This window comes from Lactococcus sp. S64 (assembly GCF_016516525.1).
Classification (GTDB): domain Bacteria; phylum Bacillota; class Bacilli; order Lactobacillales; family Streptococcaceae; genus Lactococcus; species Lactococcus lactis.
Genome location: NZ_JACVUQ010000003.1, coordinates 173015 through 230685, shown reverse-complemented (window position 1 = coordinate 230685; position 57671 = coordinate 173015). Strand labels below are relative to the sequence as shown.

Annotated in this window: 58 protein-coding genes, 2 pseudogenes and 1 riboswitch (2 of these 61 running past the window's edge); of the genes and pseudogenes, 47 read left to right on the top strand and 13 right to left on the bottom strand. The window is 35.1% G+C overall.

Annotation, left to right across the window (positions count from 1 at the left end; genetic code table 11):
- The 9 genes from aroD to IAE51_RS05095 form a co-directional block, all read left to right on the top strand.
- On the top strand, window positions 1-543 hold the 3' portion of the coding sequence (aroD, locus tag IAE51_RS05135; RefSeq protein ID WP_003129440.1) for a type I 3-dehydroquinate dehydratase. It extends 138 nt beyond the left edge of the window; only the last 543 of its 681 coding nucleotides appear in the window; the start codon falls outside the window, past its left edge; it ends in the stop codon at window positions 541-543.
- 196 nt (window positions 544-739) lie between these two features.
- Complete coding sequence (purB, locus tag IAE51_RS05130; RefSeq protein ID WP_031560929.1) at window positions 740-2035, top strand: adenylosuccinate lyase; 1296 nt, start codon at window positions 740-742, stop codon at window positions 2033-2035.
- A gap of 133 nt (window positions 2036-2168) precedes the next feature.
- Complete coding sequence (locus IAE51_RS05125) at window positions 2169-3152, top strand: LacI family DNA-binding transcriptional regulator (protein ID WP_039115737.1); 984 nt, start codon at window positions 2169-2171, stop codon at window positions 3150-3152.
- A gap of 10 nt (window positions 3153-3162) precedes the next feature.
- Complete coding sequence (gene rbsK, locus IAE51_RS05120; RefSeq protein WP_010906072.1) at window positions 3163-4065, top strand: ribokinase; 903 nt, start codon at window positions 3163-3165, stop codon at window positions 4063-4065.
- A 21-nt stretch (window positions 4066-4086) separates the two neighbouring features.
- Entirely contained in the window at window positions 4087-4485 is a 399-nt protein-coding gene (rbsD, locus tag IAE51_RS05115) for a D-ribose pyranase (RefSeq protein WP_021469060.1), read from the top strand.
- A gap of 18 nt (window positions 4486-4503) precedes the next feature.
- Window positions 4504-5982, top strand: coding sequence for a sugar ABC transporter ATP-binding protein (locus tag IAE51_RS05110; RefSeq protein WP_200094890.1), 1479 nt, complete (start codon window positions 4504-4506; stop codon window positions 5980-5982).
- 41 nt (window positions 5983-6023) lie between these two features.
- The gene (locus IAE51_RS05105) at window positions 6024-6926 is read left to right on the top strand and encodes an ABC transporter permease (RefSeq protein WP_225513451.1); all 903 of its coding nucleotides are present in this window, start codon (window positions 6024-6026) and stop codon (window positions 6924-6926) included.
- 11 nt (window positions 6927-6937) lie between these two features.
- Complete coding sequence (locus IAE51_RS05100) at window positions 6938-7912, top strand: substrate-binding domain-containing protein (protein ID WP_200094888.1); 975 nt, start codon at window positions 6938-6940, stop codon at window positions 7910-7912.
- A gap of 200 nt (window positions 7913-8112) precedes the next feature.
- Window positions 8113-9543: an MFS transporter gene (locus IAE51_RS05095; protein ID WP_103054969.1), complete on the top strand. Its 1431-nt coding sequence runs from the start codon at window positions 8113-8115 to the stop codon at window positions 9541-9543.
- Window positions 9544-9589: 46 nt separating this feature from the next.
- On the opposite strand, the gene IAE51_RS05090 is transcribed toward IAE51_RS05095, so the two are convergent.
- Entirely contained in the window at window positions 9590-10273 is a 684-nt protein-coding gene (locus IAE51_RS05090) for a GntR family transcriptional regulator (protein ID WP_033898670.1), read from the bottom strand.
- Window positions 10274-10440: 167 nt separating this feature from the next.
- Between IAE51_RS05090 and IAE51_RS05085 the strand changes: the two genes are divergently transcribed.
- The 16 genes from IAE51_RS05085 to dapA all read left to right on the top strand — a co-directional run bounded on the left by IAE51_RS05085 (window position 10441) and on the right by dapA (window position 29585).
- Complete coding sequence (locus IAE51_RS05085) at window positions 10441-12075, top strand: mannitol dehydrogenase family protein (protein ID WP_200094885.1); 1635 nt, start codon at window positions 10441-10443, stop codon at window positions 12073-12075.
- A gap of 288 nt (window positions 12076-12363) precedes the next feature.
- Window positions 12364-13440, top strand: a complete 1077-nt coding sequence (uxuA, locus tag IAE51_RS05080) for a mannonate dehydratase (protein ID WP_103054967.1) — start codon at window positions 12364-12366, stop codon at window positions 13438-13440.
- A 186-nt stretch (window positions 13441-13626) separates the two neighbouring features.
- Window positions 13627-15153, top strand: a complete 1527-nt coding sequence (locus IAE51_RS05075) for an MFS transporter (protein ID WP_200094883.1) — start codon at window positions 13627-13629, stop codon at window positions 15151-15153.
- 59 nt (window positions 15154-15212) lie between these two features.
- Window positions 15213-16106 (top strand): aldose 1-epimerase family protein, encoded by an 894-nt coding sequence (locus IAE51_RS05070; protein WP_200094881.1) that lies wholly within the window; start codon window positions 15213-15215, stop codon window positions 16104-16106.
- Window positions 16103-17521: a glucuronate isomerase gene (gene uxaC, locus IAE51_RS05065; RefSeq protein ID WP_058208064.1), complete on the top strand. Its 1419-nt coding sequence runs from the start codon at window positions 16103-16105 to the stop codon at window positions 17519-17521. The genes IAE51_RS05070 and uxaC overlap by 4 nt, the downstream gene beginning before the upstream one ends.
- The gene (locus tag IAE51_RS05060) at window positions 17518-18468 is read left to right on the top strand and encodes a sugar kinase (RefSeq protein WP_195229161.1); all 951 of its coding nucleotides are present in this window, start codon (window positions 17518-17520) and stop codon (window positions 18466-18468) included. Before uxaC ends, IAE51_RS05060 begins: the two co-directional genes overlap by 4 nt.
- 2 nt (window positions 18469-18470) lie before the next feature.
- Window positions 18471-19112, top strand: coding sequence for a bifunctional 4-hydroxy-2-oxoglutarate aldolase/2-dehydro-3-deoxy-phosphogluconate aldolase (locus tag IAE51_RS05055; RefSeq protein ID WP_017864827.1), 642 nt, complete (start codon window positions 18471-18473; stop codon window positions 19110-19112).
- A gap of 173 nt (window positions 19113-19285) precedes the next feature.
- On the top strand, window positions 19286-21226 hold the full coding sequence (locus IAE51_RS05050; RefSeq protein WP_168784467.1) for a PTS sugar transporter subunit IIA: 1941 nt from the start codon (window positions 19286-19288) through the stop codon (window positions 21224-21226).
- 1 nt (window position 21227) lies between these two features.
- On the top strand, window positions 21228-21527 hold the full coding sequence (locus IAE51_RS05045) for a PTS sugar transporter subunit IIB (protein ID WP_200094879.1): 300 nt from the start codon (window positions 21228-21230) through the stop codon (window positions 21525-21527).
- Window positions 21528-21587: 60 nt separating this feature from the next.
- Window positions 21588-22973, top strand: a complete 1386-nt coding sequence (locus tag IAE51_RS05040; RefSeq protein WP_180259752.1) for a PTS ascorbate transporter subunit IIC — start codon at window positions 21588-21590, stop codon at window positions 22971-22973.
- 180 nt (window positions 22974-23153) lie between these two features.
- Window positions 23154-25130 (top strand): transketolase, encoded by a 1977-nt coding sequence (gene tkt, locus IAE51_RS05035; RefSeq protein ID WP_200094876.1) that lies wholly within the window; start codon window positions 23154-23156, stop codon window positions 25128-25130.
- A 94-nt stretch (window positions 25131-25224) separates the two neighbouring features.
- Window positions 25225-25479, top strand: coding sequence for a hypothetical protein (locus tag IAE51_RS05030; protein WP_003129418.1), 255 nt, complete (start codon window positions 25225-25227; stop codon window positions 25477-25479).
- 371 nt (window positions 25480-25850) lie between these two features.
- Window positions 25851-26714, top strand: a complete 864-nt coding sequence (locus IAE51_RS05025) for an MIP/aquaporin family protein (protein ID WP_003129417.1) — start codon at window positions 25851-25853, stop codon at window positions 26712-26714.
- Window positions 26715-26808: 94 nt separating this feature from the next.
- Window positions 26809-27885: an aspartate-semialdehyde dehydrogenase gene (locus tag IAE51_RS05020; protein WP_129880964.1), complete on the top strand. Its 1077-nt coding sequence runs from the start codon at window positions 26809-26811 to the stop codon at window positions 27883-27885.
- A gap of 10 nt (window positions 27886-27895) precedes the next feature.
- A complete protein-coding gene (locus tag IAE51_RS05015) occupies window positions 27896-28351 on the top strand; it encodes an NUDIX hydrolase (RefSeq protein ID WP_200094874.1) in 456 nt (151 codons plus the stop codon).
- Window positions 28352-28415: 64 nt separating this feature from the next.
- A riboswitch (Lysine riboswitch) is annotated at window positions 28416-28591 on the top strand.
- Window positions 28592-28691: 100 nt separating this feature from the next.
- Window positions 28692-29585 (top strand): 4-hydroxy-tetrahydrodipicolinate synthase, encoded by an 894-nt coding sequence (gene dapA, locus IAE51_RS05010; protein ID WP_003129414.1) that lies wholly within the window; start codon window positions 28692-28694, stop codon window positions 29583-29585.
- A gap of 39 nt (window positions 29586-29624) precedes the next feature.
- On the opposite strand, the gene IAE51_RS05005 is transcribed toward dapA, so the two are convergent.
- Window positions 29625-30296, bottom strand: coding sequence for an MgtC/SapB family protein (locus IAE51_RS05005; RefSeq protein ID WP_010906063.1), 672 nt, complete (start codon window positions 30294-30296; stop codon window positions 29625-29627).
- 349 nt (window positions 30297-30645) lie between these two features.
- Between IAE51_RS05005 and IAE51_RS05000 the strand changes: the two genes are divergently transcribed.
- From IAE51_RS05000 to ffh, 3 genes are all read left to right on the top strand, one after another.
- Complete coding sequence (locus IAE51_RS05000) at window positions 30646-32358, top strand: ribonuclease J (RefSeq protein WP_003129410.1); 1713 nt, start codon at window positions 30646-30648, stop codon at window positions 32356-32358.
- 48 nt (window positions 32359-32406) lie between these two features.
- Window positions 32407-35613 carry a leucine-rich repeat domain-containing protein gene (locus tag IAE51_RS04995; protein WP_200094873.1) on the top strand — a complete coding sequence of 1069 codons (3207 nt, stop codon included), beginning with the start codon at window positions 32407-32409 and terminating at the stop codon, window positions 35611-35613.
- Between the two features lie 79 nt (window positions 35614-35692).
- Window positions 35693-37249 carry a signal recognition particle protein gene (ffh, locus tag IAE51_RS04990; RefSeq protein WP_003129408.1) on the top strand — a complete coding sequence of 519 codons (1557 nt, stop codon included), beginning with the start codon at window positions 35693-35695 and terminating at the stop codon, window positions 37247-37249.
- Window positions 37250-37275: 26 nt separating this feature from the next.
- Here the strand turns inward: ffh and IAE51_RS04985 are convergent, their stop codons facing one another.
- The gene (locus IAE51_RS04985) at window positions 37276-37818 is read right to left on the bottom strand and encodes a GNAT family N-acetyltransferase (RefSeq protein ID WP_003129407.1); all 543 of its coding nucleotides are present in this window, start codon (window positions 37816-37818) and stop codon (window positions 37276-37278) included.
- Window positions 37819-37900: 82 nt separating this feature from the next.
- Complete coding sequence (locus tag IAE51_RS04980) at window positions 37901-38476, bottom strand: NADPH-dependent F420 reductase (protein ID WP_200094872.1); 576 nt, start codon at window positions 38474-38476, stop codon at window positions 37901-37903.
- 172 nt (window positions 38477-38648) lie between these two features.
- Here IAE51_RS04980 and IAE51_RS04975 point away from each other — a divergent pair, with 172 nt between their 5' ends.
- The 6 genes from IAE51_RS04975 to IAE51_RS04950 all read left to right on the top strand — a co-directional run bounded on the left by IAE51_RS04975 (window position 38649) and on the right by IAE51_RS04950 (window position 43708).
- A complete protein-coding gene (locus IAE51_RS04975) occupies window positions 38649-39356 on the top strand; it encodes an AzlC family ABC transporter permease (RefSeq protein WP_010906060.1) in 708 nt (235 codons plus the stop codon).
- A complete protein-coding gene (locus IAE51_RS04970) occupies window positions 39343-39669 on the top strand; it encodes an AzlD domain-containing protein (RefSeq protein ID WP_010906059.1) in 327 nt (108 codons plus the stop codon). The genes IAE51_RS04975 and IAE51_RS04970 overlap by 14 nt, the downstream gene beginning before the upstream one ends.
- A gap of 126 nt (window positions 39670-39795) precedes the next feature.
- Complete coding sequence (locus tag IAE51_RS04965) at window positions 39796-40020, top strand: DUF1858 domain-containing protein (RefSeq protein WP_012898217.1); 225 nt, start codon at window positions 39796-39798, stop codon at window positions 40018-40020.
- 14 nt (window positions 40021-40034) lie between these two features.
- A complete protein-coding gene (locus tag IAE51_RS04960; protein WP_012898216.1) occupies window positions 40035-41507 on the top strand; it encodes a DUF438 domain-containing protein in 1473 nt (490 codons plus the stop codon).
- A gap of 135 nt (window positions 41508-41642) precedes the next feature.
- Window positions 41643-42449 carry a glutamate 5-kinase gene (gene proB, locus IAE51_RS04955; protein ID WP_026138929.1) on the top strand — a complete coding sequence of 269 codons (807 nt, stop codon included), beginning with the start codon at window positions 41643-41645 and terminating at the stop codon, window positions 42447-42449.
- Between the two features lie 17 nt (window positions 42450-42466).
- Window positions 42467-43708 (top strand): glutamate-5-semialdehyde dehydrogenase, encoded by a 1242-nt coding sequence (locus IAE51_RS04950; protein ID WP_200094871.1) that lies wholly within the window; start codon window positions 42467-42469, stop codon window positions 43706-43708.
- An 82-nt stretch (window positions 43709-43790) separates the two neighbouring features.
- Here the strand turns inward: IAE51_RS04950 and IAE51_RS04945 are convergent, their stop codons facing one another.
- Entirely contained in the window at window positions 43791-44705 is a 915-nt protein-coding gene (locus IAE51_RS04945; protein WP_010906055.1) for a cation diffusion facilitator family transporter, read from the bottom strand.
- Window positions 44695-44994, bottom strand: coding sequence for a helix-turn-helix transcriptional regulator (locus tag IAE51_RS04940; RefSeq protein WP_003129394.1), 300 nt, complete (start codon window positions 44992-44994; stop codon window positions 44695-44697). Before IAE51_RS04940 ends, IAE51_RS04945 begins: the two co-directional genes overlap by 11 nt.
- A gap of 95 nt (window positions 44995-45089) precedes the next feature.
- Here IAE51_RS04940 and IAE51_RS04935 point away from each other — a divergent pair, with 95 nt between their 5' ends.
- From IAE51_RS04935 to IAE51_RS04915, 5 genes are all read left to right on the top strand, one after another.
- Window positions 45090-45788 carry a M50 family metallopeptidase gene (locus IAE51_RS04935; RefSeq protein ID WP_003129391.1) on the top strand — a complete coding sequence of 233 codons (699 nt, stop codon included), beginning with the start codon at window positions 45090-45092 and terminating at the stop codon, window positions 45786-45788.
- A 260-nt stretch (window positions 45789-46048) separates the two neighbouring features.
- Entirely contained in the window at window positions 46049-46570 is a 522-nt protein-coding gene (gene pyrR, locus IAE51_RS04930; protein ID WP_010906054.1) for a bifunctional pyr operon transcriptional regulator/uracil phosphoribosyltransferase PyrR, read from the top strand.
- A 94-nt stretch (window positions 46571-46664) separates the two neighbouring features.
- Window positions 46665-47957, top strand: a complete 1293-nt coding sequence (locus tag IAE51_RS04925; protein ID WP_200094870.1) for a uracil-xanthine permease family protein — start codon at window positions 46665-46667, stop codon at window positions 47955-47957.
- A 183-nt stretch (window positions 47958-48140) separates the two neighbouring features.
- The gene (locus IAE51_RS04920) at window positions 48141-49073 is read left to right on the top strand and encodes an aspartate carbamoyltransferase catalytic subunit (protein ID WP_015426755.1); all 933 of its coding nucleotides are present in this window, start codon (window positions 48141-48143) and stop codon (window positions 49071-49073) included.
- A 61-nt stretch (window positions 49074-49134) separates the two neighbouring features.
- A complete protein-coding gene (locus tag IAE51_RS04915; RefSeq protein WP_200094869.1) occupies window positions 49135-50208 on the top strand; it encodes a carbamoyl phosphate synthase small subunit in 1074 nt (357 codons plus the stop codon).
- Between the two features lie 105 nt (window positions 50209-50313).
- Here IAE51_RS04915 and IAE51_RS04910 read toward each other — a convergent pair whose 3' ends face one another.
- The 3 genes from IAE51_RS04910 to IAE51_RS04900 form a co-directional block, all read right to left on the bottom strand.
- On the bottom strand, window positions 50314-50742 hold the full coding sequence (locus IAE51_RS04910; protein ID WP_233611035.1) for a tyrosine-type recombinase/integrase: 429 nt from the start codon (window positions 50740-50742) through the stop codon (window positions 50314-50316).
- A gap of 40 nt (window positions 50743-50782) precedes the next feature.
- Window positions 50783-51088, bottom strand: coding sequence for a hypothetical protein (locus IAE51_RS04905; RefSeq protein WP_058204857.1), 306 nt, complete (start codon window positions 51086-51088; stop codon window positions 50783-50785).
- 497 nt (window positions 51089-51585) lie between these two features.
- A complete protein-coding gene (locus tag IAE51_RS04900) occupies window positions 51586-51840 on the bottom strand; it encodes a hypothetical protein (RefSeq protein WP_168784472.1) in 255 nt (84 codons plus the stop codon).
- 70 nt (window positions 51841-51910) lie between these two features.
- Between IAE51_RS04900 and IAE51_RS04895 the strand changes: the two genes are divergently transcribed.
- Together IAE51_RS04895 and IAE51_RS04890 are read left to right on the top strand one after the other, a co-directional pair.
- Window positions 51911-52114, top strand: coding sequence for a hypothetical protein (locus IAE51_RS04895; RefSeq protein WP_058204859.1), 204 nt, complete (start codon window positions 51911-51913; stop codon window positions 52112-52114).
- Window positions 52086-52328 carry a hypothetical protein gene (locus IAE51_RS04890; protein WP_129880957.1) on the top strand — a complete coding sequence of 81 codons (243 nt, stop codon included), beginning with the start codon at window positions 52086-52088 and terminating at the stop codon, window positions 52326-52328. Before IAE51_RS04895 ends, IAE51_RS04890 begins: the two co-directional genes overlap by 29 nt.
- Before the next feature lie 136 nt (window positions 52329-52464).
- Here IAE51_RS04890 and IAE51_RS04885 read toward each other — a convergent pair whose 3' ends face one another.
- The 4 genes from IAE51_RS04885 to IAE51_RS04870 form a co-directional block, all read right to left on the bottom strand.
- Window positions 52465-53028 (bottom strand): hypothetical protein, encoded by a 564-nt coding sequence (locus IAE51_RS04885; protein WP_129880956.1) that lies wholly within the window; start codon window positions 53026-53028, stop codon window positions 52465-52467.
- Window positions 53029-53204: 176 nt separating this feature from the next.
- Window positions 53205-53591, bottom strand: a complete 387-nt coding sequence (locus IAE51_RS04880) for a DUF805 domain-containing protein (protein WP_058204862.1) — start codon at window positions 53589-53591, stop codon at window positions 53205-53207.
- Between the two features lie 219 nt (window positions 53592-53810).
- Entirely contained in the window at window positions 53811-53966 is a 156-nt protein-coding gene (locus tag IAE51_RS04875; RefSeq protein ID WP_162838797.1) for a hypothetical protein, read from the bottom strand.
- 120 nt (window positions 53967-54086) lie between these two features.
- Window positions 54087-54356 (bottom strand): DUF3892 domain-containing protein, encoded by a 270-nt coding sequence (locus IAE51_RS04870; protein ID WP_161935050.1) that lies wholly within the window; start codon window positions 54354-54356, stop codon window positions 54087-54089.
- 117 nt (window positions 54357-54473) lie between these two features.
- Between IAE51_RS04870 and IAE51_RS04865 the strand changes: the two are divergent.
- From IAE51_RS04865 to IAE51_RS04840, 6 genes and pseudogenes are all read left to right on the top strand, one after another.
- Window positions 54474-54897, top strand: a pseudogene (locus tag IAE51_RS04865) (RinA family protein).
- A 294-nt stretch (window positions 54898-55191) separates the two neighbouring features.
- Window positions 55192-55923, top strand: coding sequence for a M23 family metallopeptidase (locus tag IAE51_RS04860; protein ID WP_180259749.1), 732 nt, complete (start codon window positions 55192-55194; stop codon window positions 55921-55923).
- Window positions 55924-56127: 204 nt separating this feature from the next.
- Window positions 56128-56208: pseudogene (locus IAE51_RS12425) on the top strand (terminase small subunit); the annotation flags it as partial.
- 582 nt (window positions 56209-56790) lie between these two features.
- Entirely contained in the window at window positions 56791-57012 is a 222-nt protein-coding gene (locus IAE51_RS04850; RefSeq protein WP_129880954.1) for a hemolysin XhlA family protein, read from the top strand.
- 12 nt (window positions 57013-57024) lie between these two features.
- Window positions 57025-57243, top strand: a complete 219-nt coding sequence (locus IAE51_RS04845) for a holin (protein ID WP_058204324.1) — start codon at window positions 57025-57027, stop codon at window positions 57241-57243.
- Window positions 57244-57299: 56 nt separating this feature from the next.
- Window positions 57300-57671, top strand: the 5' portion of a protein-coding gene (locus IAE51_RS04840) for a peptidoglycan amidohydrolase family protein (RefSeq protein ID WP_058204323.1). 414 nt of this gene lie beyond the right edge of the window; the window shows 372 of its 786 coding nt (coding positions 1-372); its start codon is at window positions 57300-57302; its stop codon lies beyond the right edge, outside the window.

Here is a 57671-nt window from a genome sequence, read left to right as displayed (position 1 = left end):
ATGGCTCCTAAATTCTTTGAAAAATTTAAAGAAAGTAAGATTTTATTTACTTTAAGAACAGTCAGAGAAGGCGGAAATATTCAAGTTTCTGAAAAAAAATATTTACAGATTTTAAAAGAAATTTTGACTTACAATCCCGCATATATCGATGTCGAATTCTTTACGCATGGCCCTTCATTTGCCGCTTTGAAAGATTTTCGGGATAAAATGGTGCTTTCTTATCATAATTTTGATGAAGTTCCGTCCGATTTAACCAATCGGTTGATTAAAATGCACGAAGAAGGAACTGCCTTTGTTAAAGTTGCTGTGATGCCAGAACGTGAATGTGATGTTCTTGATTTATTACAAATCACTCGTGATATGACTTTAGAATACGGTGATCATTTTATCAGCATGGCAATGGGTGACTTAGGACGACTTTCAAGAATTTCTGGCTATTTGACTGGCTCTTGCTGGACTTTTGCAAGTTTAGAAAATTCTAGTGCGCCTGGGCAAATTTCTCTCAAAGAAACAGAGTATATTTTGGATATCTTAGAAAAATAGAGAATGATATAATCAGAGATATTGTTCGGTTATGACAGATAATTTTTTTACTTTTATTAGGACAAGTAGAATGGACCAAAAGCTTTATAAGTGAAAATGTTATAATAGATAATGAAAAAGGACGCTTTGTTCATTAGAAATTAAAAATAGGATTAATTTACTGACAGCTATTCTGTCAGTAAAAAAGGAGAAAAAAGTGGTTATTAGCCGTTATTCACGTCCAGAAATGGCAGAGATTTGGTCAGAAGAAAACAAGTATAAAGCATGGCTTGAAGTCGAAATTCTTGCAGATGAAGCTTGGGCAGAGCTTGGGGAAATCCCAGCAGCAGATGTGAAAAAAATTCGCGAAAATGCAACTTTTAATGTTGAACGCATTCTTGAAATTGAAAAAGAAACACGTCATGATGTGGTAGCTTTCACACGTTCTGTCAGTGAATCATTGGGTGAAGAACGCAAATGGGTTCATTATGGTCTGACATCAACAGATGTCGTTGATACAGCTTATGGTTATCTTTATAAACAAGCTAATGATATTTTGCGCAATGATCTAAAAAACTTTGCAGAAATTGTTAAAAATAAAGCTTTAGAGCATAAATACACAGTAATGATGGGTCGAACTCACGGCGTTCACGCTGAACCAACAACTTTTGGCTTGAAATTAGCGACTTGGTACAGCGAAATGAAACGAAATATTGAACGTTTTGAACATGCTGCAAAAGCTGTTGAAGCTGGGAAAATTTCTGGTGCTGTTGGAACTTTTGCTAATATTCCTCCATTTGTAGAAGCCTATGTTTGTGAAAAATTAGGGACTCGTCCGCAAGAGATTTCAACACAAGTCTTACCACGTGATTTACATGCAGAATACTTCCAAACGTTGGCGCTCATTGCGACATCAATTGAACGCATGGCCACAGAAATCCGTGGATTACAAAAATCTGAACAACGTGAAGTTGAAGAATTCTTTGCTAAAGGTCAAAAAGGCTCGTCAGCAATGCCACACAAACGTAACCCAATTGGTTCTGAAAATATGACAGGTTTAGCCCGCGTCATTCGTGGACATGCAATTACAGCTCTTGAAGATGTTAGTCTTTGGCATGAACGTGACATTTCACACAGTTCTGCTGAACGTATCATTGCACCTGATACAACAGAATTATTGGATTATATGTTGAATCGTTTTGGGAATATCGTTAAAAATTTGACTGTTTTCCCAGAAAATATGAAACGAAATATGGATGCGACTTTTGGCTTGATTTACAGCCAACATGTCATGTTAATGTTGATTGAAAAGGGAATGACGCGTGAAGCAGCTTACGATTTAGTTCAACCTTTGACTGCAAAATCTTGGGATGAACAAGTGATGTTTAGACCATTGCTTGAAGAAAATGAACAAATTCGTCAGTATTTGAATGATGAAGATATTGATAAAGCTTTTGATTACAATTATCATTTAACAAGAGTCGATGAAATTTTTGAGCGTGTCTTTGATTAATAAGAAAGCCTACTAAAAAGTAGGTTTTTTTGTTATTAAAACGAAATATAAAAAGGATTGACAAATTTAATGAAAACGGATACAATTATAAATGTAAATATGAGAACGTTCCCATATGTGAAAGGAGGAAGTAATGACAACAATCAAGCAAGTTGCGCTTGAAGCAGGAGTTTCAAAGTCGACTGTTTCACGTTTTATTGCTCAGAATGGCTATGTAAGTGATGAAGCCAGAGAAAAAATTGAACGAGCAATTAAAAAACTAAATTTCAGACCCAATCTTTCTGCCCAATCTTTAAAAACTAAAAAGAATCAGCTTGTTGGACTATTATTGCCAGATATCTCCAATCCTTTTTTCCCAATGCTAGCCAAAGGAGCAGAGGAATTTTTAAAAGAAAAAGGTTATCGTGTGATGCTCGGAAATATTGGTGAAAAGAATCAATCTGAGCAAGATTATTTGAAAGTTTTGATTCAAAGTAATGCTGCTGGCATCATTTCAACCCATGATTTTAAAGAAGACTTTCCTGATTTGGATATTCCAACTGTAATCGTGGACCGAGTAGGCCATAAAAGTAACTATGGTGTTTTTTCGGACAATGAGTCAGGTGGACGATTAGCAGCAAAAGTGATTGTAACAGCAGGAGCAAAAAAAGTTGCTGTAGTCAGCGGTCCTTTGAATGCCACAAATATCAATAATCGTTTTAAAGCAAGTATTGCTTATTTAAAAGAAAAGCAAGTTGATTTTAAAGCTTTTTACAGTCAAAGTTATGATTTTGAAGAAATTCAGAAAGAGGCGAGAGAAGTGCTTGCCAATGAAGAAAACTTTGATAGTATCATTGCACCATCGGATATTCATGCTATGGCTTATATCCACGAAATTCATCGTTTAAATAAGAAAATTCCTGAGGATATTCAAATTATTGGTTATGACGATATTCAAATGAGCCAATTCATTTATCCAGCACTCTCAACCATTCATCAATCTGCTTATCAGATGGGGCTTGAAGCTGCTCAACTTATTTATAAAATCGCGACTGACCAAGTAATTGAGAAGTCTAAAATTGAACTCCCTGTTCATTATGTAGCGCGTGAAACAATTCGACAAAAGAGAAAAGAATGAGGAAAAATTAATGACAAAAGTAAGTGTTATAGGAAGCATTTCAATGGATTTAGTCACAAGGACTAACCGAGTGCCAAATGCTGGAGAAACAGTATTTGGTGAAGATTTCGCTATGGTTCCCGGTGGAAAAGGAGCGAACCAAGCCGTTGCTTTTGCCAGACTTTCTCCCAATGAAGTAAGTATGATTGGAGCAGTAGGCAAGGATGCTTTTGGTGAGAGTATTTTGCAAAACTTCAAAGAAAATGCAGTTCTTTTTGAAAATGTGGGAACGGTACCACAAACAACAGGGATTGCTCAAATTACTCTCTATGATGACGATAATCGTATTATTATTATTCCAGGTGCTAATAATGAAGTTCTACCAAGTTATCTAGCAGACCTTTGGGAGAAAATTAAAGAAAGCCAACTTGTTATTCTACAAAATGAAATTCCACATGAAACAAATTTAGCGATTGCTAAATTCTGTAAAGAAAATGCGATAAAAGTTCTTTATAATCCAGCTCCAGCAAGAAAAACAGATTTGGAAATGATTGATTTTGTTGATTATATCACACCGAATGAACACGAATGTAAGGAACTTTTTCCAAATTTAGCACTTGAAGAAATTCTCAAAAAATATTCAAATCGTCTGATTGTCACCTTAGGAAGTGAAGGAGTCATTTTCCACGATGGAGAGACTCTTCAAAAAATTCCTGCCATAAAAGCTAAGGTTGTAGATACAACTGGTGCAGGAGATACATTCAACGGAGCGTTTGCCTTTGGTTTGACTGAGAACTTATCAATTAGTGATTCTATCAGATTAGCTGTCGTTGCTTCTCATTTATCTATTCAAAAATTTGGCGCACAAGGCGGGATGCCAAAGCTATCAGAAGTTAAAGCAAAATTAAAAGAACTTGAAATTAATCTCTACTAAAAAAGAAAGAGAGTTAAATTTATGAAAAAAGAAGGAATACTAAATAGTGAATTAGCAAAAATTGCTGACGATTTGGGCCATACTGACCAAGTTTGTATAGGAGATTTAGGACTACCAGTACCAGTAGGTACCCCCAAAATTGATTTAGCCCTGACAAGAGGAAAACCCAGTTTTCAAGAAGTGCTGGACATCTATTTGGAAAATATTTTAGTTGAAAAAGTCTATCTTGCTGAGGAAATAAAAGAAAATAATCCTGAACAGTTAGCGATTTTACTGACAAAATTATCAGCAGATGTTGAAATAGTTTTTGTCAGTCATGAAACCTTAAAATTAATGAATCATGAGGTCAAAGCAGTGGTGAGAACAGGAGAAAATACACCTTATTCAAATATTATTTTACAATCAGGTGTCGCTTTGTGAAAAAGGAGGAGGTCAATTTTGAAAATAGAAATGAAGAACATTTCTAAATCATTTGGAACGAATAAAGTTCTTGAAGCAATTGATTTAACGATTAATTCAGGAGAAGTTCATGCCTTAATGGGAGAAAATGGGGCTGGGAAATCTACTTTGATGAATATTCTAACTGGTCTATTTCCAGCTTCTGGTGGGGAAATTGAGATTGACAGTGAAAAGAAAATTTTTAAAAATCCTCAGGAAGCAGAAGGATTTGGAATTAGTTTTATTCATCAGGAAATGAATACTTGGCCTGATTTAACAGTCTTAGAGAATCTTTTTTTAGGACGAGAGATAAAAAATAAATTTGGTATTTTAGATACGAAGGCCATGCGAAAAAAAGCAAATTTTGCTTTTGAACAGCTGGGAGTAAAAATTGATTTAGACAAAGAAATTGGTAATTTATCAGTTGGTCAGCAACAAATGGTTGAAATAGCTAAAAGTTTTTTGTCTGATTTAAAAATTTTGATTATGGATGAACCAACAGCAGCATTGACCGAAAGAGAAACAGAAAGATTGTTTTCAGTTATTGCTGGTCTAAAAAATCAAGGGGGTGGAATTATTTATATTTCTCATCGAATGGAAGAAATTTTTAAAATCACAGATTGTGTAACTGTCATGCGTGATGGTCTAGTCATTGATACGCAAAAGACGAAAGAAACCAACGTTGATGAATTAGTTAGAAAAATGGTTGGTCGGTCAATTACAGATTACTATCCCCAAAAAAATGCTGAAATTCGAGAAATTGTATTTGAAGCCGACCATTTATCGGCAGAATCTTTTAAAGACATTTCATTTTCAGTTCGTTCAGGTGAAATTCTCGGATTTGCAGGACTCATGGGAGCTGGTAGAACTGAGGTCATGCGAGCAATTTTTGGAATTGATAAGCTAAAATCAGGCACGATAAAAATTAATGGAAAGAGTCTAACTATCAATAACCCGGCACAAGCAATCAAAGAAGGAATTGGCTTTTTAACAGAAGACCGAAAAGATGAAGGACTTGTTCTTGATTTCTCAATAAAAGATAATATTACTCTTCCGAGTACAAAGGATTTTATTCATCATGGCTTCTTTGACGATAAAACAGCAACAACTTTTGTTAAGCAACTCTCTGAGCGTCTTAATGTTAAAGCGACAGATGAAGAACAAATAGTTGGTTCTCTATCTGGAGGAAATCAACAAAAAGTTGTCCTTGCCAAATGGATTGGCATTGCGCCAAAAGTTTTAATCTTAGATGAACCAGCACGAGGAGTCGACGTGGGAGCCAAGCGTGAAATTTATCAATTAATGAATGAACTTGCTGAACGTGGTGTTCCAATTATTATGATTTCAAGTGATTTACCCGAAATTCTTGGTGTTGCAGACCGAATTGCAGTGATGCATGAAGGAGAAATAGCAGGAATTTTAGCCAAAAATGAAGCAACACAAGAAAATGTGATGCAGCTCGCAACAGGAGGACAATAAGTGTGAAAGCTCTATCTCAAAAATTCAGTTCTTTAACGACAATGATTGCTCTGATTGTTTTGATGATTATCATTACGTGTATCAATCCCAACTTTATGACGGCAAACAATTTGCTAAATTTACTCTTACAAGTCACGGCTAATGGATTTATTGCTTTTGGGATGACCTTCGTAATTCTAACTTCAGGAATTGACCTGTCAGTTGGCGCAATTTTAGCCCTTTCAAGTGCAGTGTCCGCAGGTTTTATAGCCCAAGGAATGCCTTTACCGCTAGCAGTAGTCTGTGCGTTAATCATTGGTGCTTTTCTTGGAGCGATCAATGGTGCACTTATTGCCTATGGGAAATTGGCCCCTTTCATTGTAACTTTAGCTACTCAAATGGTTTACCGCGGAGCAACCCTTGTTTTTACTGATGGTAATCCAATTACTAAACACATGGATGGCTATTTCTTAGCCTATATTGGACAAGGTTATTTACTGGGTATTCCTTTCCCTGTTATTTTAATGATTCTTGTTTTCATTATTTTATGGATTTTGCTTCATAAAACAGCCTTTGGTAAATCAGTTTATGCTTTGGGTGGTAATGAAAAAGCTGCTTATATTTCAGGAATTAAACTAAATAAAGTAAAAATTGCCATTTACACTTTATCTGGAGCAATGTCCGCAATTTCTGGTTTAATCATCAGTTCTCGTTTGTCATCAGCAACGCCACAAGCAGGATCTGGCTATGAAATGTATGCAATCGCTGCCGTTGTCCTTGGGGGAACCTCTCTAATGGGAGGAAAAGGGCGTATGTTTGGAACGATGATTGGGGTATTAATCATTGGTGTTCTAAATAATGGTTTAAATATAATTGGTGTATCAGCCTTTTGGCAACAAGTCATCCAAGGATTAGTTATTCTCGTTGCAGTTCTTATCGATGTCATTCGTAGCAAACGGAAATAGGAGAGTTGAACATGAAATTAGTAAAAAAATTAACTTTTGCTTTTGTAGCTACTTTAGCAGTCTCAACTTTGACCGCATGTAGTCTTTATACCGGCATTCCTGGCCGTGATGGAAAGGAAAAAGTAGAAGAGGTAACGCATAAGAAACCAAATGAATTAAATATTGGTGTTTCTATTTCGACAACAAACAATCCTTATTTTGTTTCAATGAACAATGCGATTAAATCAATGGCCAAAGAAAAAAATACAAAATTAACGGTTTCTGATGCCCAAAATGATTCTGCAACACAATTAAATAATGTTCAAAATTTCATCAGCCAAAATGTGGATGCGATTTTAATTAATCCTGTAGATTCTGATGGCATTGTTCCAGCCATTAAAGCAGCCAATAATGCCCATATCCCAGTGATTGCAATGGATAGAGGATCAAATGGTGGAACAGTTTTAACAACCGTTGCCTCTGATAATGTGGCAGCTGGGAAAATGGCAGCTCAAGCCGTTGAAAAATTGGTTGGGAAAAACGTAAAAGTTCTGGAACTTTCTGGAACGCCAGGGGCTTCGGCAACAATAGACCGTGGTAAAGGATTTAATAGTGAAGCTAAGACCTTAGGTTTAAATATATTATCCAGTCAATCAGCTAATTTTGACAGAACAACTGGCTTAAATACTACTCAAAATATGCTCCAATCTCATAAAGACGTCCAAGCAATCTTTGCGCAAAATGATGAAATGGCACTGGGAGCAGCTAAAGCTGTGCAAGCCACTGGACAAAAAATAGCCATTTTTGGAATTGATGGTGAGTCTGAAACACATGATGCCATAAAAGCAGGGACAATGACCGCAACGATTGCTCAACAACCAGCTAAAATTGGTGAAATGGCTTTGCAAGCAACCTATGATTATTATCAAGGTAAAAAAATAGCACATATGATAAATTCGCCAATCTATCTTGTGGACAAAGATAATGTTGACCAACATCAATGGTAGTATAAAAATATAAATTCTGTCGCTAGGACAGAGTTTTTTTATTTTTAAAAATAAAGATGAATAATGAATAAAAATAAAAATTTGTCCAAGTGACATTTTTAAACTTCGCAAAAAGTAAAATTTATAATATAATAGATAGCTGGGGCTCTTTTAGGTTTGTAAAACTAAAAAGAGTTTATCCTCTAAAAAAAGGAGAAAAAATGGGAGAAAATACTGTTCCTCAAAAATCTAGTGATAATGCGGGTTCAATAGTGGCTTTAATGGTGGCCCTATTGGTAGCAATCTTTGCTTTTCAGCTCAATGCTTCGATGCTCTCGCCTGCTTTGGTTACCATGCAGACCCAATTACACACGACAGCTTCGTCTATAGCACTAACACAAACCATCTTTTTTACAGCTGCGGCCTTATTTGCTCTATTTTTGCCTCGTTTGGCGGATTTGATTGGACGAAAAAAAGTTCTAATTGGAATGCTTACTTTGACAATGATTGGTTGTCTTATCTCAGGATTTGCTACAAATGTGGGGATTTTGATGATTGGTCGTATTTTACAAGGTGCTGCTGGCCCTGTGGTTCCGCTTTGTTTAATTATTCTGCATGTGAAAGTGCGTGATGAGAAGAGATATGCAAAATTAATGGCCATACTTACTTCAATCAATGGTGGAATTGCTGGGGTTGATGCATTAGCAGGTGGTTGGCTAGTAAGTCATGGTGGATTTCGTTCTGTATTTTTTGTTATGGGAATTACTGCGGCACTTGCTATTCTTTTAGTAAGTTTTGGAACGCAAGAGTCAACTGCAAAAGATACACCAAAAATGGATTGGAGCGGAGTCATTCTTTTAGTATTGGCAATGGGTGCGCTCTTGAGCGCGGTGAATGCCTTGCAAGGAAGTTTTGGAAATCTTGGACTTCCTAATTGGCTTTTAGCTTCACTCTTGGCTCTTTTAGGTTTGATTTGTTTTGTTGGATTTTGGCAAGTTGAAAAACGAGTGAATCATCCAATGGTTCCTATTCATTATTTGAAACAAAGAAGAACTTGGGGGTTATTAATTACAACTCTCCTAACGATGACTGGTGTCTTTGCAATTATGAATGGTATTATTCCAGCTTTGGGTCAAGATGGTAAGTTTGGTTTGGGACTTGGGGCAGATATGGTTTCTCTTGTTACCCTTACTCCTTATGCGCTTGCTGGCTTATTCTTTGGACCTGTTTCAGGATTCTTGGCTGCACGCTTTGGCTTTACAAAAGTCCTTCGGGTTGGACTTTTAACGACGATTATCGGTATTGGTTTGGCCGTTGTTGGAGTGCTACAACCTTCAATCTGGCTTTTATTGTTGGTATCTACCTTCATTGGGATTACCTATGCTGGAATAACAAATATTATGTTAAATGGTCTGGGAATCGTGCTTTCACCAGAGGATAATCCAGGTTATCTTCCGGGCTTAAATGCAGGAATGTTTAATTTAGGAGCTGGTATCAGTTTCATTATTTTGTACGCAGTGCCAACGCTTTTACATACCAGTGTTGGTGGAAGTAGTTCTGGTTATATTTCTGGAATTGTCACAGGATTGATTCTTGTTATTATTGCTTTCTTTACTTCATTTTTAATTCCAGATTCTAAAAATGTAAAATAAATGAGTTACTTATAAAAAACTCTGTCGGAATTCCGTCAGAGTTTTTTTATTCGGGTAAATTATCAAAGTATTCAGGGAAAGCTTGTAAAACTGCCATTTCTTCGTCAAACATCAAGTGCAAATGCTTGGCAGCTGCTGTGACAGCTTTTTCTCCATCATGATTTTCAACAGCGCAGAGTATTTCCTTGTGTTGCTCAATCAAGGTATTCCATGGTAAATCAGAAATCGCAAGGCGTAACCACCGGAAACGATTGAACTGAATATTAATGGTTTGAAGCCAGTCCCAGACTTGGGCATGATTAGTCATTAAATAAAAAGTTTTATGAAATTCTTCATCAGCATTAAAAAAATTGTGATATTCTGCTTTAGCAGCATATTGTTCTTGAAGTTCAATTGCATCACGCGCTTGGTTGAGTAAAAGATTATTATTCTCTAAAGCCGCAGCTTCGGAAACAATTTTGGCTTCTAAATTTTCTCGAATGAATCGAGCATTGATGGCAGCATCTAAATCAATTTTTGTGACGTAGGTTCCTGATTGGGGGATGCTGTAAATGAGTCCATCACGACGTAAACGAAGAAGTGCCTCTCTGACAGGAGTTCGGCCTAATTGCAAATCAATTTCGATATTTTTTTGTGAAATTTTTTGCCCAGGACGATATTCATTCCTGAGAATTTTGCCTGTAATTTGTTTATAGGCCTGATTCTGTAGATTAAAATTCAATTCATTCATTCTGTAATTATAGAGCAGAGGGGCGGTAAAGTCAAATAATAAAGGTATTCTTTTAAAATAATGTCTTTTTTTTTAATATATTCTTGACAACGGTTTCTTAAAAGTGATATACTAGTTTTCGTAGAAGAAAAACTGATATATCACTTTTGGGATTTAAAGGAGAAATCATGGTGAAATTGCTTGATGATTATTTGATAAAAGCTGAGGAATTTAAAAAAGCGAAAATTAAAATTCCTAACTTTAATCAAGACAAAGTTATAGAGTCAACAGCTGATAATCCAGTCTGGGTCCACTTTGGTGGAGGAAATCTTTTTAGATGTTTCCATGCGGTTGTCGCCCAAGACTTACTCAATCAAGGAGAACTCAACTCAGGTCTTATTGTGGCTGAAACTTATGATGATGAGGTAATTGATAAAAGCTATCGGGCCTATAATAATCGTTTTCTGTCAGTGACAATGAAATCAGATGGAACTTTTGATAAAGAATTGATTGCGAGTGTTGCTGAAAGTTTTTATTTTAATGCAGAAAATACCGAGGGTTGGGCTTATTTAACAAAAGTCTTTGAAAATCCGTCTTTGCAATTGACGACTTTTTCGATTACAGAAAAAGGTTATTCACTACGGGATTCAAAAGATCAATTGACGCCTTTGGCACTTGAAGATATGCAAGGAAGAAGCAAGCCCAAAACCAATATGGGAGCCGTTACTTATCTCCTTTATGCAAGATTTAAAGCTGGTAAATTTCCTATTGCCATGGTGAGCACAGATAATTTTTCAGAAAATGGTTTGAAATTGCAAGAAGCGATTTTGACCATTGCTAAAGCTTGGGTGGAAAATGAAATCGTAGAACAAGATTTTTATGATTACCTTATCAATCCTAAAAAAGTCAGTTTTCCCTGGTCAATGATTGACCGAATTACACCCAATCCGTCTGAAAAAGTTGCAAAATTACTGACAGCTGATGGTTTTGAGGATACAGAAATTTTACATAGTCAAAAACATACAAATATTGCTCCTTTTGGTAATACGGAAGAAGTTCATTATTTAGTGATTGAAGATACTTTTCCAAATGGCAGGCCGGCATTAGAAAAAGCTGGAGTTATCTTGACTGATCGTGAAACAGTCAATGATACTGATCAGATGAAAGTTACCGCTTGTTTGAACCCCTTGCATACCGCTTTAGCTATTTTTGGAAGTTTATTAGATTATCATTCAATTTGGGAAGAAGTTGCCAATCCAGATTTGTTAGCACTTGTTAAGAATTTGGGGTATGGCGAGGCTTTGCCTGTGGTTAAGAATCCGAAAATTATCAATCCGAAAGATTTTATTGACCAGTTATTGACTAAACGTTTACCAAATAAAAATATTCCAGATACACCACAGAGAATTGCGGCAGATACGTCACAAAAAATTCCTGTTCGCTATGGCGTAACGATTGGACACTATATTGCCAATCCAAGATTTTCTGTTAAAGAATTGGAATTTATTCCATTAGTCATTGCTGCTTGGTGCCGTTATTTAATCGGAATTAATGATGAGTTAGAAAGTTTTTCTCCAAGTCCTGACCCTCTTCTTGAAGAGTTGCAAGCTTTTGTTGCCGAGGTAAAATTAGATGGTAGTCAGCAAGAAATTCATGAAATTCTAAAACCTATCTTATCTAATCACCAAATTTTTCCAAATGAGATGTACCAAACAGGGCTAGCTCAAAAGATTGAAAATTACTTTGAGCAAATGCTTCAAGGCAAAGGAGCAGTGCTTAAGACACTGCAAATCGTCCTAAAAGAACACGGAAAAAATTACTGACAGGCTACTTATTTAGAACTGTCAGTAAAAAATATCTAAAAATTTACTGACAGAATGTTTAATTTTGAACTGTCAGTAAAAATACTGCTATCAGTTTTTCATTTCTGCCAAATTGTGAAAAGAAAAAACTGACCAACTTTTTAATCAAGCTTTAAATAAAGTTTTGGCAGATTTGCAAAATCAAAATTACGAAATCATTGACGTAAAACTTTCAGCAGGTCTTACCGCTTGGTGGGAAGCTATAGCATACTATTTGATTTTATATAAATAAGATAAAGGAATAAAAAAATGGAAATGACAATGCGGTGGTTTGGTTCAAATGCAGATAAGATAAAACTTTCTGAAATTGCCCAAGTTCCAGGTGTTAAAGGAGTCGTTGGAATGATTATGGACATTCCAGCAGGAGAAATTTGGCCAAAGGAGAGAATCAAAGCACTTAAAGAAGAAATTGAAGCCGCAGGTTTAAGTTTAAAAGTAATTGAATCTGTCAATATTCATGATGATATCAAAATTGGTTTGCCAACTCGTGATAAATATATTGAGAATTATAAAGAAACGATTCGAAATCTTGGCGAGTTTGGGATTGAAGTGATTTGCTATAATTTTATGCCTGTATTTGACTGGTTGAAATCAGATTTGGATTATCATTTATCTGATAATTCACAAACTATGGCTTTTATTGCTGGGGATATTCCAGCAAACCCTCAGGAGATAATTGACCGCGTTCAAGCAGCGGATGGTGGCTTTTCACTCCCGGGTTGGGAACCTGAAAGATTATCAGAAGTCAGAGGACTCTTTGAGGCATACAAAAATGTCGATGAGCATAAATTGCGTGAAAATTTTGCTTATTTTCTAAAAGCAATCATTCCTACATGTGAAGAAGTTGGGATTAAAATGGCGGTTCACCCTGATGACCCTCCTTATCCGATGTTTGGGCTTCCTCGGGTGGTGAAAAATCGGGAAGATTTAGATTGGATATGTAATGTTGTAGATAGTCCGTCAAACGCGATTACGCTTTGTACGGGGTCGATTGCTGAAGATCCAGCTAATAATGTCTATGAAATTATGGCTGAATTTGTCAAAAGAGACCGAATTCCTTTTGCACATGTGCGGAATATTAAATTTTTGCCAAGTGGTGAAAAAGATTTTTATGAAGCTCCTCATCTGTCGGAGTATGGTTCGCTTGATATGTATAAAATAATGAAAGCCATGTATGATAATGGTTTTGATGGCTATATTCGTCCAGACCATGGTCGAATGATTTGGGGAGAAACAGGACGCCCAGGCTACGGTTTATATGACCGAGCACTTGGAGCAAGTTATCTTAATGGGCTTTGGGAGGCGCTTGAGAAAACGAATCAGTAAATAAAAATGATATGAAGAAATCTATTTTAAAGAACTTTTTGTGAAAAAAATGTGCGGAGAATACTCTCCGCTAAAATTAAAACGTTGGAGTAAGCGTTTCACAAAGTTCACAAATTAACAAAGTTTATGGAAAAATTTGTCAATTTTCACTGACAAAAAATATAAAAATAGGAGAATCTGTTTAAAATGGCAGAAAAACAAAAAACTTCATGGGTTTATACCCCAAAAGCAATCAATACAAGGCGTGGTCTTCTTTACGGTTTGACTGATTTAATGGGCGGAGGCTGGAATAACATTGTTTCAGGAGTTATCTTTGTCTTTGTTCTTTCACAAGGAATTAGTCCTCTTTTTACAGGAGCAGTTTTGGGAATTGGTCGGATTATTGATGCCATCTGGTCCCTCTTTTTTGGGGCAATTACTGACCGTTTTTATCGAACAAGATTAGGACGAAAATATGGCCGACGTCATTTCTTTATTGCACTTGGTGGAATATTATTTGCGATTTTATTTCCAATGTTTTGGATTTCAACTAGCAGTTGGCAATATTATCTTTGGGTTTATGTTGCGATTGAGGTAGCGATTTCCATGATTTTAATTCCTTGGGAAACCTTGCCTACGGAAATGACGCCTGATTATAAAAAACGAACCACTCTTTCAGGGAGTCGAATGTTTATTTCAGCAACTGGAACGGCTATTGTCTTCTTTACCTTAGCTCTACTTAAGTCATTTAATAATCCTAATGCTTATCTTTATACGGGAATTACTTGGACAGTCATTTTTGTCATTGCCATTTTCACTTCATGGCGAGCAAGCTGGGAACGTCCTTTAACTCCAGAATTTCTAGCAGAATTAGATGCTCAACCACGACTTGGATTTAGTGGATTTATGAAAAAAACAGTGACAGATTACTTTGGCACTTTCAAAAATAAATCATTCAGAAAACATTTATTGGTTTATCTCCTCTCATTTACAGGAAAAGATTTCTATTCTACACTGCTCCCAACTTTTATCGTGATTGGATTGTCTGGAACATCTGCCAATGCTCCGTGGGTTCTCCAAGCACTCTCAGCATTTGGTATTCTATCGACTATTGCCGCAGTAAAATTAATGGTCACTCGTGGTCCGAAATATTTATTTACTTTGAGTTATTTGGCGATTATTGTGGCCATGTTAGGTTATTTTGTTATCTATTTGACAGGGATTAATAATCCAATGTGGATGCTTGTGATTGTTTCCATTATTTATCAACTTGGACGAGGAATTTTAGAATTTACTCCTTGGAATGTTTTCCCTTTTATACCCGATGTTGACCGAATTTTTACACATGGTGATAAAGCGGGCGTATATGCTTCTGTAATGACTTTCTTTCGTAAATCAACAGGGGCACTTGCAACATATATTGCTGGTTGGGCTCTTGAAGAAATTGGATTTAATTCTACAACAATGACGACTCATGCAAATACACCATTAGGTATTCAACACGGAATTATGTTGATTTTCATCTTTGTTCCAATTGGCTTGTTAGCAGCCGCATTGATTGCAGCTCGCACCTTTAAACTTAATCGAGCCAATCATGATATTTTAAAAGCAGAATTGCAACGTCTTGAAGAAGGAGGCTCAAAAGCTGATGTAACTCTTGAAACACGTCAGGTCGTTGAATTACTGACAGGTCACTCTTATGAAAAATGTTGGCCTGACCAAGCAGATATTTAATGACAAAAGCTTAAAAGTTTAATGACAGGCGCTGTCAGTAAATTTATCGGAGAAAAACGATGGAAAATCAATTGTTAACACTAAAAAATAATGAGCTTACTGTTCAAATTAATCCAAAAGGGGCTGAATTAACTCATGTAATTGAGAATAAAAATAAATTTGATTTTATTTGGAATGGCTCTGAGTGGCCAAAACATGCCCCAATTTTATTTCCGGCTATTGGACGTTCAACTGATGATGAATATTTGCTGAACCAGAAGATTTATCCGATGCAACAACATGGTTTTGCTTCAGATTATTTCTTTGAAATTATTGACCAGAAAGAAGACCAGATAAGTTTGTCATTAAAAGATAACGAGGAAACTTATCAATCCTACCCTTTTCAATTTGAATTAAAAGTCACTTATCAACTGGTCAGTAAAAAATTGAAGATTCAATTTGAAATAAAAAATCTGTCAGTAAAAAAATTGACTTTTGCCTTAGGATTTCATCCAGCTTTTAACTTGTCAGCAAATTTTGAAGATTACCAGATTTCCTTTGAAACTAAGGATAAGACTTTAAAACAATTTGAAATTGTCAAAAATCCATTTCCTTATCGTTCGGGAAAAATCATAGAAATTAATAAAGCTGTCAGTAATTTTCCACTTGAAAGAGAATTCTTTGAAAAAGGGCTCGTCATTTTTGACAATAAAATCGAGGAGGTGAAACTTTTTTCACAAGAGACAGATTATCAAATGACCATGAAAATGGCGGATTTTCCTTATCTTTGCTTGTGGACAAAAGAAGACGAAAATCTTTCTTACCTCTGTATTGAACCCTTCCAAGGACTGCCTGATGTTCTCAATCAAAAACAAGAACTCTTGCAAAAAGAAGGAAATATCAGCTTAAAATCAAATGAATCAAAAACTTATGAAGTTGAATTAACTTTTAATAGTAATAAAGGAGAATCATGAAATTTTTATCAGAAGATTTTTTACTAACGAATGAAAGTGCCAAGATGCTTTTTCACAAACATGCAGAAAAAATGCCAATTATTGATTATCATTGCCATCTTGAACCCGCAGAAATTTATGAAAATAAAAAATATGAAAATTTAACACAAATTTGGCTAGGTGGGGATCATTATAAATGGCGTTTGCTCCGTGCGAATGGCATTCCTGAAAAATTGATTACTGGAGATGGAGAGGATTATGAAAAGTTTTTAGCATTTGCTAAAACACTCGAAAAATCATTTGGTAATCCAATTTATGAATGGACTCATCTGGAATTAAAACGATTTTTCCATATTGATAAGTTGATTTCAAGCGAGACAGCCAAAGAAATTTGGGATGAAGCGAACCAAATGCTTGCCACAGATGATTTCAGACCACGCGCATTGATTAAAAATTCACAGGTAAAAGTTGTTTGTACAACAGATGACCCTATTTCAACGCTTTCTTATCATGAATTATTAGCCAAAGAGGAAAAAGATTTCAAAGTTTTGCCAGCTTTAAGACCAGACCATTTAATTTCGATTACTGACGGACATTTTGCAGACTATTTGACAGAGCTGTCAGCAGTTTCTGGAATTGAAATAAAAGGTTTTAAGACGATGATTAAGGCACTTGAACAAAGATTTGAATTTTTCACAAGCCTTGGTGGACGTTTGTCTGACCACTCCTTATCTACCTATACTTTTGCAGAAACTAAAAATGTGGATTTAGATTCTATCCTTCAGAAAGCCAAAGAAAATCAAACTTTAACAGACCTAGAATATAATCAATACATTACGGCATTAATCCTTGAGATTATGAAATTAAATAAAAAATTTGAATGGACAATGCAACTCCATGTTAACGTCAACCGTTCTATCAATGGCCCAGCCTTAAGTAAAATTGGTGAAAATACTGGATTTGATAGTATGGGTACTCAAGCTAATATTTCTGAGGAATTAACCAAACTCTTTAGCAAAGCAGCAGAACTTGAAACCATACCAAAAACCATTCTCTACTCCCTTAATCAAAATGATTGGCTTGAATTAGCCACAATGATTGGCTGTTTTCAAGGTGAAGGTGTGCAACAATTACAACTTGGAGCTGGTTGGTGGTTCAATGACACCAAAAAAGGAATGGAAAACCAATTAGAGATTTTTGCTTCACAAAGTTTATTGTCCAATTTTGTAGGAATGTTGACAGATTCACGGAGCTTTTTAAGTTATCCACGTCATGAATATTTCCGTCGCGTCCTCTGTAATTTTGTTGGACAGTTGATTGAAAATGGTAGAATCCCTGATAATGAAGCACTTGTTGGAAAAATGATTGAAGATATTAGTTATAATAATGTGCATGATTATTTTGGATTTTTCAAAGATGAGGACTCTAAGCAATGACTGAATTTATAACTCTTGGCGAACCTTTAGTCGTTCTTGCCTCAGAAAATCAAGATATAAGTTTAGATGCAGCTGAGCATTTCAGCAAATATTTAGCTGGTGCGGAGCTAAATGTTGCGATTGGTTTGAGTCGTCTAGGACATAAAGGAATTTATATTTCTAAAGTCGGAGAGGATTCATTTGGGAATTTTATTATTGAATCAGTCAAAAAAGCGGAGATTGAAACGACCTATCTCACCAAAGATAAAAACTATTCAACAGGCTTTTATTTAAAACAAAAAGTAAGTGAGGGCGACCCAAAAGTTGATTATTATCGCAAAAATTCTGCAGCGGCCAATTTATCCATTGCTGAACTAAAAGCTCTAGATTTATCAGGGATAAAAATTGCGCATCTCTCAGGAATTTTTCCAGCCCTTTCAGAAACTAGTTTAAAAACATTTCAAGGGTTCAATCAAAAATTAAATGAAGCAGATATTTTAACCATTTTCGATCCAAATTTACGACCTGTACTTTGGGATAATCAAGAAAAAATGATAAGAATAATTAATGATTTAGCAAAGCAAAGTCAAATCATTCTGCCAGGAATAAATGAAGGTGAAATCTTGACCGGTTCATTTGAACCAGAAAAAATCGCTGATTTTTACCTTGAGCAGAGCACTCTCACAAAGATTGTAGTTGTCAAATTAGGCGCTGATGGTGCTTTTGTAAAATTAAAAAATGGTGAACAATATTTTGTTTCTGGATTTAAAGTAGCAAAAGTTGTTGATACGGTTGGAGCAGGAGACGGATTCGCCGTTGGTCTTGAGTCTGCCTTACTTGAAGGAAAAACCTTAAAAGAAGCCGTCAAGCGCGCCTGTGCCGTTGGAGCATTAGCAGTTCAAAGCTCAGGAGATAGTGAAGGTTATCCCACAAAAGAAGAACTAAAAGCATTTTACAAGGAGATGTAGTCATGCAAAGAGCAGAATTATTAAATAAAGTGATTCAATCAGGAGTCGTCTCGGTCGTCCGAGCTGAGAGTGGCGAAAAAGCATTAAAAATCGTAGAAGCTGTCGTCTCAGGAGGAATCACTTCTATCGAATTGACCTATTCAGTCCCGCGAGCTAACGAAGTTATTTCTGATTTGGTAGCCAAGTATCTAGGAACAGATGTAGTGATCGGAGCAGGGACAGTTTTAGATCCGACCTCTGCTCGTTTGGCCATTGTTGCAGGGGCTCAATTTATTGTCAGTCCAAGTTTTAACAAAGAAGTCGCAAAGATATGTAATCTTTATCAGATTCCCTATGTTCCGGGAATTTTAACTCCACTCGAAGCTCAAAAAGCTTTAGAATATGGGTCAGAGTTAATCAAACTTTTCCCAGGTGATATTACAGGTCCCAAAATGATAAAAGACTTAAAAGGTCCATTTCCTTATATTAATATCCTTCCATCGGGAGGAGTAAATGTTGATAATGTTGCTGAATGGTTTGCAGCAGGAGCAGTAGCTGTAAGTGCTGGAGGTGGGGTTACAGCTCCAGCAGCCAACAACAATTATAGTGGGGTTACTGAAAATGCCAAGAAATTTATGGCAGCATTTAAGGCAGCTAAGAAATAAAAATTAGCTATTAATTTTCCCTTTTGAATAATAAAAAACTTCATTTTTTGGAGTTTTTTTATTTTCTAAAGTTCAGTCCAATTATTTTTATTTAGTAAAAGTAATTTGGACTGTAAGCGCTATATTTTGGTAAAATAATTGAGTTATAATAAAAAATACAAGGGAGCGTTTTTATGATTAATTATGATTTAGACATTCTCTTTTTTTCAAAACATAAATTATGGAAATTAGAGCGAATATTGGAGGTCACTAATCTAGATAAAGAAAAATTTTATCGAATATTGGAGGAATTTAATCAAAAATTTGAAAATCAAGGTTTAAAAAAATTGGAATATAAAAATGAATGCTTAGCAATTTCTGATAAAATAGAAAATTTTGAAGAAACTCGTTATTCTATCAATCAAAAGACATTTATTTTATCAGAAGTTGAAAGGCGCTCCCTTATTTATTTACTTATTTTTACAAATGAATCTTCCTTCTCAATTGCTCTTTTTCAAAAATATCTTCAAGTAAGTAAAAATACGGTTTTAAGTGATTTAAAAAAACTTAGAGAGGAGCTTATGAGCAAAAATATTCAGATTGAATATTCAAGAAAAAAAGGATTTTCCCTCAATTTTGAGGAGAAAATTTTACAGGAGAAGGCTTGGTATTATTTGCAAAATTTATCTGAGGACGCAGGATTTTATACCTTATCAAAAGTTTTAAATGATAAGGATCCATTAACTATTTTTAAGAATAATCAGCTATTGAAAAAGATAATGCAAGAACTACAGATTGAGATTGTTTATAGTCGATATCTTTCGACATTACTGTTTGCAAGTCTGCTCAAGTGTAGAGGTTTTGAAAAGGGGAGTGAAAATATTAATGAGCTACTCAAATCATTAATTATTGGGATGTCGGATGGAAAAAATACAATTGAGCAAGACAATGGTTTATACCGAATGGCCTTTAACATTATGGAAAATGTTATGAAATTAGCAGCAATTGAATTCGATGATTTCACAAAGACCTTTATGGCACTATTAGCTCACCTAACTCCTGCATACTATCGATTAAAAAATCATTTTGAATTAAAAAATGTCCTGCTTGAACGGATAAAAAAAGAGTACCACTCCTTGTTTTTACTGATGGATAACGTCCTTCAACCATTAAAAGAAGAGGTCGGTGAAATTTCAGAATCTGAGAAAGCTTATTTTGTCATTTTATTTGGTGGAGAGATTTATAAAAATAAGTACTCAGGTAAATCATTAAAAGCAATTGTACTCTGTGTAAATGGAATCAGTTCGAGTTTAATTATGCAAAAAAGACTAGAGAGTTTATTCCCGACAATGGAATTTATTCTGAGTGCTCGAGTCTCTCATTTCGAAAAATTACCTATAAATTCATATGATATTATTTTTTCAACGGTTCCTGTAAAGTCAGACAAAAAAGTTTATCTTATGTCAGCTTTTCCAGAGCAGCGTGAAGAAAATAAGCTCTATAATCAAGTTTTACAAGATTTTCAGCTCCCAGGTTTTATAAAACCATCTGCTCAAACTATTTTAGATTCAATAGAACCGTACATTATTATAAAAAAACCAGCAAGTAAACTGGATTTAATAAAAATTATTGAAAAAAAATTAAATCGTACTAGAAAAGAAGGGAAACTATCAGGAGTTATGCTAACAGATTTACTTACAAAAGAAAAAATAAATTTTACCAATAGAGAATTGACCTGGCAAGAAGCAATTGAATTAGCTGCACAGCCCCTTCTTGATAAACATGAAATTGAAGAGCGTTATATCAAAGCTATTATTGATAAAGTAGAAGCTTTCGGCCCTTATATTGACTTAGGATTGGGAATTGCCCTTCCTCATGCTCGTCCAGAGGAAGGGGTCAAAAAATTAGGAATGTCATTTTTAAGATGTGAACATCCAGTAAAGTTAATGAACGATGATAAGCATGAAATTAAACTTTTTATTGTTTTAGCAGCTATTGATAATGAGACCCATCTTAGAGCTTTATCAACACTTACTAAGATATTATCAAATAAAGAACGCTTGGGTCAGTTACTTGCAGCAACAAATGCAACAGAAGTTGAACAAATACTTTTAGAAGAAGAAGGAGAAAAATAATATGAAATTTGCATGTGTATGTCAATCTGGGTTAGGAACGAGTTTTATGGTTCAAATGAACATTCAGTCATTATTAGAAGAATCAGGAGTAAATATTGATAATTTCGAATTGGAGCATATGGATGTTGGGTCAGCAACACCAGATGCAGCGGATTATTTTTTTGTTGAGGCAACATTAGTATCTGCTCTTCCAAATATTCCCACAGAAAAAATTATGCCACTTCAGTCAATTACTGATAAAGAAGTTGCGCGTGAAGCACTTTATAAAGTGCTTGATGAAAATAACATAAGTCATCAATAAGAAAAAATAAATCGAATCTATAAAGTACAAAATTTTTCTAGACTAGAGGAGAAAAATAAAATGAATGGTATTTTAAACTTTATTGTATCAGTCGCAACTACTCCAGCGCTTTTAGTTGGATTAATTGCAATGTTGGGATTGATTTTGCAGAAAAAAACAGCAAGTACAGTTATCCAAGGTTCAATTAAAACATTTGCAGGTTTTTTGGTTTTGACTGGGGGTGCGGGGATATTAGTTACCTCATTGAATCCCTTTGCAACGATGTTTCAACATGTCTTTAATGCTAAGGGAGTTGTGCCATCCAATGAAGCGGTGGTTGCTTTAGCATTAGTGAAGTATGGAACACCCGCAGCCTTAATTATGATTGTGGGATTTATTGTCAATGTAATACTTGCACGTTTTACAAGATTTAAATATATTTTCTTGACTGGACAAGCAATGCTCTATGTATCAACAATGTCAGCTGTTGTACTTATTTCTGCTGGACTAGGAAATGGTTGGTTGACAATCTTGTTAGGAGGAATATTTGAAGGAACATTGCTGACAATCACACCCGCTCTAACTCAACGCTATATGCGGAAGATCACTAGTAATGATGGAGTTGCAATGGGCCATACTGGCAATATGGGCTATGCTCTATCCGGTTGGCTTGGAGAAAAATTTGGAAATAAGGATCCAGAAAAATCAACTGAAAAATTAAATATCCCTAAAAACCTTGGGTTTTTGAGAGATTCTACTGTTTCTATTTCTCTAGTAATGATGGTTGTCTATATTATTTTAGCTTTAATTGCAGGTCCTCGTTTTGTTGAAAGTCCAGCTTTGTCTGCTGGAACTAATTATATTGTCTATGCGGTCATTCAAGCAGGGACTTTTGCAGCAGGATTTGTGGTTGTTCTTCAAGGTGTTCGTATGATTTTGTCAGAAATTATTCCATCATTTCAAGGGATTGCTAAAAAGCTTGTTCCTAACTCCAAACCAGCATTAGATGTTCCAATAGTATTTCCTTATGCGCCCAATGCTGTTTTAATTGGATTTTTTGTCTCATTTATTGTTGGAGTTATTTCTATGCTAATAATGCTTGGCTTAGGAACAACTGTGATTATTCCTGGTGTTGTTGGCATCTTCTTTTGTGGAGGAGCAGCAGGAGTTTATGGCAATGCTTTTGGAGGTTTGCGTGGGGCGATTATCGGCTCAACGGCGAATGGAATACTGTTAGCTTGGGGTCCACTTTTAATTCTGCCTGCCTTAGGTTCGTTTGGAGCGAATTCTGCATCGACCTTTGCAGATTCAGATTATATTGTTTCAGGAGGATTGCTTGGGGTAATTGGCAAAGCTGGATCAATAGCATTAATTTCCTTTATAATAATTTTTCTCTTGATTGTATTAATGACGAGTTTGATTTTGAATAGAAGAGATAAAATTAATTCAAAAAGCAAAGAATTATAATTGAAAAAATAAATTTTTTGAAGATTTATAAAACAGGTCAACCGCAACCTTTCCCACCAAAATTAAAAAGATTTTCATATAAAAACATAAAAAAAGAAAAAAATTTTAATTTCAGAGAATGAAAACCGTTTCTAACTTGTGTTATAATGTGAGTATAAATAAAAAATATGGAGAAATCTTATGTTTGATACTACTGATCAATTGGCTGTAAATACGATTCGTACTCTATCATTAGATGCGATTCAAAAAGCAAATTCAGGACATCCTGGACTTCCAATGGGCTCTGCACCAATGGCTTATGTACTTTGGAGCAAATTTCTTAATGTGAACCCTAAGACAAGTCGTAAATGGTCAAATCGTGACCGTTTTGTCTTGTCTGCTGGTCATGGTTCTGCAATGTTATATAGTTTATTACATTTGGCAGGTTATAATGTAACGACTGATGATTTAAGAGGTTTCCGTCAATGGCAATCAAAAACACCGGGACATCCAGAAGTTAATCATACAGATGGTGTTGAAGCAACAACAGGTCCTTTAGGACAAGGAATTGCCAATGCTGTCGGAATGGCAATGGCTGAAGCACATTTAGCAGCACAATACAATAAACCTGGTTTTGATATTGTTGACCATTACACTTACGCCTTAAATGGTGATGGTGATTTGATGGAAGGTGTTTCACAAGAAGCAGCTTCACTTGCAGGTAAATTGAAACTTGGTAAATTGATTCTTTTCTATGATTCAAATAATATTTCTCTAGATGGTGACTTATCTATGTCATTTATTGATGATATTCAAAAACGTTTTGAATCATATGGCTGGCAACATTTATTGGTAAAAGATGGAAATGATTTAGAAGAAATCGCAGCAGCTGTTGAAGTGGCTAAAGCTGAAAAATCTAAACCAACAATCATTGAAGTTAAAACAGTCATTGGTTTTGGTGCCGAAAAACAAGGAACTTCAGCAGTTCACGGAGCTCCTCTTGGAGCTGAAGGTGTTGCATTTGCCAAGAAAGCATATGGTTGGGATTATCCTGAATTTACAGTTCCTGAAGAAGTATCAAAACGCTTTTTAGAAACGACAGTTGCGCGTGGTGAAGCGATGGAGCAAGTATGGCGCAGTACTTTTGATGATTATTCTGAAAAATACCCTGAGCTTGCTGAGCAATACGCAAAAGCTTTTGAAAATGAAACGCCAGAGCTTACTTTGACCAAGCATGAAATGGAAACAAGCAAGGCCAGCCGTGTAACTTCACAAGAAGCTATCCAAGAATTATCAGCTCAAATGCCAAATCTTTGGGGTGGGTCTGCTGACCTTTCGGCTTCAAATAATACAATGGTTAAAGTTGAAGAAGACTTCATGCCAGATAACTATGCTGGACGTAATATTTGGTTTGGTGTACGTGAATTTGCAATGGGAGCCATTATGAATGGGATTGCTTTGCATGGTGGAACTCGTGTCTATGGCGGAACATTCTTCGTCTTCTCAAACTACATGCTTCCTTCTGTTCGGATGGCTGCTCTACAAAGCTTACCAGTTACTTATGTTTGGACACATGATTCCATTGCTGTTGGGGAAGATGGTCCAACTCACGAACCTGTTGAACAATTAGCTTCTGTTCGCTCAATTCCTAATTTGGATGTAATTCGTCCAGCTGATGGAAATGAAGTAGTGGCTGCATGGCGTCGTGCTGCATCAAGTAAAAGCCGTCCAACCGCACTTATTTTGACTCGTCAAAATCTTCCAGTTTTACCTGATACTTACGAATTAGCTGAAGAAGGTCTGAATCGTGGAGCTTATATTCTTTCAAAAGAAGAAGGAAAACTTGAAGGAATCATCATTGCGACTGGTTCAGAAGTAGCATTAGCTCTTGAAGCTAAGAAGACTTTGGGTTCTGGCATTCGTGTCGTTTCAATGCCTTCAATGAATATTTTTGACGAACAAGAAGCAGCTTATCGCGAAGAAATTTTACCAAAAGCTGTAAGACGTCGTTTAGCGATTGAAGCTGGTACAAGTTACGGATGGGGTAAATATGTTGGACTTGATGGTGCAACAGTTACAGTAGATACTTGGGGCGCTTCGGCACCAGCAAATATCGTTCTTCCGGCTTACGGATTTACTGCTGAAAATGTAGTTAAAGCATACAAAGAGCTTGACTAATATTGAAAAAGGAGTTCTGATTTTTTGTCAGAGCTCTTTTGATTACAAACAAGTCTGTCAGTAAATTTTAATTAAAAAATAGAAAGGAACTAAGATGGGGATTTTACTTGCAATTATTGTGGGAGTAGCTTCAATTTTGAACTTAATGTATGGACAAAATCAGCCAATCCAATATTTACTGACGGTTCTGTCAGTAATATCTTTAATCATTTATCGTGGGAAAAGAACTAAAAGGGTTCATTATAATGGATATGGTCAGAATTACTTTACGATAGGATTTACTATTTGTATCCTTAGTTTTGTGGGAACGGTAGGAATTTTGATTGGCTTCTTGTTTCATTTAGCATAATATGTTAAAATTTAACTATGCGATGAGTCGAATAATTCTACTTTGTAGAATTTCGAAGCTAAGGAATACTGGGAAATTGGGTTTTCCGCGCAGGAAGCGTGAGTATTTGTCAAATTGTGTGAACCTTTTTGACACACTTTTAGTGCCTTTAAAAGTCCTCGAAAGAGGGCTTTTTTTACGTAACGATTAAAATAATTAATAAAAAAATCTTGTTATAATCAGATGAATACAATGCCGAAAAAAATTCAAAACAATCTATTGTAGGAGTTAATCATATTTTCAATGTTATTATTAGCAAGAGTTAAGAAAAATATGATAAAATTGAAGTGTCAACATCTTTATATATTTTTTAAAATAGAAAGGAAATTATCATGGATGTTTCATGGATGACAAAATATATTGCTGAGGGATTGGGAACTATGCTTCTCGTCTTGCTTGGTAATGGTACAATTGCTGGGGTAACCCTCAAAGGCTCTAAAAATGAGGGCATGGGTGGTCTTGCAATTGCATGGGGATACGGAATTGCGATTTTAGTTCCTGTACTTGCTTTTGCAAATGTTTCAGGTGCACATATTAACCCAGCAATTACAATTGGACTCGCTTCAGCTGGTTATTTCCCTTGGGCACATGTTGCACAATATATTTTGGCACAACTTATTGGTGCAATTATTGGTCAATTACTTGTTGTAGCGATTTATAAAGAATACTTCGCTAAAACTAATGACGGAGCAATTTCTTTAGGCGCTTTTTCAACAACTAACGCTTTGGATAATGGTTCAAATCGTGGAAAAGCAATTTTCAACGGATTTATCAATGAAGTAATCGGAATGTTTGTATTTGTTTTCGGAATTCTCAGTTTTACAACGAACTTCTTTGGTGCAGAATCAATCAAATGGATGACAAGCTACGCTCAACAACAAGGAGCTGATGTTACAGCGAATGCAACAGTAAGCCAAATTTGGGCTTCTGTTTCAGGCGCTTCATCATCTAAAATGATTGGTGCGCTTGCTATTGGTTTAATGTTTGTTGGTTTGGTTACAGCATTTGGTGGACCAACTGGTGCAGCATTGAATCCAGCACGTGACCTTGGTCCTCGTATCGTTTATAGTTTCTTACCACAATCAGTTGTTGGTGAAAATAAAGACGCTAAATGGTGGTACGCTTGGGTTCCAGTTGTTGCCACAATCGTTGGTGCAGTAATAGCAGCTACAGTCTTTAAACTTATGTTTAAATAAAAACAAAAATTTCTGTCGAAAGGCAGATTTTTTCTTGCCCTTATAACTTAAAAGCGCTATAATAATTATAATTTACTGAAAAGGACAGACAATTATGACACAATATAATATCGCCGTCGTTGGTGTTACTGGTGCCGTGGGTACACGTATGCTTGAACAATTAGAAGAATCTACACTTCCTATAGAAACCGTACGTGCGCTTGCAAGTAAACGTTCGGCAGGAAAAATTGTTGAATTTAAGGGGCAAGAGCTTGTTGTAGAAGAATTGACTGAGGATAGTTTTGAAGGTATTGATATTGCTCTTTTTTCAGCCGGAGGCTCAGTATCAGAAAAATATGCCCCTTATGCTGTAAAAGCTGGAGCTGTTGTCGTAGATAACACCTCATTTTTCCGTCAAAACCCTAATGTCCCCTTGGTTGTTCCAGAAGTTAATGCACATGCTTTGGAAAAACACAATGGAATAATTGCCTGTCCTAATTGCTCAACGATTCAAATGATGGTTGCTTTAGAGCCGATTCGTCAAGCTTATGGGCTTGAGCGAGTAATTGTCAGCACTTATCAAGCGGTCTCTGGTGCGGGTCAATCAGCAATTAATGAAACAAATCGTGAACTCCAAGAAGCACTTGGTGGAAAAGCACTGACAGAATTGTCAGCAGAAATTTTACCGTCTGCTGGAGATAAAAAACATTATCCAATTGCTTACAATGCGCTTGCACAAATTGATGTATTTACTGACAACGATTATACTTATGAAGAAATGAAAATGACAAATGAAACCAAGAAAATCATGGAAGATGATTCAATTGCGGTTTCGGCAACTTGTGTCAGAATTCCAGTTCTTTACGGTCATTCTGAGTCAGTTTATGTTGAAACGAAAAAAGTAGCAGACATTGATGAGGTTAAACGTTTGATTTCTGAATTCCCAGGAGCTGTTTTAGAAGATGATGTTGCTCATCAAATTTATCCACAAGCCATTAATTCAGTTGGTCGTCGTGAAACTTTTGTGGGTCGTATTCGCCGTGATTTGGATGCAGCAAATGGGATTCATCTTTGGGTAGTTTCTGACAATTTACTCAAAGGAGCAGCTTGGAATTCTGTTCAAATCGCTGAAACGCTACATGAGCGTGGCTTAGTTAGACCAACTCATGAGTTAAAATTTGAACTGAAATAAGGTCTGTTAAATGAGTTATATCAGTAAAATTCGTGAAAAAATTGGCCATGAGCTTTTGATTTATCTGGGAGCAGGCGTTATTGTCTATTCTGATGAAAAAATCCTCTTACAAAAACGTAAAGATAACGGAACTTGGGCTTTACATGCGGGTGGCATAGAAGTTGGTGAAGAACTTGAGGAAACTGCTCGCCGAGAATTATTTGAAGAAACGGGACTAAAAGCAGGTAAACTTGAGCTTTTAGGAATTTATTCAGGACAAGACCGTTTTATAACTTATCCCAATATGGACCAAGTTTATATGCCAGGCCTTTATTATATTTGTCGAGATTTCACAGGGAGTTTAAGACCACAAATGAGTGAAGTTGATGAGCTGAAATGGTTTAAATTTAAAGAAATTCCAAAAAATATTCATGAGCCAAATCGCCGTGTTATCGAAGATTTCATCCAATTAATTGCGAAAGAATAATAAACTAGACTGTATAAAAATAAAATTTTTGACCTCGTTTACTAAAGTATGCTATAATAGGTCAAACAAAATTAGAGGTTGCGAAGACGAAGAAGTTAGTGGAGCGGTGAACGCACTGAAGCTGATGGCGGCGTTCTTTGCCGAAAGAAAAATTGTCACAAAATTTTTCTTGGGCTGTGTGGTTAAATCCTACAGACTGTCTTTCTGTCAGTACTGACAGAAGGGGGAGCTAATCAAAATAATTTTTGACGAACTTTTGAGAACCTCTTTTGCATAAAAAGAGGTTCTTTTTGACCTCTTGACAAGAGCTTGTCAGTAAGCTCACACATAAGGAGAAATTATGTCAGCAAAAGAAACAATTGAAAAATTACAAAATGCACGTATCATCACGGCCCTAGTGACCCCTTTTAAAGAAAATGGCCAAATTAATTTTGGAGCATTTCCTAAGCTCATTGAGGATTTACTTGCTAATCATACGGAAGGCCTTATCTTAGCTGGAACAACGGCTGAATCGCCTACTCTTACTCATGATGAAGAATTGGCAATTTTTGCTGCGGTTAATAAAATAGTGGATGGCCGTATTCCATTGATTGCAGGTGTTGGGACTAATGACACACGTGATTCGGTTGAATTTGTCAAAGAAGTTGCTGAACTTGGTTACATCGATGCGGGACTTGCAGTGACTCCTTATTACAACAAGCCTTCTCAAGAAGGAATTTATCAACATTTTAAAGCCATTGCTACTGCGAGTGATTTGCCAATTATTTTGTATAATATTCCAGGAAGGGTGGTCACTGAAATTCAGGTAGAGACCATCTTACGATTAGCAGAACTGGAAAATGTAATTGCCATCAAAGAATGTACAAATACTGATAATCTGGCTTATCTCATTGAAAAGCTACCCAAAGACTTTTTAGTTTATACTGGAGAAGATGGGCTAGCTTTTCACACTAAAGCTTTGGGAGGTCAGGGTGTAATCTCGGTTGCCAGTCATATCCTAGGTCAAGAATTTTTTGAAATGTTTGCAGAAATAGACCAGGGCTCTATTCAAAAAGCAGCGGCTATCCAAAGAAAAATATTACCCAAAATAAATGCACTTTTTAGTGTCACAAGTCCGGCTCCAATCAAAACGGTTTTGAATGCAAAAGGATATGAAGTTGGTGGCTTACGTTTACCACTTGTAGCTTGTACTACTGAGGAAAGTAAAATAATTCTTGAAAAAATTGGAAATTAAAAAATACCCTTTTAGGGTATTTTTCTTTATAAAAGTAGGTCAATATTCAATTGATTTAATCTTATCATTCGATTCCAAAAGACTCATTAACGAAGCGACTTCATAAGCTTTTGGTAAGTTCAAATATAGCTCTGTTTTTAAAGAATTATTTGATTTTTTTTCAACTTTTATACTAAGAATTTTGACATCTTCCTCTTTCAGCTGTTGTTGCAACAGTTGAAGCCCTTCAAAATCTTCTAATTGAAGAATAAGATGATCGCTCGTCGCTGATTTTATCCATCGATAATTTTGGTGTAAAATAATTTGAAAAAGTAAAATAAGTAAAGTAGCTACAATACCTATAAAATATAATCCAGAACCGATAGCCATCCCAATACCAGAAGTTGCCCAAATTCCAGCCGCAGTAGTCAATCCATTAACGGATTGATTGTGAACAAAAATCATTCCAGCTCCTAAAAAGCCAATACCACTTACAATTTGAGCCGCAATTCTGGAAGGATCAAGATTGACTCCATGAGTACTGATGATGTCCATAAAACCATATTTTGAGACAATAATCATTAAAGCAGCACTCAACGCAACAATTAAATGAGTACGTGTGCCAGCATTTTTGGAACGGCTATTTCTTTCATAACCAATGGCATATCCACATACCCCAGCTAATATTAATCGAATTAACCAATCAAGTTGTGTTAAGAAAGTAATCTGCATAAAATTTCCTCCTTGTTATTTAAAACTTACCTTCCATTATATCGCTATTTTGATTAGAAAAAAAGTAAGACCCATAAAAAATGAAACTGACTTGCTTTTTTACTTGCTTTGGGTTAAACTTATATTAGTGTATTCTCGGTAGAGATTGGAATGCCAATCTCTTTTATTTTAATTCTAAGTAGAATTATCTTTTCAATATCGCTTGTCCCACTCGACCGATTTCGAGAGTGAATATGGCAAGGAAATTGCTAAAAACAGGACTGTAAATTTACTGACAGAATTTGTCAATAACTTACAGATTCTTTTTATATCGAAAAAATTATAAATTACACTGACAAGAAAGGTTTTTATGTCTAATATTAAAATCACTCCATTAGGTGGTGTGCGTGAATTTGGTAAGAACATGTATTTAGTTGAGGTTGAAGAGCAAATTTTTGTGCTTGATGCAGGACTTAAATATGCTGAAATGGATCAACTTGGTGTTGACTTTGTTATTCCTGATATTACATATCTTTTAGAAAATGCGGATCGTGTCGCAGGAATTTTCTTGACTCACGGACATGCTGATTCAATTGGGGCTTTGCCTTATATCGTTTCTGAATTAAAAGTTCCTGTTTTTGGTTCAGAATTAACAATCGAACTTGCAAAAATTAATGTCAAAAATTATGCTGACAGTCGCAAATTCAACGATTTTCATGTTGTAACTGAAGATACAGAAATTGATTTTGGTAAAGCCGTCATTTCATTCTTCTCAACAACACATACAATTCCAGAAAGCTTAGGAATTGTTATTTCTACAAATGACGGAAACATTGTTTATACAGGTGATTTCCGTTTTGATCCAGCTGTTGCAAAAGGCTATCGTACCAATATGCGCCGATTGGCTGAAATTGGAAATAGCGGAGTCCTTGCTTTACTTTCGTCATCACCAAACGCTTTGTCAACAATGCAATCTGCTAGCGAGCATGAAATTTATGAAAAAATTTATGACTATATTGATGACAACGAAGGACGGGTCATTATTGCTTGTAACGCGGGTAATTTAGGACGTATTCAACAAACGATTGATGCTGCCATTAAACTTGGGCGTCGTGTTGCTTTTACAGGCGAAGATATGGATCAAATCATCGAAACAGCAACTCGTCTTAACAAATTACAAATTGTTGATAAAAAATCAATTATTAAACCAGCAGAAATTAAAAAATATGCTGATAATGAGTTAGTTATTTTAGAAACAGGACGAATGGGTGAACCACTTAAATCTCTTGGAGACATGGCTCATCGTCGTCATAAATACGTTAAAATTAAAGATGGAGATTTAGTACTTGCTGTTACAAGTCCATCTGTCTCTTATGAAACAACAATTGCTCGTATTGAAAATGAAATCTATAAAGCTGGCGGAGTCATGAAAATGTTGGCTTCAGATTTGAAAATATCTGGTCACGCGAATGCTCGTGATTTGCAATTCTTACTTGATATCTTCCGTCCAAAAAATTTGATTCCAATCCAAGGGGAGTATCGTGAACTTAGTGCCCATGCTGATTTAGCAATGGAAATGGACATTTTACCAGAACATATCTTTATCGCTAAACGTGGCGAAACAGTCAGTTTGGAAAATGGAGACATGATCCCATCTGGTGTTATTCAAGCTGAAAATGTTATGATTGACGGTTCAGGAGTTGGAGATATCGGTTCAGTTGTTTTACGTGACCGTAAAGTGCTATCAGAAGATGGTATTTTCATTGCCGTTATCACAATTTCTAAGACTGAACGTAAAATCGTCAGCAAATCTCGTGTTCACACTCGTGGTTTTGTTTATGTTAAAACTTCACGTGATTTGATGCGTGAAGCTGGTGAGTTGGTCAACGAAACTGTTGATAAATATCTTTCTGGAAAAGAATTTGATTGGGCAGAAATCAAAGGTTCTATCCGTGATGCTCTTGGAAAATTTTTATACGAGCAAACAAAACGTAAACCAGTGATTCTTCCAGTAGTTATGGAAGCACGTCAACCTCAAGATTTAAATAAACGTTACACTAAAAAAAATCATAATAAAAAATAAAAGTTACAAAACCTCCATTTTTTCGTATAGAAAGTTAGGAGGTTTTTTATGTCTCAAAAATCAATAAAGAAAATAACGATGACTGTTGGAGTAGGATTACTGACAGCCACTCTTAATCCCACATTTTTGAATCATCAGTTGCTGACAGAATTACCGGTGGAGGCCACGACAAGTAAAATTACATATACTGATGAGCAAAAAATTACTTACAACCTTGATAAAGTTTCACTGACAGCTGAAGTTGCCTCCTATGCTGGCTTAGCGGGAGCTGATATTGTAATTCCAGATATCATTGTAAATAACGGTCAAACCTATGCAATAACATCAATTGGAACTTATGCATTTTCAAATAGTGGAATTCGTTCGGTTATTATCGGAAATAATGTTGTAGATATTAATACTAGTGCCTTTCAAACAACAACAGCTTTTCCTGACTATTATAAGAAATCACTGACAAAAGTAATTTTAGGAGCAAAAGTCCAAAATATAAAAACAGATGCTTTTGCTGGAAACGCCATAAGTAGTATAGAATTTCCAAATTCTGTCCTAAAGATTGCGACAAGAGCTTTTGCAAATAATAATTTAACAGAACTTTCATTGGGTTCAAATATCACAGAAATTATGGCCAAAGCCTTTCAAAGTAACCAAATCACTACAATAGAATTTGCTGATGAATCATTGACAATAGTAGATTCAGCGGCCTTTTCTGGGAGTCCCGTTCAAAGCTTGACTTTGGGAATTGGAGTGACTTTGGCTGATGACGTATTCAATAAAACGAGTCCTTTATTTGGTCAGTTATCAGATTTACCGACAGATGGAATTCGGACAATTTCTGTCAATTCTAGTGGTCTTTTTGATAAAAGTTGGATAAATTCTGACAGTTCACAATCGACTTCTGTGAGTACAGAAAATGCAGATACAACCCCTGTCTCTTCTTCCAATTCAGTAGAGCAAGTTGATGTTGCCAGTTCAGAATCGACACAAGAGGCAAATTCGGCTTCACTCTATCCAATATCTGAAGCGAGTAGTGTTACAGATAATACTTTAAATTCAATCTCTTCTTTAGACAGTAGTATTTCTAGCTCACAAACAGAGAATAGTCAGTCAGGAGCTTCCAGTACAGCAGAAATCAGTTATGATTCAGAAAACTCAAATAGTTTGTCTTCTTCAAACCAAGTCAATTCCAATTCAAATAGTGAAAATGATTCAAACCAATCCTCATTAGGTTCAAGTATATCCTCTAACGAAGAAAGTGAGCATTCTAATTCTTCCAATATCAACGAAACGAATAATAGTTCAGAAATAACCAATATTTTACCATCATCAAATCCGGCAGAAAGTAATTCAGAATCAGATCAAACAAGTTCTGAAGCTTCAACCAATTCAAATAGTAGTATCAGTTTATCTCCTTCAAACATAAGTTCGACTTCTGATTCAGAATCAGCAACTAATTCGTCAGATTTTTCTAATGTAGCAGAAGTAGCTAATAATTCCTTAGCTTCCGTAAACAATAGTTCAAGTTCAGTTTTATCCAGTACAAGCACAGCAGATAATTTAGAAATCAATCCATCTGGTTCTGATAATCTTACAAAGGATAGCTCGGAAATATCTACTTCAGGAGCCTTTTTGTCTTCAAATCAAACAAGTTCTGAAGCTTCAAGCAATTCAAATAGTAGTATCAGTTTATCCCCCTCAAACATAAGTTCGACTTCTGTTTTGGAATCAACAACTAGTTCGTCAAATTTCTCTAATGTAGCAGAAGTAGCTAATAATTCCTTAGCCTCCGTAAACAATAATTTAAGTTCAGTTTTATCCAGTACAAGCACAGTTGATAATTTAGGAATAAATCAATCTAGTTCTGATAATCTTACAAAGGATAGCACGGAAATATCTACTTCAGGAGCCGTTTCGACTTCAAATCAAACAAGTTCTGAAGTTTCAAGCAATTCAATGAGCAGTATAAATTCACCATCATCAAGTATGAGCTTAACTTCCAACTCAGAATTAGCAACTAATCAGTCTAATTCTTGCGAAGCAACAGAAGTATATAATAATTCATCAACTCATTCTTCAGATCTTTTAAATAGTGGTTCAAATGATAGTTTAGATTCAGATTCAGATTCTTCAAACCTTAGTAGTAGCCCTAATTTGGAAACGAATCAAACTATTTCGTCCAAACCAAGTGAAGTAAATAATATATCAGAAAAACCTAAGAAAGTTTCTTCTTCAAATTCAGTTCAAGAAAACTCAACAGACCATGAGATGTCTACTAACCCAAAAAGTAGCATAAGTTCACCTATCAGCACAACTTCTAGCTCACAACAAAAAGAGAGTCAGTCGAATCTACTTAATACAACAGTAGGAATCAACAATCCGATAACTTTTAATAATTCGTCATCAGAAAATTTTGCTGCCTCTAATCTAACTAGTTATTCAAATAATAATCCAGAATCATCAGAATCAAGATATTTAAATATATCTAATGAGGCACAAAGAGACAATCATTCAGAAATTTCTTATAGTTTGCCATCTTCAAATTTAAATGAAAACAACACGTCTTCTATACAATCACAGGTAATTTTAGAAAGCTCTAAAAGCTCAACAAATAAGAGAAGTTCATTATTATCAATTATAAACTCAACTTCTCACCCACAAAAAGAAGATCATCAGTCAAATTCTTCTGATGAAGTAAAATCAAATAATAATATAGAGTCAATTTTAGGTCAATTAAATTCCATAAGTAACAAAACTCATGTGAATTCTTTGACTAGCCAAAAACTATCAGTAAGTTACACCTTACCAAGCAAATCGAAAGTGATGAATGAAAAAAATAAAAATTCAAATATAATAAGCGAAGAAAAACTCATCAGAACTCCTCAAAAAAATGATGAAAGTCAAAATTTAGGACAAATAACTGCTCTTGACTTATCTTTTAACAAAGAAGTAGAGACTATGGAAGATTCTAAAACAGTTCCAGATAAAGTTCTAGATAATGAAAATGGTGATCGGAGTCAAAATAATAAAACGAGTACTATTGCTAAAGATAAAAATAAAGTTTTTTTCAAAAGGTCTGAATTTAATTCTAAAATACTTGATAGCGACAATAATATTTTAAAGAAAACTGTTCTTTTAAAAAAACATGGTCTTATAAGTGACAATCTTCTCATTGGACTAATAACAATTTTAGGAGCTTGTTTTATTTTCATATTTATATTATTTAAAAAGAAAAAAAGAGTGAAAAAAGATATCGACTAGAACTTTTGATGTATTCAATTTTAGCTAAAGAAATGTTATAATGAAGTAATCGTAAAAAAATAGAATTGGATTATAAAATATGGCATTTGAAAACTTAACTGAACGCTTACAAAACGTTTTTAAAAATCTACGTGGAAAGAAAAAAATTACTGAGACAGACGTCACAGAAATTACAAAAGAAATCCGAGTTGCTCTCCTTGAAGCCGACGTTGCTCTCCCAGTTGTCAAGAAGTTTATTAAGGCAATCCGTGAACGAGCTGTCGGTGTTGAAGTATCAGAAGCATTAAACCCAGCTCAACAAGTAATTAAAATTGTTGATGAAGAATTAACAGCTATTTTGGGTGGTGGCGAAGCTGAATTACTTAAATCTCCTAAAATTCCAACAATTATCATGATGGTTGGGTTGCAAGGGGCAGGTAAAACAACCTTTGCTGGTAAACTTGCCAAAAAACTCAAAGAAGAGCAAAATGCTCGCCCTTTAATGATTGCAGCCGACGTTTATCGTCCAGCAGCGATTGACCAATTAAAAACCTTAGGTGAACAGCTTGAAATTCCTGTCTATGATGAAGGAACTGCTGAAAAACCAGTTAATATTGTTCGTAATGGTCTTTTAAAAGCTCAAGAAGAACGTAAAGACTATGTTTTGATTGATACTGCAGGTCGTCTTGAAATTGACGACACTTTAATGAACGAATTGCAAGAGATTAAAGCACTTGCTGAACCAACTGAAATTTTGCTTGTTGTTGATGCAATGACTGGTCAAGTTGCAGCACAAGTTGCCAAGACTTTTGATGAAAAATTGGACATTACAGGTGTGATTATCACTAAACTTGATGGTGATACACGTGGTGGTGCGGCATTATCAATCCGTGAAATTACAGGAAAACCAATTAAATTTACAGGGACTGGTGAAAAATTAACAGACCTTGAAGTTTTCTATCCTGATCGAATGAGTTCACGAATTCTTGGAATGGGTGATATGCTCACCTTAATTGAGAAGGCTCAAGCAAATTATGACGAAGAACAATCAGCAAAACTCGCTGAAAAAATGGCTGAAAACCGTTTTGATTATGAGGACTTTGTTGAACAACTTGATCAAGTGACAAATATGGGACCAATGGAAGATATTATGAAAATGATTCCAGGAATGTCACAAATGCCTGGTTTAGATAAGGTTAAAGTTGATCCTAAGGATGTTGCCAGAAAACGAGCAATGGTCTTGTCAATGACGCCGGCAGAACGTCATTTAGAGGCTGAACTGTCACCAGCCCGTCGTCGTCGGATTGCCGCAGGTTCTGGAAATTCATTTATTGAAGTAAATAAATTCATTAAGCAATTCAATCAGTCCAAAGAAATGATGCAAGGAATCATGAATGGTGATATGAATGCTATGATGCAAAAAATGATGGGTGGAGCCGGTGGACAAATGCCGAATATGCCTGCGGGTTCTGGAATGCCCGATATGTCATCTTTGGGTGATTTACAAGGGATGATGGGTAATGGTTCAGCAAATGGGATGCCCGATATGAGTTCTATGTTTGGTGGTGGTTTAAAAGGTAAAGCAACTGAGTTTGCTATGAAACAAGCCATGAAACGTGCTCAAAAGAAAATGAAAAAAGGTAAGAAAAAACGCTAAATAAAAACAGGAGTTCTCCTGTTTTTTTATTTAACCGCTTTTTCTCTTTGAGTATATTCGGATTTAAGAATCCCCATAAAGTAGCTATCATGATATCTACCGCCAGCAAAGAATTGTTCCTTAATCGTTCCTTCAATTTTGAATCCTAATTTTTTATAGATATGAACAGCAGGAGCATTATCAATATCTACCCATAAATAAACTTTATGCATATTTAGAGTATTGAAAGCATAGTCAACACCTGTTTTTAACGCTTTTTGAGCGTAGCCTTTTCCAGAAAAACCTGAAATGATAATGATTTGAATTTCGCAGGTACGATGAATGTAATCAATAGACATAAGTTCCACAATTCCAATAAAAGTATCATTGGCTTCAATTACAAAGCGACGTTCAGTATTATCATGGATATGTTTATCATAAAGACTGGTTAACTCGTCTAGTGATTCATAAGGTTCTTCAAACCATAGCCGCATTGTTTCAGCTTTATTATTGATGATATGAATATTTTTTAAATCTGTTCGTTCCAATGCTCTGATTTTCATTGTTGGTTCATTTGTTAATGTAGTCATTATTCTACTCCTTGATGATATTTCTTTATAAAATAAAAAAGCCTTGTTATTTAATTATAACAAGACTTAAATTTTTAAGCGACTATTTGAAAATTCCAAAACCACCGTCCCAAGAAATTTTTTCAGAAGCAGCTAAAGTAATTTGCAGAAAACCAATAGCTTCTAGTTCGCGAGCCCTTTTTAGTGAACCAGCGTCTAATAGACTCAAACCACTATTTTCAAGAGATTTAATAATGGTTTCTTTTGCTTCCTGACTATCACTAGCGAGTAAAACTGTTGTTTGATGTTCATTTGCCACTTTTTTTGTTGCCAATGTATCGGAAAAAGTCGTATTAAAAGCCTTAACAATCATTGAATTTGGGAGTTGTTTAGCAATGAGAGCCGCAGCAGAAGTATCCGAAGGCACTAATAGACTATCAAATGTTGTGAAATCAACGGGATTTGTAATATCGATAATTATTTTTCCTTGTAAATCAGTCGAATATTCTTGGATGATTCCGGCAATTGCGACATAAGGAACAGCTAAAACAACAATTTCACCCAATTCTGTTTTAGATGAGTTTGATAAGATATAGTTGACTTTATTACCAGATGAACTAAAACTATCACCGATTGCTTTTCCCATTTTTCCTTTACCAAAAATACTAATTGTTGCCATAGTCTTCCTCCTCTAAGATTGATATTGTTATTAATTTGATTATATCATTGAAAAAATGAAATCTATAGCAATATACCTTGCAAAAATCAAGTGATTAATAAATTTTTATTGACAGTTAGTTAATATTTATGTGATAATGGTTAGATATAATCTTTTAGGGAGTGAGGGGAATATGAATTCGGAATTAACTTTTAAACAAGGCTTGAAAGATACAATGCCGACAGTTTTTGGATATATTGGGATAGGAATTGCGTTTGGGATGATAGGGCACAGCGAGGGGTTTAGCGTTTGGGTAATTTTATTACTCTCATTGATTGTTTACGCTGGTTCAGCACAATTTATCATGGTTAGTATGCTAGCAACTCATAGTCCTATTATGTCAATAGTATTAAGTGTATTTTTAGTTAATTCACGAATTATTTTAATGAGCATGACGACGGCTTCATATTTTAAAAATGAAAGTTTACTGAAAAATATTTTACTTGGGACATTATTGACCGATGAAAGTTTTGCTTTAGGAATGAATAAACAAAATTATACTGAGGGTAAACTGAATTTTTCTTGGTTTAATGCATCAAATTTACTAGCCTATTTAGTTTGGGCATTAGCCAGTGCTATTGGAGCTCTATTAGGGAATTTACTAGCAAATCCAGAAAAATTAGGTTTGGGATTCGCAGTTATCGCAATGTTTATTGGCTTACTTTATTTGCAACTTATTAGTGATAAAACTTTGGGTTTAATGCTACAGTTAGTCATGGTTGGAATTACCTTGGTTCTATTTTATTTTGGTTTGATATTTTTGCCAAGCAACTTGTTAGTTTTATTTGTTACTTTGATTGCTTGTGCTTTAGGTGTGGGGGTAAAACGTGTCTTCTTTTGAATTTATATCATTAACAATTATTGGATGCGCTATTGTAACTTGGATTTCAAGAGTTCTACCTTTTATTTTATTAAAAAAAATGAGTTTGCCTCAAATAGTTGTGGAATATTTAAGTTTTGTGCCGGTAGTTATTATGTCAGCCTTATGGATTTCAAATCTTTTTATTCAACATTTAGGTCATTTACCATCGGTTAACTGGAATAATTTACTTGCTTCAATTCCAACGGTTTTAGCAGCTATTTTGACAAAAAACTTATTAGTTATTGTGCTTGTGGGAGTATTTTCACTAGCCTTCATTCAAATTATTTTTTAATAATTCATGAGAATCTATAGTTTATAGATTCTTTTTTTATCTTTTAATGAGACTAATATTTTGTTAGAATAAGATAAGATGTCAAAGTTTTTTTACAAAATTTTGACATTTGAAAAGGAGATTAGAATGATTCAACTGGATATAAATGCTAAACTTTATGATTTAGCAACAGAACACCCTGAAATTATTGATTTAATGGATGGTTTGGGTTTTCATGAGATAAAAATGCCTGGAATGCTACAGACTGCTGGAAGGATGGCGACAATTCCAATGGGAGCAAAAATGAAACATATCGATTGGGATAAAATTGTTATTGCTTTTGCTGAGGCTGGTTTTGAGTTTTCAAAGTAGAAGGTGGAAGAATAATGACAAATATGAATAAATCGACTACAATTGAGCGCCAAAAAAGAATTGTTGAAATATTGACACTCTTACACGAAGGGGGGACGTTTGAGGACGCCAAAAAAATTTTTAATGAAGAATTTGATGGTGTAGATGTTTCGGAAATAACTGGTGCTGAAAAGGCATTGATCCAAGGGGGGCTCAATCCCTCTGAAATTCAAAAATTATGCAATGTTCATGCAGCTGTCTTTAAAGGGGCTATTACAGATATTCATAAATCATCTTTAGAAGAAAATACTCCAGGACATCCTATTCATACAATGAAACTTGAAAATCAAGTGATTACATCGCTATTAAATGATGAAATTCGGTGGGTTTTTTCAAAGATTGAAAAAGGAGATTGGTCTTATAAAGAACGTTTACTTGTAGCGGTTATTGATTTGTATAATATTGACAAACATTATGCTAGAAAAGAAACTTTAATTTTTTCTTTTATGGAAAAATATGGAATCACAGCGCCACCAAAAGTTATGTGGGGTGTAGATGATAGTGTTCGTGAGATGATTAAAGAAGTAATTGTTTATTTAAAAACAGATAAAACAGCTTTGAACCCATTACGTGAAATGCTAGAAAATTTACTGACGGAAATTGAAGAAATGATTTTTAAAGAAGAAGCAATTATGATTCCAATGTGCTTGGATGTCTTTTCTTTAAAAGATTGGGAACAAATAGAGGAGGATTCTAAAGAGATTGGCTATGCATTCATTGCGGAACCTTTAAAATGGAAAGCTTCTAAAGAGTCAATTGAAAAGGAAAAAGAGCATGAACCTCAAAGATTGGCGGCGATTGAATCTGCTAAAGCAATGACAGAGGCTATTGCTAAGGAATCTGGTTTAGAAGTAAGCAAACCTAAAAGAGTTAAGCGGCAATATGATTGGGAAAAAGTTACAAGTGAGGGAGTGGTTGTTTTGCCAACTGGCATGTTACACCTCAATGAGTTGACGGCTTTGTTTAATGTTTTACCGGTTGATCTAAGTTTTGTTGATAAAGAAGATATCGTTCGCTTTTTCTCGGGAGGAGAACGAATTTTTCCACGAGCTAAATCTGTAATTGGTCGACGTGTTATTGATTGCCACCCGCCAAAATCAATGGCGGTAGTAGAAAAAATCCTAGAAGATTTTAAATCTGGAACACGCGATCAAGCTGATTTTTGGATTGATTTACATCGTTTTAATAAGAAAATTTATATTCGATATTTTGCAATGCGTGATGAAGAAACAGGAGAATATCTGGGCTGTTTAGAAGTTTCGCAGGATATTACATCCATTCAAAATTTGGTGGGAGAGAAACGATTAGATGGTCATGAAAAAACAACTTCTGAATATGAAAATCAAGTGGCTAAATCAATAAAAAAGTCTACTGACGGAGCTGTCAGAGGGGAAATGCCTGATTTTGTTAAGAAGATGTTAGCTGAAAAAGAGACAAAAAATAGCTAGTGGGGTATGGAAAATAAAAAGTGCTCAAAAGCACTTTTTTTATAAAATTCTAGTTGTAGAATAAAATAATAAAAAGTAGAAATTTAATCATTTTACTCTCGTATTTGTTGAAATATCTTGCTATAATAAATGATTATGACAAGAAAAAATATTTTGAGTGTTAAACGAATTGTAGTTAAGATTGGAACGAGTTCGTTGATTTTGCCAAATGGAAAAATAAATTTATCAAATATAGACGAGTTGGCTTTTGTTTTATCTGATTTGAATAATAAAGGTTATGAAGTGATTTTGGTGACTTCTGGAGCGATTGGAGTTGGCTTGAATGTGCTTGGTATAGATAAACGTCCCAAAGGGATTGCTGACCAGCAGGCTTTGGCTTCAATCGGTCAGGTTGAATTGATGAGTCTTTATACGCAAATGTTTCGTCGTTATTCGCAAAAAGTTTCTCAGTTACTTTTGACACGTGATGTGACTGATTTTCCAACGAGTCGTGAGAATGCTGAAAATGCACTAAATGCGTTACTTGGGCTTGGGATTATTCCAATTATTAATGAAAATGATGCTATTGCGGTTGATGAAATGGATCATCAAACAAAATTTGGTGATAATGATAAATTGGGAGCGATTGTTTCTAAATTAGTGAATGCTGATTTATTGATTATGCTGTCAGATATTGATGGACTTTTTGATAAAAATCCAACGATTTATGATGATGCGAAAATTTTTAATGAAATTCATGAAATTACTGATGAATTACGTCAAATGGCTGGTGGTGCCGGTTCGCGTTTTGGAACTGGCGGGATGACTTCAAAATTGGCGGCTGCACAGATTTTATTTGAAAATGGTCAAGAAATGGTTCTGACCAATGGAGAACGGATTCGAGAGATTAAAGAAATTATCGAAGGACGTGAGATTGGGACTTATTTTCATCAAAAATCTTGAGAAAGAAGGATAAAACGATGATTGAAGAACTTGGATTAAAGGTTAAAAAGGCGAGCAAAGAAGTAGCAAAGCTATCAACTGCCGACAAAAATGTTTTTTTGCAAAATTTAGCTGACAGCCTTATCGAAAATACTGACAGAATTATTTCTGAGAATGAAAAAGATTTGGCTAACGCTCTGGAACATGGAATTTCTGAGATTATGGTTGACCGTTTGCGTCTAAATGCGCAAAGAATTTCTGATATGGCAACAGGGTTGAGACAAGTTGCAGAACTTCCTGACCCAATTGGGCAAGTATTGCAAGGTTTCACTAATCTTGATGGACTTAAGATTTTGCAAAAAAGAGTGCCACTTGGCACTGTTGGAATGATTTTTGAAAGTCGTCCAAATGTGACTATCGATGCTTTTTCTCTTTGTTTTAAAACAGGAAATTCTGTTTTGTTACGCGGTGGGTCTGACGCGATTTATTCTAATATGGTTTTAGTTGAAATTATTAAGGAAAATTTGCTGTCAGCAAAAATTACTGACGGAGCAGTTGAATTGTTATCTGACACAAGTCATGCTGAAGCAGAAAAAATGATGCAGGCAGATAAATTTTTAGATGTTCTGATTCCGCGAGGGTCAGCGCGATTGATTAACCGTGTCAAAGAAAAAGCAACGGTTCCTGTTATTGAAACTGGGGTGGGTAATTGTACAATTTTTGTTGATGAATCTGCTGATTTAGAAATGGCGACAAAAATTGTGATAAATGCCAAAACACAGCGTCCTAGTGTTTGCAATGCAGCCGAAAGTTTAGTGGTTCACGCAAAAATTGCTGACGAATTTTTACCAAAGTTGGAAAATGAAATCAATAAAGTTCATGAAATTGAATTTCGTGCTGACGAGCGTGCGCTGAAAGTTCTGTCAGCTGGAATTCCTGCAACTGACGATGATTTTGGGACAGAATTTTTAGATTATATTCTGTCAGTAAAAACGGTTGATAATTTGGATGAAGCAATTGAGCACATTAATGCTTATTCAAGTCGTCATTCAGAAAGCATTGTCACTCATGATTATTTCAATGCGCAAAAATTTCAAGATGAAATTGATGCGGCAGCCGTTTATGTCAATGCGTCTACAAGATTTACTGACGGTTTTGTATTTGGCTTAGGTGCTGAAATTGGCATTTCAACTCAAAAACTTCATGCCAGAGGGCCAATGGGCTTAGAGGCTCTAACCTCAACAAAATATCTGATTGATGGCACAGGACAAATTCGTTAAAAATAATAAAAGACTCGGCTTTTTATAAGCCGAGTCTTTTAATTCATCAGTAATTTTATAAATTGACAAGTTCTGTCAGTAATTAAATTTCATATTGAACATGTTTTTTATGTTCGTCAGTAGTTTCATCAAGTTCAATGGCTGAGCGACAAACTTTCTCACTTTCTAAAAGCTTACGAACAGCGATTTTTGCATCTGAAAAATCTTGATTTTCGGGAATCACAATATGAATCATTGCTGCATTTTGCTCACCGTCAATTGACCAAATGATAAGTTGTGTGACAGCAAGTACTTCAGGAAGTTGTTCAAGGGCTCTTAGAAGATTTTTGTAATCAATATCTTCGGGGACTGATTCAAGAAGAATACGTAAAGTTCCCCAGAATTTTGGAATGGCTTTGGATAAGATGAACAAAGCAATTAGAATAGAAAGAAGTGGGTCGAGCCAGTACCATTTTACAAAATGAAGGACGATTGAAACAATGAGGACTCCCAGCCAACCTAAAACGTCTTCGAGCGCGTGAAGATTTAAAATACTTTCATTTCGTGAGGAACCACGAGCCAAAAGCCATGCACCAAAACCATTGGCGACAATTGCAAAAATAGCCAAACCAAGCATACCTGTTGCTTCTACAGGTTGAGGGTTGAAAAATCTAGGAACGGCTTCGAAAAGCACAATGAAACTCCCCGTAATTAAAATGACACTTGTGAGTGAGGCGCCGAGTAAACTAAAACGTTGATAACCAAAAGAGAAGTGTTTGTCTTCTCGTTTTTTAGAGAATTTTTGGAAAAACCAGGCTAAACCGATAGCAACGGCATCTCCTGTGTCATGGACGGCATCAGATAAAATAGCCGTAGAATTAAAGAGCACCCCAAAAATAAATTCTAAAATCGCAAAGAAGAGGTTTAAAGCAAAAACGATTGTGACGTTTTGTGAGACAAGTTTATCCAGATGATTATGGTCATGCTCGCTTTTTATTTGTTTATTTTTAAGGCTCATGATTTCCTCCCTCTTGTTCATCCAAATGTTCTGCAACATCTTTCAAAAGATGTAAAATATGGCGGTCATAGATACTATAAGTGACCGTTTTTCCAATTTTTTCATTCGTTAAAATCCGTGCATTTTTTAAAAGTTTTAGTTGTTGACTGACAAGAGATTGAGAAAGTTGTGTTTTTTCAACAATCTCATTTACGGTTAGGTTATCAGTGGCTAGGCTGGAAATAATTTTTAAACGTCCGTCGTTAGAGAAAAGTTTAAAAAATTCAGCAATATCTTTTTCGTTAATCATATTATTATATTATAATTTTATAATATATTTGTCAAGCTTTCTTTAAATATTTTATTTTAAGTTATTTTTGTTATGATAAACTGAAAGGAGAAGTTTTGCAAGATTTTATCCAATATATTTATTCTGCTTTTGAAAGAATTGCAGACTTTAGTGACCAGCAAAAAATAATTTTATTAGGTTTGATTTGTGGGCTTTTAATAGCTATCTTTCTTTATCCCTTATTAAGAATTTTAGTGACGCTTTTACATGAATTTGGTCATGCTCTGGCGGCGAAAATTACTTTTGGTAAAGTTTATAGAATTCATCTTAATCATGATAGTTCCGGCCTCACCCAAACAAGTGGTGGTGGGAGAAGCTTCTTTGTTTTATTGATGGGCTATCCAATGCCTTTACTTTTTGGCTGTCTCTTTAGCTGGTTTTTGATTATCAATCATCCAGAATTCATTCTTATAAGTCTGTTGATAGTCAGCCTTTCTGTTCTAATCGTCGTTAAAAATTGGTATGGCTTTTTGATTTGTTTGCTAGGAATTTTAATTACAGGGGCTTTGCTTTATTTTGGTCAAATTCAGATTTTTAATTTTATGGGTGGAGCTTTAATTGGTTTTCTGACTTTAGGGGCATTTATTGACCTTAGAGTAATTTTTCATAAAAATGAAGAACTTTCTGATGCAGATTTACTCCATGAGAAATTTCAAATAATCCCTGCTTTTGTTTGGAAATTAATTTTTCTTTTAATGATGTCATCTTGTCTATTTTTGATTATAATCACTTTCAAGACTTTATTCTCTAAATAAAAAATAATTTTTGACAAGTGGCGAGAACTTTGCTATAATCTATCTAACCTTTAAGATTGTCCAGAGAGGCAGGCAAGGTCAGAAATTAATAATGTAATAATATGATGGATACTGTCCATTTTCTGATACCTACCTGCATTCTCTTTTGAGTGCAGGTTTTTTGTATGTTAATGGACAACTTAGAAATGGAAGCTAAATCGCTAAATGAAAGATTTGTTAGTTTACTGACCAATTGATCATCAAGAATGAAAGGAGCCACAATGGCTAGAAAAGAAATTATTGACGAAATCACAATGAAACGTGCAATTACACGTATCACTTACGAGATTATTGAACGTAATAAAGAGCTGGACAAATTGGTTTTGATTGGGATTAAAACACGTGGTGTTTATTTAGCAAAAAGAATCCAAGAACGTTTGCAACAATTAGAAGGTTTGGAAATTCCTTTTGGTGAGTTGGATACACGTCCATTCCGTGATGACAAACAAGCTCAAGAAGACACGACAGAAATTGACATCGATATTACAGGAAAAGATGTCATTCTTGTCGATGATGTGCTCTACACAGGTCGGACAATCCGTGCGGCAATTGATGGAATTGTAAAACTCGGTCGTCCAGCTCGTGTTCAATTGGCTGTATTAGTTGACCGTGGACATCGTGAATTGCCAATTCGTGCAGACTACGTTGGGAAAAATATTCCAACAGGTCGTGATGAAGAAATCATTGTTCAAATGTCTGAACACGATGGCAATGATAGTATTTTAATTAAACGTGAAGATTAAAAAATTTCTGTCAGTAATTTAAAGTAAAAAATATGCTGTCAGTTACTGACGAAAGAATTAACAAATATTCAACTTAGAGTTTTAGGAGAAAAAAGTGCACGATAATGATATTATCTTAAAAGTTGATGAGAAACCAGCTGCAAGTCAGTGGTTTGGTCTCTCATTTCAACATTTGTTTGCCATGTTTGGCTCAACGGTTTTGGTGCCAATTTTTGTTGGGATTAACCCAGCCATTGCCCTCTTGAGTTCTGGACTTGGTACACTTGCACACATGAGTGTTACAAAATTTAAAGTGCCAGCTTACATGGGTTCAAGCTTTGCCTATATTGGTGCGATGACTTTACTGATGAAAAACGGTGGAATGCCAGCCATTGCTCAAGGGGCAATGACCGGTGGATTGGTTTATCTGATTGTCGCTTTAATTGTAAAATTTGCAGGTAAAGGCTGGATTGACAAAGTTTTACCGCCAATCGTCGTTGGGCCAATCGTTATGGTCATTGGATTATCACTTGCTCCAACAGCAATTAATGATGCCATGTACACGGACGTTGCAAATTTAAAAGGATACAGTTTAGCTTATATCATTATTGCCCTCATCACTGTGTTATCTATTGTCATTTACAGTATCTATGGCAAAGGATTTCTGTCAGTTGTTCCAATTTTACTTGGAATCATCACAGGATATGTTGCAGCAATGATTATTGGTAAGATTACAGGGATGAACATTGTTTCATTCACTGGAATCTCACATGCTAAGTGGCTGACCATTCCACCAATGGAAATTCCATTTGCCAATTACAAGTGGGCCTTCTATCCGTCAGCAATTTTGACAATGGCACCGATTGCTTTTGTCACAATGACTGAGCATTTTGGCCACATTATGGTTTTGAATTCATTAACTAAAAAAGATTACTTTAAAGAACCAGGATTAGAAAAAACATTAACTGGTGACGGTCTAGCTCAAATCATCGCCGGATTTATTGGTGCACCGCCGGTGACCTCTTACGGTGAAAATATTGGAGTTATGGCAATTACAAAAATTCATTCGATTTATGTTATTGCTGGAGCTGCCGTTCTTGCTATCGTTGTCTCATTCATTGGGAAAATTACAGCACTCTTGCAATCAATTCCAGCACCCGTCATCGGGGGAGCATCAATTGCCCTTTTTGGAGTAATTGCAGCTTCTGGTTTGAAAATTTTAGTTGAAAATAAAGTTAATTTTGATATCAAACGAAACTTACTAATCAGCTCAGTTGTTCTTGTTATCGGGATTGGTGGAATGATTATTAATATCACTCAAAATTTACAAATTTCATCAGTAGCCATTGCAACAATTCTCGGAATTGTTTTAAATCTTGTCTTGCCAAAAGATCCTAGCGAAATTTAAAAGATTCAAACTTACTGACAGAATCGTCAGTAATTAAAAAAAGTGAACTTATAACTGATAGAAATCCTATCGAGATTTCCATCAGTAGATAAAAATTTTGTCAGTTTACTGACAAAACAATCAAATATATTGTCAATAAAACTGTTGTGACAGAGAGCACACAGTCAGGGTAAAGGAGACCTCATGTCAGTAAAAAATGGATTAGTTCAACTCGAAAACCTCACAAGTATGGAAAAATTGAGTGTTGATGAAGTCATGGGACTTATCAAAAGAGCCTCAGCTTTCAAAGCAGGAACAGCAGAATTTGATTTAGAAAAACAAACTTTTGCTTCAAATCTTTTCTTTGAAAATTCTACAAGAACGCACCATAGTTTCCATATTGCTGAGCGTAAATTAGGCTTAGATGTTCTTGAATTTGATGCGCAAGCAAGCTCAATTAGTAAAGGAGAAACTCTTTACGATACCGTCTTAACACTTGATGCACTTGGCGTTGATATCTGTGTTATACGTTCAGGAGTAGAACATTACTATGAAGAATTAGTGAATTCAGATAATATTCATTGTGCGATTGTTAACGGTGGAGATGGTTCAGGGCAACATCCAAGTCAATGTTTACTTGACTTGATGACCATTTATGAAGAATTTGGCAAATTTGAAGGTTTAAAAATCGCAATTTCCGGAGATTTAACCCATTCACGTGTCGCCAAATCTAATATGATGATGCTCCAAAAATTAGGAGCTAGGCTTTACTTTACAGGCCCAGCAGCATGGTATAGTGAAGAATTCGATGATTACGGTCATTATGCCAACCTAGACCGAATTTTGCCAGAACTTGACGTTCATATGCTCTTACGCGTTCAACACGAACGTCATGATAGTGGCGAAAGCTTTTCTAAAGAAGGCTACCATAATCATTTTGGACTGACAGAAGAACGAGCAAAAATGTTGAAACCAACAGCCATTATCATGCACCCAGCTCCAGTCAATCGTGATGTTGAAATTGCTGACAGCCTTGTTGAAAGCCCACAAAGTCGGATTGTTCAACAAATGAGCAATGGTGTTTATACTCGAATGGCAATTCTTGAAGCAATTCTTGCTGGAAAAAAAGCTAAATAATTCAAAGCGCTGACAACAAGAAAAAAAATTGCTAAAGCAAAATTCAAAGGAAATATTTATTATGAGCAAAAGACTTTTAATTTTAGAAGACGGAACCATTTTTGAGGGAGAATCTCTTGGTGCAAACTTGGATGTTACAGGTGAACTTGTCTTTAATACAGGAATGACAGGCTATCAAGAATCAATCACTGACCAATCATATAACGGACAAATTTTGACTTTCACTTATCCAATTGTTGGAAATTATGGCGTCAACCGAGATGATTATGAATCAATTCATCCAACCTGTAAAGCCGTAGTTGTTCATGAAGCAGCGCGCCGTCCTTCGAACTGGCGGATGCAAATGTCTTTTGATGAATTTTTAAAAGCAAAAAATATTCCTGGAATTACAGGTGTGGATACTCGAGCGATTACTAAAATTGTTCGAGAACACGGCACTATGAAGGCCTCACTTGTACAAGCAAGAGATGAAGTAGAGCATCAAATGAGCCAACTTCAAGCGACAGTATTACCAACAAATCAAGTTGAAACAAGTAGTACGACGACCGCTTATCCATCACCAAATACAGGCAGAAAAGTTGTCGTTGTTGACTTTGGCTTGAAACACAGTATCCTACGTGAACTTTCAAAACGCGAATGTAATCTCACCGTTGTCCCATGCAACACCAGTGCTAAAGAAATTTTGGAAATGGAACCTGATGGTGTTATGTTGACTAATGGTCCTGGGGACCCAACAGATGTACCAGAAGCAATTGAAATGATTAAAGAAATTCAAGGTAAAATTCCGATTTTCGGTATTTGCTTAGGTCATCAATTATTTAGTCTTGCAAATGGAGCAAAAACCTACAAAATGAAATTTGGACATCGTGGATTTAACCATGCCGTTCGTGAAATTGCAACAGGACGAATTGACTTCACCTCACAAAATCATGGATATGCCGTTTCATCAGAAAACTTACCTGAAGACCTAATGATTACCCATGTTGAAATCAATGACGACTCAGTTGAAGGAGTGCGTCACAAACACTTCCCAGCTTTTTCAGTCCAATTTCACCCAGACGCAGCTCCTGGGCCTCACGATGCCAGCTATCTTTTTGATGATTTCATGGATCTCATGGATAATTTTAAAAAATAAAGTGTTGATATAACTGATTTTATAAGTGTTAATTTTTTGTAGATTTGATAAAAGTAGCAAAAAAGTAGCAAAAATAAAAAACCTGTTTTATAGCAGGTTCTTTTTTTATAAATTATTAAGTGCATCAACAATATCCTTTTTTCCCTTTTTAGTAACGTGATTATATATTTTAAGAGTTACTTTTGCATCAGAATGTCCAACTCTTTCCATGATAGATTTTAATGGCATACCGAGTTCTGAGAGAAGTGAAACATGAGAATGCCTAAAAATATGAGATGAAATTTCTTTGTCGATATGATTCGCTTTTGCAGCTTCTTTTAATTTTAAATTAAATGAGTTCAATACTAAAGGATTTCCTCTACTGGATAAGAAAATATAGTCATCATCTTCAGCAGAGAAATGAATTAAATCGAACTGTTTTCTCTCTTCAATTATTTCTATGGCCCTATCTGGCAAGTCAACTACACGGAAACTGGTAGAAGTCTTAGGCAATGTTTTTTTCTGCTTCTGTAATACTTCGCATAAAGCTATCAAGCCTTCCCTCAACTCTTATCGAACCGTCATGATAGTTACTTTAAAGCTTTAAGCTCTCCATATCGCAAACCAGTAAGCCATAGGAACTCTGACATCCTAGAATGAAGCAACCCCCTTTTTTGTTAGCTAAATATGATATTATTTTTTCAGCTTCATCTCGTTCAAGGTATTTGTTCTCTATCTTTTCACGTTGTTTATTTTTATCCTCTATCTTAAGAGGGATTTTAGTGTCTTTTACAGGATTATTTGATAAATATTTTCGGCTGATTGCAAATTTAAAAATTGTTGAAAGCAATGCTCGAATTTGACTAGTGTAATTATAAGAGTATGTCCCAAATGTGTACATTTAATCAATAGGTTTAGTTATCAGTTTTCCATCAATTTTTTTATAAGCATATCATCAGAGATTACCGCATGTATCCTTTTTAAATTACCATCAACTTGTTTCCAAGTTTTTCTCTTATTTTTTGCCTGATAGTAAGGGAACCATTCATTGAGAAGCTCGCCAAAAGTTATATTTTTTTGAGCTGGATCAGTAGTAGTGATATCTTCTATCTTTTCAGATAAGAGTTTTATCGCTTGTTTTTTTAGCCTGTGGTGTATCCTTTTCTAAAGTCACACTTGCAGTCTTTGTTTTCTCAGAATAAGGGTCAATATATCTCTCGCAATACTTAAATTTTCCGTTTTTTAGGCCGACTATCCACATTTGATTTTTACTCACTTTCTTGCTAAAATTGAGTACAGTAAAAGTGCTTCTTTTGAAGTGTTTATACTGTATTTGAGATTAAATCCACCCTGGTCCGACCAAAAATAGGGTGGATTTTTTGATTAAAATTTACCAAACTAGTTCTGCAGCAGCAATTTCTTTTTTTGAAGCAAATTGTCCGTTAGAACGGTGCCATCTGCCATTTGCATCCCGAGTATAACCACTAGAATTTCCATTTTGTTCAGTTTGAGCAGCAGCTTGTGCTTGAGCAACAGCTTCGGCTTGTTTAGCGGCTTTGGCTTGTCTAGCAGCTTCGGCTTGTCTAGCAGATTCAGCCTTTTTAGTTTCGGCAGCTTTTTTAGTTTCTTGCTGTCTAATTCTACTTTGTTCAATTTCTTCTGGATGTGTCTGAGCATATTCAATATAGTAAATAGTAAAAATGCTGTCGTCTTTCTAAAAGACATGATATTTTTTGATTATCAAACTGTACCTGATGAGCCGAAAAAGAAATTCTCCAAATCAACTAAGGGGCTTCCTGGATGGGGAGATGAGTATAAGCTTATCAAAGCGGGTGTCGATACAACTGGAATGACTCAAAACGAAATGTATAAACTTGCTGGGGAAATGGGCTTACATAATGAACGAGATCAGAAAGCATTATCTTGAATTAGCTAGTAGTGTTTGTGACGGAATTACTCTGGGATATCTTGATGAATGGCTTAAATGGGCCAAAGCAAACGGGATATTATTAAGTCCGTGGTTGTTTATATCATCAAAGACAGGTATGAGCGTTGAAGAAGTATCAGAACGTATTTCGCCTTGGCACATGGAACACGGAAAACGTGTCGATGACGAGTACGAAGAAATAAAAATCGTTTAAAGGAAAATATGAAGTTTGAAATAGAAATGGAGCCAATGGCGAGTCCAAGACTTATCTTTAGTGAGAGTGATGAAGGGATGAAAAAAGCACCGGAGCGCTTGTGGTAATTAATGAATTATAAAAACAGATAAAATAATCAGATATTTGATAACATACTTAGTAAAAGAAATAATGTGGCTGTAATGAACAAATAAACACTTAATTTCTTTTGTTCTTTATCCATATTTTTCGCTTCATTTTCAGTAGGGACTAAAACTTTTAAATGATTTTCTGGGTGTTTAATTAAATATTCTTTCCAAAATTCTAGTTGCTTTTCAATACTAGGTTGTTTAACTCTTAAAAAGAAAATAAAGTAGTAAGATATTGCAAAACAAAAAAGCACAATGTAGTCTTTATCTGTTAAAAATATGGAGAATATTCCTCCACTTAGGAAAATTAAAGCACTTAGGATTGAGATAGTAAACCAAGCTCTTTGCTTAGAGGTAAAGAGGTAATAGCGAATATAGTTTGAAAGAGCTACCTTACGATATTTCAAGTCAAGTTCAGTTAACTCTGAAAATTCTTTAAGAACACGAGCTTCTTTTGTTTTATTTCTTTGCTTTATAGACTGAGCTTGCTTAAATATTAAGACAAAGAAAACTAATATAAGTGCAAAGATAATTAAGTTAAAAAAAATATGGTTGTTAATAATAAAGTTCATACAAACCTTCCATGATAAATAAAATATTAAATACTTTCTAATTTTACTATAAAAATACATGAAAAGGAGAGATGAATTGAAAAACAAACTAATATCTCTGGTCAATGACTGATGGAGATAGTTGGGATAAATTTCACTAAATTATAATAAATTAAGTTATCTTAAAGTATTTATAATTATTTTGAGTAAAAATTCCATTCGTCATTTTCGGTGGGGGTTGCCAAAAAATAAATAATTATTAGAGGACCAAAAGGAAGAAAAATAAAAAATAATATGACCCAGCTCAAACCGGCATCATTTAACCTTCTTTTGGTGATAGTAAGATTTGGCCATAATGTGACCAAAAAATTTATTATCGAAACAATAATGCTACCTTCAATAAGAAAAGAGCCTATCTTATCTAAACCATAATTAACTTTTAACAACATGCCTATAGAAAATGAAAAAAATAAAATGATATATATACTTAGATGAATAAACATAATTTTCCAGTATTCTTTGACACTACACTTACCATGAATATCATTAATTTTTTTCCAAAATCTTATGTACACATTATTCATATTTGGAATTTTCCTTTCTGAGAATAAACATATTATACATTTTTGTACAATATCAAAACTTACAAAAGTGTAAGTAAAAAAATGAAAAAGCTGTTAAATTAGGCTCATAATATTAACAAATATATAAAAATTAAAAATGGTATATCTAAAGAAGTGATTTGTAACTATATGAATTTAAGTAAAAAACTACCACCATATTGGTAGTAGTTGCATGTCATTTTAAACTAAGTTTTCCAAATGTTTAACTGCGTCTTCAATGGTATTTCCATAACCATAGATTCCTGAGTTATCAGCAAGATTTGCTCTAAAAATATCATTTGAAGTATCAAGAGTTACTGTATATTGGAAAAATTTATTTTTGTTAGTGACTGTCATAATTGCATTCTCCTTTCTTAAAAATACGAAAGGCATGGCGAAATTCTATACTGCCAAGTATAGCATTAATAAATCGAAAACACAAAGAGTAGAAATTAATCGGTTGCAAGCCTATTGGAATTAGAAATGGGGTAAGTTAAGTAATTCATCAAATTCAGTCGTTCGATCAAGCGTCTCTATATATGGATTACCAAAAATAGGATGGACAGAAGTAACAAATATTTCTTTACCAGCACTATTTGTATAAGTGTACTTACACCCCATATCTATAAAATAAGCAGCCATAGCAGCTGTTTCCACAACACCACTCTCTAATTTTATATGAGTAATTTTTTTAGTGGATACCTCAGAAGGGTTAGAAAGACGAATATGTGTGATTTTATAAACCATAAATTTCCCCTTTTTTATTTTCATTATAGACTTTCTTTGTGAAAAAATAAAGTCTACAAAGAACGAATATAGCAAGAACTTTCTAACTGGATTATATTAAAAAGGAGGATTTGATTAATGGCAGATAAGTTAGATAAAATTATTGGAGATTACGTTAATGGCAGACTTGAAGCCAGAATAAAATCAATTGAAAGCAGATATCTTTATAAGCAAAAAGTTGATAATTTGGGCATTCGTACAGCTTATTCTGGTGGTTCTAAACCCGAAAGTCATGTCTTAAATAAAGAAGCGCTTGAAAATGATGAGGAATACATCAAACTCAAAGACCTGATGTACCAAATTCAACCTATGGTATGATTCCTTGATTTACAATGAAAAAGAAATTGTAAGGTTGAAACACTTCGGTTACGGTGGCCTTACTTGGTACAGAGTGATAATGGAGCTTGATAACGAAGGAATTGAGATTTCAGAAAAGAAAGCTAAGTTTATTTACTACCGCTTTAGAAAAGACATTGCTCCTCATATTATTAGTTTTATCTGAAATCATGGGACAAATTGGGAGAAAAATGGAACGTTTTCGGCATGAAATTGGCACCTCAACCACTGTTTTTGCTGATATACTTGTATTATGAAGTAAAAGTCAAAAGCACAAAATATCAATTAATTCGATTTGGATATACTTCATAAAGGCTCAAAAGTTGGACTAGCATAACTGCGGTCGGTTCGATTCCGACTTTGAGTCATTCCTAAATTTGATACAGCTGTATATTAGGAATTACAGTCAATTAGACTGACGAGTTTAATTGAACTGAATAAGCAAGAAAGAAGATACGATATGGCAAATGATTGGGGATGGCCTTTTTCGGGTGGCTATAAAGGCTACGAAGAAGGTCAACAATTTGGTATGACAACCTATGATCGTACAGGACATGGCGATTATTTCCATGATGGATTTGACTTTGGTTCAGCAAAATACCCTGGCTCAAATATTGCAGCAGTTCATGCTGGAACAGTAGTTTATGCTGGTATGGCACCGGCAGGATATGGTGCCTTAGGTACAGTAGTTGTAACAAAAGATTCAAGCGGTTACTATGTTGTCTATCAAGAATTTGGTACTAGTACATCTAATATTAATGTTAGTGTAGGACAGTCAGTTTCATTAGGGCAAGTAATTGGCACACGTAATACAAGTCATTTACACTTGGGAATTACAAAAAAAGAATGGCTTTTAGCGCAATCATCAGCATTCAAAGATGATGGAACTTGGTTAAATCCAATTAATATTATTCAAAATGGAACAGGAACAGATAATCCTGGACCAGAAACAGAGGGGGAAGATGAAATGATTAAATTTAATGTTGTAAGTGGAGGTTCAAAAGGAACAGCTGGATTTCTTTATAACGGACGTTGTATCGTTGGTGGAGGGACTGGCGATGATAACTTAATTTATAATAAACTTAATTTAATGGAAAAAACTGGTAAGATTAAACCTATTCATGATGATGTCAGTGGAGATGAATATCATGCAATGATTAATAAATTCCCATCATTTACGAATGGTAAATAATAAGGTCAGTAGGTTTAATTAACCTTTTGGTAGCAAGCATGGTTTCTCTCAGGGTTCGACTCCCTGACTTGCTATTCGATTGTGTTGGCTTAATGCCGATGCATGGAAAAATATTTAAATTATTTATTAGTCAGTTTACGCTGGCTATTTTATTACAGGTTGTCCACTGGGCAGCCTTTTATTGTTGGAGAAAGGTGGTGGAAACTGAGTAAATTAAATCTTAGGCAACAAGCATTTGCTGATGAGTACATCATCACAGGTAATGCTTATCAATCAGCTTTAAAAAAAACGGATATATTGAACGTTCCTTCTGAACTTAGTGGGCTAAATTTCTATGCTTTTTTGACAGTCACAGGTTTACTTCAAGAATTAACAGTATATTCTCCTAAACAAGATACAACTTGGACTTATAGTCGTTCTATATCAGGAACTTCTCAAACATGGAGCAGTTGGTCAAAAACAGTAATGGATGATGATTCTGGGAAAGTGACTGTAACTGGCACTTTAGAAATGGGTAAAATTGCGACTCTTACACAATCAACTGGTTTCGGTCGTACTACTATATTCACAAGGGTTGGTAACTTAGTTACTATTTATTCTGAATTAAGACACACAACTGCTCCACCTAACGGATGGAATAGAGAAGTTGCTACTTTGCCAGTCGGCTGGCGCCCAATTGGTAATTCCTGTTTATGGCAACATGATTTGTCAAATTCTACTAAGTTCTCGTGGCTCGAAGTTCACTCAAGTGGGCAAGTTGACTTATATGCGTCAGGTGGTATTACTACATCCGACTACATGCTCTCTGCTTCGTGTGTTTATATAACAAAAGACCCATTCCCAGAATCATAAAATAGAAAGGAAGTTATGGAGGAAAAAGCATGGCAAGAAGTTCTTGAACGGTTGGCCAGAATAGAAACAAAGCTTGATAATTATGAGTCAATCAGAGAAAAAGCTGAACAGGCTCATTTAATCGCTTTGAACAATGCAGATGATATTAAAGAAATAAAAGCAAATAACAAATGGGCTTGGGGCCATATGATTGGTCTTGGGATTTCAATTGTTATTTATTTTTTAAGCAAATTTTGAAGGAGAAAGAACATGAAAATATTTTTTAAAGATTTAGTAGAACGTGCAATTAAAACATTTGCACAAGCAATGATTGGTGCATTGGGAGCAGGAGTTACTGGCTTAATTGGTGTTGACTGGATTCAAGCCCTAAGTATCGCAGGATTTGCGACATTAATTTCTGTATTAACTTCAATCGGAAGTTTAACCATTGGTTATGATACAGCAAGCTTGGTTAAAACTAATGTATAAGTTCAACCAAATATCTATAAAGACATGGACCATGAATTCACAGAAGGAGGCGAATAATGTCAAGTATTGAAAATATGATTGCTTGGATGCAAGCTCGTAAAGGTAAAGTCACTTACTCAATGACTTCACGAATGGGCGCTAATAGTTATGACTGCAGCTCGTCAGTATTCTTTTCAATGGTAGCTGGTGGGTTTCTATCAGCAGGTTCAATGGGAAATACTGAAACCTTGTTTGGGATGTCAGGAACAAAACTGAAGGAAATCAGTCGAGGAGAAGTACAACGTGGCGATATTTTCATTTCAGGCACTCCAGGAGGTTCGGCTGGATCTGACGGACACACAGGTATTTTCCTAAGCAATGGATCATTCATTCACTGTTCTTACGCTCACAATGGAATTGCGGTTGATACGAATGATTCTTATATGAGT

Excerpts from the sequence above, each read along its gene's own strand:
- IAE51_RS05125 (WP_039115737.1), top strand. The coding sequence starts at position 2,169 with ATGACAACAATCAAGCAAGTTGCGCTTGAAGCAGGAGTTTCAAAGTCG.
- rbsK (WP_010906072.1), top strand. The coding sequence starts at position 3,163 with ATGACAAAAGTAAGTGTTATAGGAAGCATTTCAATGGATTTAGTCACA.
- rbsD (WP_021469060.1), top strand. The coding sequence starts at position 4,087 with ATGAAAAAAGAAGGAATACTAAATAGTGAATTAGCAAAAATTGCTGAC.
- IAE51_RS05105 (WP_225513451.1), top strand. The coding sequence starts at position 6,024 with ATGATTGCTCTGATTGTTTTGATGATTATCATTACGTGTATCAATCCC.
- IAE51_RS05100 (WP_200094888.1), top strand. The coding sequence starts at position 6,938 with ATGAAATTAGTAAAAAAATTAACTTTTGCTTTTGTAGCTACTTTAGCA.
- IAE51_RS05095 (WP_103054969.1), top strand. The coding sequence starts at position 8,113 with ATGGGAGAAAATACTGTTCCTCAAAAATCTAGTGATAATGCGGGTTCA.
- IAE51_RS05090 (WP_033898670.1), bottom strand. The coding sequence starts at position 10,273 with ATGAATGAATTGAATTTTAATCTACAGAATCAGGCCTATAAACAAATT.
- IAE51_RS05085 (WP_200094885.1), top strand. The coding sequence starts at position 10,441 with ATGGTGAAATTGCTTGATGATTATTTGATAAAAGCTGAGGAATTTAAA.
- uxuA (WP_103054967.1), top strand. The coding sequence starts at position 12,364 with ATGGAAATGACAATGCGGTGGTTTGGTTCAAATGCAGATAAGATAAAA.
- IAE51_RS05075 (WP_200094883.1), top strand. The coding sequence starts at position 13,627 with ATGGCAGAAAAACAAAAAACTTCATGGGTTTATACCCCAAAAGCAATC.
- IAE51_RS05070 (WP_200094881.1), top strand. The coding sequence starts at position 15,213 with ATGGAAAATCAATTGTTAACACTAAAAAATAATGAGCTTACTGTTCAA.
- uxaC (WP_058208064.1), top strand. The coding sequence starts at position 16,103 with ATGAAATTTTTATCAGAAGATTTTTTACTAACGAATGAAAGTGCCAAG.
- IAE51_RS05060 (WP_195229161.1), top strand. The coding sequence starts at position 17,518 with ATGACTGAATTTATAACTCTTGGCGAACCTTTAGTCGTTCTTGCCTCA.
- IAE51_RS05055 (WP_017864827.1), top strand. The coding sequence starts at position 18,471 with ATGCAAAGAGCAGAATTATTAAATAAAGTGATTCAATCAGGAGTCGTC.
- IAE51_RS05050 (WP_168784467.1), top strand. The coding sequence starts at position 19,286 with ATGATTAATTATGATTTAGACATTCTCTTTTTTTCAAAACATAAATTA.
- IAE51_RS05045 (WP_200094879.1), top strand. The coding sequence starts at position 21,228 with ATGAAATTTGCATGTGTATGTCAATCTGGGTTAGGAACGAGTTTTATG.
- IAE51_RS05040 (WP_180259752.1), top strand. The coding sequence starts at position 21,588 with ATGAATGGTATTTTAAACTTTATTGTATCAGTCGCAACTACTCCAGCG.
- tkt (WP_200094876.1), top strand. The coding sequence starts at position 23,154 with ATGTTTGATACTACTGATCAATTGGCTGTAAATACGATTCGTACTCTA.
- IAE51_RS05030 (WP_003129418.1), top strand. The coding sequence starts at position 25,225 with ATGGGGATTTTACTTGCAATTATTGTGGGAGTAGCTTCAATTTTGAAC.
- IAE51_RS05025 (WP_003129417.1), top strand. The coding sequence starts at position 25,851 with ATGGATGTTTCATGGATGACAAAATATATTGCTGAGGGATTGGGAACT.
- IAE51_RS05020 (WP_129880964.1), top strand. The coding sequence starts at position 26,809 with ATGACACAATATAATATCGCCGTCGTTGGTGTTACTGGTGCCGTGGGT.
- IAE51_RS05015 (WP_200094874.1), top strand. The coding sequence starts at position 27,896 with ATGAGTTATATCAGTAAAATTCGTGAAAAAATTGGCCATGAGCTTTTG.
- dapA (WP_003129414.1), top strand. The coding sequence starts at position 28,692 with ATGTCAGCAAAAGAAACAATTGAAAAATTACAAAATGCACGTATCATC.
- IAE51_RS05005 (WP_010906063.1), bottom strand. The coding sequence starts at position 30,296 with ATGCAGATTACTTTCTTAACACAACTTGATTGGTTAATTCGATTAATA.
- IAE51_RS05000 (WP_003129410.1), top strand. The coding sequence starts at position 30,646 with ATGTCTAATATTAAAATCACTCCATTAGGTGGTGTGCGTGAATTTGGT.
- IAE51_RS04995 (WP_200094873.1), top strand. The coding sequence starts at position 32,407 with ATGTCTCAAAAATCAATAAAGAAAATAACGATGACTGTTGGAGTAGGA.
- ffh (WP_003129408.1), top strand. The coding sequence starts at position 35,693 with ATGGCATTTGAAAACTTAACTGAACGCTTACAAAACGTTTTTAAAAAT.
- IAE51_RS04985 (WP_003129407.1), bottom strand. The coding sequence starts at position 37,818 with ATGACTACATTAACAAATGAACCAACAATGAAAATCAGAGCATTGGAA.
- IAE51_RS04980 (WP_200094872.1), bottom strand. The coding sequence starts at position 38,476 with ATGGCAACAATTAGTATTTTTGGTAAAGGAAAAATGGGAAAAGCAATC.
- IAE51_RS04975 (WP_010906060.1), top strand. The coding sequence starts at position 38,649 with ATGAATTCGGAATTAACTTTTAAACAAGGCTTGAAAGATACAATGCCG.
- IAE51_RS04965 (WP_012898217.1), top strand. The coding sequence starts at position 39,796 with ATGATTCAACTGGATATAAATGCTAAACTTTATGATTTAGCAACAGAA.
- IAE51_RS04960 (WP_012898216.1), top strand. The coding sequence starts at position 40,035 with ATGACAAATATGAATAAATCGACTACAATTGAGCGCCAAAAAAGAATT.
- proB (WP_026138929.1), top strand. The coding sequence starts at position 41,643 with ATGACAAGAAAAAATATTTTGAGTGTTAAACGAATTGTAGTTAAGATT.
- IAE51_RS04950 (WP_200094871.1), top strand. The coding sequence starts at position 42,467 with ATGATTGAAGAACTTGGATTAAAGGTTAAAAAGGCGAGCAAAGAAGTA.
- IAE51_RS04945 (WP_010906055.1), bottom strand. The coding sequence starts at position 44,705 with ATGAGCCTTAAAAATAAACAAATAAAAAGCGAGCATGACCATAATCAT.
- IAE51_RS04940 (WP_003129394.1), bottom strand. The coding sequence starts at position 44,994 with ATGATTAACGAAAAAGATATTGCTGAATTTTTTAAACTTTTCTCTAAC.
- pyrR (WP_010906054.1), top strand. The coding sequence starts at position 46,049 with ATGGCTAGAAAAGAAATTATTGACGAAATCACAATGAAACGTGCAATT.
- IAE51_RS04920 (WP_015426755.1), top strand. The coding sequence starts at position 48,141 with ATGTCAGTAAAAAATGGATTAGTTCAACTCGAAAACCTCACAAGTATG.
- IAE51_RS04915 (WP_200094869.1), top strand. The coding sequence starts at position 49,135 with ATGAGCAAAAGACTTTTAATTTTAGAAGACGGAACCATTTTTGAGGGA.
- IAE51_RS04905 (WP_058204857.1), bottom strand. The coding sequence starts at position 51,088 with ATGTACACATTTGGGACATACTCTTATAATTACACTAGTCAAATTCGA.
- IAE51_RS04895 (WP_058204859.1), top strand. The coding sequence starts at position 51,911 with ATGATATTTTTTGATTATCAAACTGTACCTGATGAGCCGAAAAAGAAA.
- IAE51_RS04890 (WP_129880957.1), top strand. The coding sequence starts at position 52,086 with ATGAACGAGATCAGAAAGCATTATCTTGAATTAGCTAGTAGTGTTTGT.
- IAE51_RS04885 (WP_129880956.1), bottom strand. The coding sequence starts at position 53,028 with ATGAACTTTATTATTAACAACCATATTTTTTTTAACTTAATTATCTTT.
- IAE51_RS04880 (WP_058204862.1), bottom strand. The coding sequence starts at position 53,591 with ATGAATAATGTGTACATAAGATTTTGGAAAAAAATTAATGATATTCAT.
- IAE51_RS04875 (WP_162838797.1), bottom strand. The coding sequence starts at position 53,966 with ATGACAGTCACTAACAAAAATAAATTTTTCCAATATACAGTAACTCTT.
- IAE51_RS04870 (WP_161935050.1), bottom strand. The coding sequence starts at position 54,356 with ATGGTTTATAAAATCACACATATTCGTCTTTCTAACCCTTCTGAGGTA.
- IAE51_RS04860 (WP_180259749.1), top strand. The coding sequence starts at position 55,192 with ATGGCAAATGATTGGGGATGGCCTTTTTCGGGTGGCTATAAAGGCTAC.
- IAE51_RS04850 (WP_129880954.1), top strand. The coding sequence starts at position 56,791 with ATGGAGGAAAAAGCATGGCAAGAAGTTCTTGAACGGTTGGCCAGAATA.
- IAE51_RS04845 (WP_058204324.1), top strand. The coding sequence starts at position 57,025 with ATGAAAATATTTTTTAAAGATTTAGTAGAACGTGCAATTAAAACATTT.